Annotated in this window: 54 protein-coding genes and 1 pseudogene (2 of these 55 only partly in view); 32 read left to right on the top strand and 23 right to left on the bottom strand. The window is 67.0% G+C overall.

Annotated features, from left to right (window positions below):
• Both IB258_RS01820 and IB258_RS01815 read right to left on the bottom strand, forming a co-directional pair.
• On the bottom strand, positions 1–1,515 hold the 5' portion of the coding sequence (locus tag IB258_RS01820) for a catalase (RefSeq protein WP_192352032.1). The gene continues 879 nt to the left of window position 1, outside the view; 1,515 of the gene's 2,394 nt are visible here — the first part of the coding sequence; its start codon is at positions 1,513–1,515; its stop codon lies off the left edge, out of view.
• Between the two features lie 9 nt (positions 1,516–1,524).
• Complete coding sequence (locus IB258_RS01815) at positions 1,525–2,139, bottom strand: hypothetical protein (RefSeq protein WP_054456822.1); 615 nt, start codon at positions 2,137–2,139, stop codon at positions 1,525–1,527.
• A gap of 288 nt (positions 2,140–2,427) precedes the next feature.
• Between IB258_RS01815 and IB258_RS01810 the strand changes: the two genes are divergently transcribed.
• The 5 genes from IB258_RS01810 to IB258_RS01790 all read left to right on the top strand — a co-directional run bounded on the left by IB258_RS01810 (position 2,428) and on the right by IB258_RS01790 (position 7,520).
• Positions 2,428–4,035, top strand: coding sequence for a PepSY domain-containing protein (locus tag IB258_RS01810; RefSeq protein ID WP_192352031.1), 1,608 nt, complete (start codon positions 2,428–2,430; stop codon positions 4,033–4,035).
• Positions 4,032–4,382 (top strand): DUF3325 domain-containing protein, encoded by a 351-nt coding sequence (locus IB258_RS01805; protein ID WP_042793406.1) that lies wholly within the window; start codon positions 4,032–4,034, stop codon positions 4,380–4,382. The genes IB258_RS01810 and IB258_RS01805 overlap by 4 nt, the downstream gene beginning before the upstream one ends.
• Before the next feature lie 111 nt (positions 4,383–4,493).
• A complete protein-coding gene (locus tag IB258_RS01800) occupies positions 4,494–6,488 on the top strand; it encodes a ribonucleoside triphosphate reductase (protein WP_192352030.1) in 1,995 nt (664 codons plus the stop codon).
• 71 nt (positions 6,489–6,559) lie between these two features.
• Entirely contained in the window at positions 6,560–6,742 is a 183-nt protein-coding gene (nrdD, locus tag IB258_RS01795) for an anaerobic ribonucleoside-triphosphate reductase (protein WP_054456820.1), read from the top strand.
• A complete protein-coding gene (locus IB258_RS01790; protein ID WP_192352029.1) occupies positions 6,708–7,520 on the top strand; it encodes an anaerobic ribonucleoside-triphosphate reductase activating protein in 813 nt (270 codons plus the stop codon). Before nrdD ends, IB258_RS01790 begins: the two co-directional genes overlap by 35 nt.
• Here IB258_RS01790 and IB258_RS01785 read toward each other — a convergent pair.
• The gene (locus IB258_RS01785; RefSeq protein WP_192327545.1) at positions 7,511–8,929 is read right to left on the bottom strand and encodes a PLP-dependent aminotransferase family protein; all 1,419 of its coding nucleotides are present in this window, start codon (positions 8,927–8,929) and stop codon (positions 7,511–7,513) included. The two genes, IB258_RS01790 and IB258_RS01785, sit on opposite strands and share 10 nt — an antisense overlap.
• A gap of 131 nt (positions 8,930–9,060) precedes the next feature.
• Here IB258_RS01785 and IB258_RS01780 point away from each other — a divergent pair, with 131 nt between their 5' ends.
• The 6 genes from IB258_RS01780 to IB258_RS01755 all read left to right on the top strand — a co-directional run bounded on the left by IB258_RS01780 (position 9,061) and on the right by IB258_RS01755 (position 16,987).
• Complete coding sequence (locus tag IB258_RS01780) at positions 9,061–10,350, top strand: hydroxymethylglutaryl-CoA reductase, degradative (protein ID WP_175160763.1); 1,290 nt, start codon at positions 9,061–9,063, stop codon at positions 10,348–10,350.
• A gap of 121 nt (positions 10,351–10,471) precedes the next feature.
• Entirely contained in the window at positions 10,472–10,957 is a 486-nt protein-coding gene (locus tag IB258_RS01775) for a hypothetical protein (RefSeq protein WP_054456818.1), read from the top strand.
• Positions 10,954–12,342: a tripartite tricarboxylate transporter permease gene (locus IB258_RS01770; RefSeq protein ID WP_119451124.1), complete on the top strand. Its 1,389-nt coding sequence runs from the start codon at positions 10,954–10,956 to the stop codon at positions 12,340–12,342. Before IB258_RS01775 ends, IB258_RS01770 begins: the two co-directional genes overlap by 4 nt.
• 185 nt (positions 12,343–12,527) lie before the next feature.
• A complete protein-coding gene (locus IB258_RS01765) occupies positions 12,528–13,685 on the top strand; it encodes a nitronate monooxygenase family protein (RefSeq protein WP_054456816.1) in 1,158 nt (385 codons plus the stop codon).
• Positions 13,686–13,766: 81 nt separating this feature from the next.
• On the top strand, positions 13,767–14,417 hold the full coding sequence (locus IB258_RS01760; RefSeq protein WP_175180834.1) for a TetR/AcrR family transcriptional regulator: 651 nt from the start codon (positions 13,767–13,769) through the stop codon (positions 14,415–14,417).
• Positions 14,414–16,987: a PEP/pyruvate-binding domain-containing protein gene (locus tag IB258_RS01755; RefSeq protein ID WP_192352028.1), complete on the top strand. Its 2,574-nt coding sequence runs from the start codon at positions 14,414–14,416 to the stop codon at positions 16,985–16,987. Before IB258_RS01760 ends, IB258_RS01755 begins: the two co-directional genes overlap by 4 nt.
• A gap of 7 nt (positions 16,988–16,994) precedes the next feature.
• Here the strand turns inward: IB258_RS01755 and IB258_RS01750 are convergent, their stop codons facing one another.
• Both IB258_RS01750 and IB258_RS01745 read right to left on the bottom strand, forming a co-directional pair.
• Complete coding sequence (locus IB258_RS01750) at positions 16,995–18,467, bottom strand: HAMP domain-containing sensor histidine kinase (RefSeq protein ID WP_119451121.1); 1,473 nt, start codon at positions 18,465–18,467, stop codon at positions 16,995–16,997.
• A complete protein-coding gene (locus IB258_RS01745; protein ID WP_054456812.1) occupies positions 18,464–19,192 on the bottom strand; it encodes a response regulator transcription factor in 729 nt (242 codons plus the stop codon). The genes IB258_RS01750 and IB258_RS01745 overlap by 4 nt, the downstream gene beginning before the upstream one ends.
• Before the next feature lie 149 nt (positions 19,193–19,341).
• Between IB258_RS01745 and IB258_RS01740 the strand changes: the two genes are divergently transcribed.
• Genes IB258_RS01740 through msrA form a run of 5 tightly spaced genes read left to right on the top strand, consistent with a single transcriptional unit; the run spans position 19,342 to position 22,405 of the window.
• Positions 19,342–19,971 (top strand): cytochrome b/b6 domain-containing protein, encoded by a 630-nt coding sequence (locus IB258_RS01740; RefSeq protein ID WP_175164558.1) that lies wholly within the window; start codon positions 19,342–19,344, stop codon positions 19,969–19,971.
• A 10-nt stretch (positions 19,972–19,981) separates the two neighbouring features.
• Positions 19,982–20,773: a molybdopterin-binding protein gene (locus tag IB258_RS01735; protein ID WP_119451119.1), complete on the top strand. Its 792-nt coding sequence runs from the start codon at positions 19,982–19,984 to the stop codon at positions 20,771–20,773.
• A gap of 42 nt (positions 20,774–20,815) precedes the next feature.
• Positions 20,816–21,145, top strand: a complete 330-nt coding sequence (locus IB258_RS01730; protein WP_119451118.1) for a pentapeptide MXKDX repeat protein — start codon at positions 20,816–20,818, stop codon at positions 21,143–21,145.
• A 35-nt stretch (positions 21,146–21,180) separates the two neighbouring features.
• Positions 21,181–21,681, top strand: coding sequence for a peptide-methionine (R)-S-oxide reductase MsrB (msrB, locus tag IB258_RS01725; RefSeq protein ID WP_119451117.1), 501 nt, complete (start codon positions 21,181–21,183; stop codon positions 21,679–21,681).
• Positions 21,682–21,712: 31 nt separating this feature from the next.
• The gene (gene msrA, locus IB258_RS01720) at positions 21,713–22,405 is read left to right on the top strand and encodes a peptide-methionine (S)-S-oxide reductase MsrA (protein ID WP_175163738.1); all 693 of its coding nucleotides are present in this window, start codon (positions 21,713–21,715) and stop codon (positions 22,403–22,405) included.
• 75 nt (positions 22,406–22,480) lie between these two features.
• On the opposite strand, the gene IB258_RS01715 is transcribed toward msrA, so the two are convergent.
• Together IB258_RS01715 and IB258_RS01710 are read right to left on the bottom strand one after the other, a co-directional pair.
• A complete protein-coding gene (locus IB258_RS01715; RefSeq protein WP_175163740.1) occupies positions 22,481–22,651 on the bottom strand; it encodes a hypothetical protein in 171 nt (56 codons plus the stop codon).
• A 274-nt stretch (positions 22,652–22,925) separates the two neighbouring features.
• Positions 22,926–23,081, bottom strand: a pseudogene (locus tag IB258_RS01710) (nitrilase-related carbon-nitrogen hydrolase); the annotation flags it as partial.
• 184 nt (positions 23,082–23,265) lie between these two features.
• Here IB258_RS01710 and IB258_RS01705 point away from each other — a divergent pair.
• Positions 23,266–24,273, top strand: a complete 1,008-nt coding sequence (locus IB258_RS01705; protein WP_175163742.1) for a LysR family transcriptional regulator — start codon at positions 23,266–23,268, stop codon at positions 24,271–24,273.
• Here the strand turns inward: IB258_RS01705 and IB258_RS01700 are convergent.
• On the bottom strand, positions 24,154–24,888 hold the full coding sequence (locus IB258_RS01700) for an SDR family oxidoreductase (RefSeq protein ID WP_175163744.1): 735 nt from the start codon (positions 24,886–24,888) through the stop codon (positions 24,154–24,156). The two genes, IB258_RS01705 and IB258_RS01700, sit on opposite strands and share 120 nt — an antisense overlap.
• 200 nt (positions 24,889–25,088) lie before the next feature.
• On the opposite strand from IB258_RS01700, the gene IB258_RS01695 reads away from it, so the two are divergent.
• A complete protein-coding gene (locus IB258_RS01695) occupies positions 25,089–25,256 on the top strand; it encodes a hypothetical protein (protein WP_156337416.1) in 168 nt (55 codons plus the stop codon).
• Positions 25,253–25,753: a hypothetical protein gene (locus IB258_RS01690; protein ID WP_054456804.1), complete on the top strand. Its 501-nt coding sequence runs from the start codon at positions 25,253–25,255 to the stop codon at positions 25,751–25,753. The genes IB258_RS01695 and IB258_RS01690 overlap by 4 nt, the downstream gene beginning before the upstream one ends.
• A 120-nt stretch (positions 25,754–25,873) precedes the next feature.
• Here IB258_RS01690 and IB258_RS01685 read toward each other — a convergent pair whose 3' ends face one another.
• The gene (locus IB258_RS01685; protein WP_013393536.1) at positions 25,874–26,425 is read right to left on the bottom strand and encodes a Dps family protein; all 552 of its coding nucleotides are present in this window, start codon (positions 26,423–26,425) and stop codon (positions 25,874–25,876) included.
• Between the two features lie 192 nt (positions 26,426–26,617).
• Here IB258_RS01685 and IB258_RS01680 point away from each other — a divergent pair, with 192 nt between their 5' ends.
• Positions 26,618–27,793, top strand: a complete 1,176-nt coding sequence (locus tag IB258_RS01680) for an MFS transporter (protein ID WP_192352027.1) — start codon at positions 26,618–26,620, stop codon at positions 27,791–27,793.
• A 55-nt stretch (positions 27,794–27,848) separates the two neighbouring features.
• Here IB258_RS01680 and IB258_RS01675 read toward each other — a convergent pair whose 3' ends face one another.
• Positions 27,849–28,061, bottom strand: coding sequence for a YbdD/YjiX family protein (locus IB258_RS01675; protein ID WP_013393534.1), 213 nt, complete (start codon positions 28,059–28,061; stop codon positions 27,849–27,851).
• 20 nt (positions 28,062–28,081) lie between these two features.
• Positions 28,082–30,163, bottom strand: coding sequence for a carbon starvation CstA family protein (locus IB258_RS01670; RefSeq protein WP_054456802.1), 2,082 nt, complete (start codon positions 30,161–30,163; stop codon positions 28,082–28,084).
• 315 nt (positions 30,164–30,478) lie between these two features.
• On the opposite strand from IB258_RS01670, the gene IB258_RS01665 reads away from it, so the two are divergent.
• The 7 genes from IB258_RS01665 to IB258_RS01635 all read left to right on the top strand — a co-directional run bounded on the left by IB258_RS01665 (position 30,479) and on the right by IB258_RS01635 (position 37,895).
• On the top strand, positions 30,479–31,897 hold the full coding sequence (locus IB258_RS01665; RefSeq protein ID WP_054456801.1) for a cache domain-containing protein: 1,419 nt from the start codon (positions 30,479–30,481) through the stop codon (positions 31,895–31,897).
• Complete coding sequence (locus tag IB258_RS01660; RefSeq protein ID WP_054456800.1) at positions 31,894–32,550, top strand: response regulator transcription factor; 657 nt, start codon at positions 31,894–31,896, stop codon at positions 32,548–32,550. Before IB258_RS01665 ends, IB258_RS01660 begins: the two co-directional genes overlap by 4 nt.
• A gap of 111 nt (positions 32,551–32,661) precedes the next feature.
• Positions 32,662–33,207, top strand: a complete 546-nt coding sequence (folE, locus tag IB258_RS01655) for a GTP cyclohydrolase I FolE (protein ID WP_119451110.1) — start codon at positions 32,662–32,664, stop codon at positions 33,205–33,207.
• 229 nt (positions 33,208–33,436) lie between these two features.
• Positions 33,437–34,465 (top strand): taurine ABC transporter substrate-binding protein, encoded by a 1,029-nt coding sequence (tauA, locus tag IB258_RS01650; protein WP_119451109.1) that lies wholly within the window; start codon positions 33,437–33,439, stop codon positions 34,463–34,465.
• Positions 34,466–34,556: 91 nt separating this feature from the next.
• A complete protein-coding gene (locus IB258_RS01645) occupies positions 34,557–35,390 on the top strand; it encodes a taurine ABC transporter ATP-binding protein (RefSeq protein WP_054456797.1) in 834 nt (277 codons plus the stop codon).
• Positions 35,383–36,210, top strand: coding sequence for an ABC transporter permease subunit (locus IB258_RS01640; protein WP_054456796.1), 828 nt, complete (start codon positions 35,383–35,385; stop codon positions 36,208–36,210). Before IB258_RS01645 ends, IB258_RS01640 begins: the two co-directional genes overlap by 8 nt.
• A 107-nt stretch (positions 36,211–36,317) precedes the next feature.
• Positions 36,318–37,895 (top strand): PLP-dependent aminotransferase family protein, encoded by a 1,578-nt coding sequence (locus IB258_RS01635; protein WP_054456795.1) that lies wholly within the window; start codon positions 36,318–36,320, stop codon positions 37,893–37,895.
• On the opposite strand, the gene IB258_RS01630 is transcribed toward IB258_RS01635, so the two are convergent.
• The 12 genes from IB258_RS01630 to xsc form a co-directional block, all read right to left on the bottom strand.
• On the bottom strand, positions 37,875–39,290 hold the full coding sequence (locus tag IB258_RS01630) for an FAD-dependent oxidoreductase (protein ID WP_192352026.1): 1,416 nt from the start codon (positions 39,288–39,290) through the stop codon (positions 37,875–37,877). The genes IB258_RS01635 and IB258_RS01630 overlap by 21 nt on opposite strands.
• A 33-nt stretch (positions 39,291–39,323) precedes the next feature.
• A complete protein-coding gene (locus IB258_RS01625; protein ID WP_192352025.1) occupies positions 39,324–39,716 on the bottom strand; it encodes a nuclear transport factor 2 family protein in 393 nt (130 codons plus the stop codon).
• Between the two features lie 189 nt (positions 39,717–39,905).
• A complete protein-coding gene (locus tag IB258_RS01620) occupies positions 39,906–40,646 on the bottom strand; it encodes an SDR family oxidoreductase (RefSeq protein ID WP_192352024.1) in 741 nt (246 codons plus the stop codon).
• 150 nt (positions 40,647–40,796) lie between these two features.
• Complete coding sequence (locus IB258_RS01615; protein WP_175213263.1) at positions 40,797–41,768, bottom strand: GTP-binding protein; 972 nt, start codon at positions 41,766–41,768, stop codon at positions 40,797–40,799.
• A 1-nt stretch (position 41,769) separates the two neighbouring features.
• Positions 41,770–43,425, bottom strand: coding sequence for an amidohydrolase (locus IB258_RS01610; RefSeq protein ID WP_192352023.1), 1,656 nt, complete (start codon positions 43,423–43,425; stop codon positions 41,770–41,772).
• 28 nt (positions 43,426–43,453) lie between these two features.
• Positions 43,454–44,476 carry an ABC transporter ATP-binding protein gene (locus IB258_RS01605; protein ID WP_054456790.1) on the bottom strand — a complete coding sequence of 341 codons (1,023 nt, stop codon included), beginning with the start codon at positions 44,474–44,476 and terminating at the stop codon, positions 43,454–43,456.
• Positions 44,473–45,474 carry an ABC transporter ATP-binding protein gene (locus IB258_RS01600; protein ID WP_054456789.1) on the bottom strand — a complete coding sequence of 334 codons (1,002 nt, stop codon included), beginning with the start codon at positions 45,472–45,474 and terminating at the stop codon, positions 44,473–44,475. The genes IB258_RS01605 and IB258_RS01600 overlap by 4 nt, the downstream gene beginning before the upstream one ends.
• On the bottom strand, positions 45,471–46,373 hold the full coding sequence (locus tag IB258_RS01595; protein WP_125470795.1) for an ABC transporter permease: 903 nt from the start codon (positions 46,371–46,373) through the stop codon (positions 45,471–45,473). The genes IB258_RS01600 and IB258_RS01595 overlap by 4 nt, the downstream gene beginning before the upstream one ends.
• The gene (locus IB258_RS01590) at positions 46,370–47,338 is read right to left on the bottom strand and encodes an ABC transporter permease (RefSeq protein WP_054456787.1); all 969 of its coding nucleotides are present in this window, start codon (positions 47,336–47,338) and stop codon (positions 46,370–46,372) included. The genes IB258_RS01595 and IB258_RS01590 overlap by 4 nt, the downstream gene beginning before the upstream one ends.
• A 12-nt stretch (positions 47,339–47,350) precedes the next feature.
• The gene (locus tag IB258_RS01585; RefSeq protein ID WP_054456786.1) at positions 47,351–48,928 is read right to left on the bottom strand and encodes an ABC transporter substrate-binding protein; all 1,578 of its coding nucleotides are present in this window, start codon (positions 48,926–48,928) and stop codon (positions 47,351–47,353) included.
• Positions 48,929–49,061: 133 nt separating this feature from the next.
• Entirely contained in the window at positions 49,062–49,982 is a 921-nt protein-coding gene (locus IB258_RS01580; RefSeq protein ID WP_175180824.1) for a bifunctional enoyl-CoA hydratase/phosphate acetyltransferase, read from the bottom strand.
• An 87-nt stretch (positions 49,983–50,069) separates the two neighbouring features.
• Complete coding sequence (gene xsc / locus IB258_RS01575; protein WP_054456784.1) at positions 50,070–51,881, bottom strand: sulfoacetaldehyde acetyltransferase; 1,812 nt, start codon at positions 51,879–51,881, stop codon at positions 50,070–50,072.
• 160 nt (positions 51,882–52,041) lie between these two features.
• On the opposite strand from xsc, the gene IB258_RS01570 reads away from it, so the two are divergent.
• From IB258_RS01570 to IB258_RS01550, 5 genes are all read left to right on the top strand, one after another.
• Complete coding sequence (locus IB258_RS01570; RefSeq protein ID WP_192352022.1) at positions 52,042–52,800, top strand: IclR family transcriptional regulator; 759 nt, start codon at positions 52,042–52,044, stop codon at positions 52,798–52,800.
• Between the two features lie 179 nt (positions 52,801–52,979).
• On the top strand, positions 52,980–54,368 hold the full coding sequence (gene dbpA / locus IB258_RS01565; RefSeq protein WP_119451102.1) for an ATP-dependent RNA helicase DbpA: 1,389 nt from the start codon (positions 52,980–52,982) through the stop codon (positions 54,366–54,368).
• A 167-nt stretch (positions 54,369–54,535) separates the two neighbouring features.
• Positions 54,536–54,943 carry a DoxX family protein gene (locus IB258_RS01560; RefSeq protein WP_054456781.1) on the top strand — a complete coding sequence of 136 codons (408 nt, stop codon included), beginning with the start codon at positions 54,536–54,538 and terminating at the stop codon, positions 54,941–54,943.
• A 231-nt stretch (positions 54,944–55,174) separates the two neighbouring features.
• On the top strand, positions 55,175–55,339 hold the full coding sequence (locus IB258_RS01555; protein WP_166738291.1) for a hypothetical protein: 165 nt from the start codon (positions 55,175–55,177) through the stop codon (positions 55,337–55,339).
• A gap of 30 nt (positions 55,340–55,369) precedes the next feature.
• A protein-coding gene (locus tag IB258_RS01550) for an adenylate cyclase (RefSeq protein ID WP_192352021.1) crosses the window boundary here: on the top strand, positions 55,370–56,209 show its 5' portion. The gene runs 684 nt beyond the window's last position; only the first 840 of its 1,524 coding nucleotides appear in the window; its start codon is at positions 55,370–55,372; its stop codon lies off the right edge, out of view.

The following is a 56,209-nucleotide window of genomic DNA, read 5'->3' as shown; positions in this document are numbered from 1 at the left end:
GTAGGCCACGCGGCCGCGATGGATGGCCTGGCGATGCATGCCGTCGCGCTGGTTGTTATGCACGGGCGCAAGCGGCGCATTGATCGGGATTTCATGGAAGTTGGGGCCACCCAGCCGCGAAATCTGCGTGTCCACGTAGGAATGGATGCGCCCGGCCAATAGCGGGTCATTGGTGAAGTCCAGGCCCGGCACGATGTGGGCAGCGCAAAAAGCGACCTGCTCGGTCTCGGCGAAGAAGTTGTCGGGATTGCGGTCCAGCACCATCCGCCCCACCGGCACCACGGGCACCAGTTCCTCCGGCACGATCTTGGTGGCGTCCAGCACGTCGAAGCTGAAGCCTTCGGCCTGCTCCTCGGTGAATACCTGCACGCCCAGCTCCCACTGCGGGCCATTGCCGGCGTCGATCGCCTCCCAAAGATCGCGGCGGTGGAAGTCAGGATCCGCGCCGGATACCTTCACGGCTTCATTCCAGACCTGCGAATGCGTGCCAAGTAGCGGATTCCAATGGAATTTCACCAGCCGCGACTCGCCCGCGGCGTTGACGAAGCGGAAGGTGTGCACGCCAAAGCCCTGCATCATCCGGTAGCTGCGCGGGATGGCACGGTCCGACATCAGCCACATCAGCATGTGGGTGGATTCCGGCATCAGCGACACGAAGTCCCAGAAGGTGTCGTGCGCGGACGCGGCCTGGGGCATGCCATGATGCGGCTCGGGCTTGACGGCGTGCACCAGGTCCGGGAACTTCATCGCGTCCTGGATGAAGAAGACCGGCATGTTGTTGCCGACCAGATCCCAGTTGCCCTCGTCGGTATAGAACTTCACGGCGAAACCGCGCACGTCCCGCGCCGTGTCCTTGGAGCCGCGCTCGCCTGCCACCGTCGAAAAACGCACGAACACCGGCGTGCGCTTGCCGGCTTCGGCGAACAAAGAGGCCGCGGTCAGGTCGGTCAGCGGCTTGTAGCATTCGAAGTAGCCGTGAGCCGCCGAACCGCGCGCATGCACGATGCGCTCGGGAATCCGCTCGTGGTCGAAATGCGTGATCTTCTCGCGCAGGATGAAGTCCTTGAGCAGCGCCGGCCCGCGCAAACCCGCCTTCAGCGAGTGCTGGTTGTCGCTGACGCGCACGCCCTGGTTGGTGGTCAGCATCTGTCCGCTTGAATCCGCGCGCACGCGTTCCAGCCGGCCGTCGGCCGCGTTGATGCCGGCCGCGGCCGCGCCCCCGGTCTTGGCCGAGGTCTCGGCTTCGGACAGCGAACTGGCCGTCGCGGAAGGATCCGCTGCCGCGACGTGCGCGCCGGCATAGGGGCACCGCGCCCCTGCTTCACCGTACTCCGCCGCCTTGCCGGCATTGTGGGGAATCGCGGCGGCCGTATCACCCACGGCCGCGGCGCGCTTGAGCGCCGGATGGCTGGGCTTGCCCGCGGGTCCGGACGCGGGGCCGCTGTCCGTATTCAGGTAGGCCGTGTCCACGGCCGCGCCTGCGCCGCCCTTGCCTGCTGCTTTCTTGGCTGGCATCGCAATCTCCTAGTGGCTCAACATCTTGCCGCGCGCCTGCTCGGCCCGCGATGCGCCGATGGCGGTCTCCACCTGCTTGACCTCTTCGGGAGGCGGCAGCACCGCCGGCAATCCCAGCGACTGGATCCACAGTTCGCGCGACCAGCCCTGCGTGTGATAAAGGTGGTGGTCCTCGTCGGTGGCCACGGCGTCATACGCCTGCTTCAATACCTTGGCCTCGTCGCCGCTGTGCTGCTCGGCAATCACGCCGATCAGGGACCAGTTCGCGTGGTCCTTGGTCTCGGCCAGCACCACGCATTCGGTGGCGACCAGTTGGGCCGCGTCCGGATCGCCCGCGCTGATCGCCATCTTCATGGCCTTGACCAATGCCTCGCCGATATGGCGCACGACCTGGCGGCCCGGCGGCTGCGCCTGCGGATCCAGCCGCAGTTGCTCGAATACGGTCAATAGCACCCGGCGATGCGTGCGGGTTTCTTCCAGGTAGCCGAGCCATTCCTTTTTCAGGTCCTCGTTCACCGCGCAGGACACGGCGGTTTCGTACACGGCCAGGCCGCCTATTTCGGTTTCCAGGGCCTGGTACAGCAATTCCTCGATCTGCGAGGCGTTTGCAGCTTTGCGTTTCATGTGGCGCTCCTCTTTCATGTTTTGCGGGCATCCGCGCATGCCCGCGGCGGATATGCGGATGGAGCGCCTACCCAGCAATCGCCGTGCCCGGCCCGCGCGATGGCAATTGCCTGCGGCAGCTCGGAGCGGATGCCGCTTGCGCGGCAAAAAATACAAGGCCGACGGCAGGGACAACCTCGTCCCCATTTAGACTAGAATTGGAACCATTCTCAATAAAATCAGACCGCCCGGCTCGCGGCGGCGCCAACAAGAAAGAGGCTCGTCCTGAAATCCGGTTTCCGCCTATCCATGGCCTGGCTCCATACCTGGGTCGGCCTGTGGTTTTCCTGGCTGCTGTTCGCCATCTTCCTGACGGGATCGCTGGCCGTCTTCTCCGAACCCATCACGCACTGGATGACGCCCGAGCACCAGGAGGCGGAAGCGCAGGCTGCGCAAAAGGAAAGCGTTCCGGTGGACCGCGCGCGCCGGCTGGAACTGGCGGTGGACTATATGGCGCGCAACCATGCGGGCGCCGGCATGTGGGAAATCTGGCCGGTGGACCGCTTTCACGACAACGGCCTGACGGCCTATTGGTTCGACCAGAACGGCCAGTACGCGGATGCCGAACTCGACCCCGACACGGGCGCCGAACTGGCGGACCACCACGACGCCGAAGGCCGCGCGACGATGGGCGGCACGCATTTCGTGAACTTCCACTACACGCTGCACGACGCCGGCCTGGGGCTGTGGATCGTTGCCTTCGCCAGCATGGCGATGCTGGTCGCGCTGATTTCCGGCGTGGTCACGCACAAGCGCATCTTCAAGGACTTCTTCACCTTCCGCGCCAAGAAGGGCCAACGGTCCTGGCTGGATGCGCACAACGCCGTGGCGGTGCTGACCCTGCCTTTCCAATTCATGATCGCCTACACGGGCATCGTGATTTCGAGCGCGATACTGATGCCCGCCCCCGTCACGGCCACCTACGGCCCGGGTCCCCAGGCCAGCCGCCTTTATCTGGCCGAACTGTCCGGCGAGGAGCGTCCCTCGCGCACGGGTGTGGCGCTGGCCATGCCGGCGCTCGAACCCATCGTGGCCCGAGGCGAACAGTTGATCGGACAGACGGCGCGCGCCATCGTCATCAACAATCCCGAAGACAGCTCCATGCGGATCGGCGTCTACGGCTGGAACGAAGACGCCGACACCTTCCACAACATCAGCGCCACCACGGGCATGGCGGAGTTCTCCGCCAGCGGCGAACTGCTGCGCCTGCGCCCCGCGGGCGGCGTGCACGGCGGCGCGCCGGCGCTGGCGTTCCAGGTGATGAGCGACCTGCACATGTCCAGGTTCGGCGGGCTGGCCGTCAGCTGGCTGTACTTCGTCTGCGGCCTGGCGGGCGCGGCCATGATGGGTACCGGCGCGCTGCTGTTCATGGTCAAGCGCCGCGCCAAGCATGGCGGAGAATTCGGCAGCGCGACGACGCGCATGTACCGGCTGATAGAAGGCCTGAACGTGGCCGCGCTGGCCGGGCTGGCGATCGCCTGCATCAGCTACCTCTGGGCCAACCGCCTGCTGCCCGTGGCGCTGGAAAACCGCGCGCTATGGGAGTTGCGCTGCTTCTTCCTGGTGTGGGCGCTGACCCTGGCGCATGCCTGGCTGTGCAGCCCGCGCCGCGCCTGGATCTCGCAACTGGTCCTGCTGTCCGCGCTGTGCCTGCTGCTGCCGGCGCTATCGTTCGTCACATTGGGCGACCATCCGGCAGCGCAGATCGCACGCGGCGATTGGGAGAGCGCGGGCGTCGAACTGACGTCCGCCGCATTCGGCGTACTATCGGGCTGGGCGGCCCTGCTGTTGTGGCGACGGCCCGCATCCGCGCCCATCCGGCGCAGTCCCCGCAGTGACGCAGAGGCGGCCGCATGAACACCAACGACCTGTACGCGATTTCCATGGCGCTGCTGCTGACCTATTCAGGCATGGCCTGCCTGAGCCTGGCCATGCCGCGCCATTACGACCAGGTCTGGGGACGCGATCCCTCCGCCGGCCATACCCGCGTGCTGCGCGGCGCCGGCGTGCTGCTGCTGGCGCTGGCGCTACTGCCCTGCGTGGGACTCTGGGGCAACACCGTAGGCGTGGTGGCCTGGCTGGGCTGGCTGTCGGCCGGCGCGCTGCTCTGGGTCGGCATGCTGTCGTGGGCGCCGCGTCCGGCAGCCCGCACCGCGGCGCTGGCCGTGGCGATATCCCTGGCCGGGGTCGGCATCGGCTTCTGAAGTGCAGGTTTGACGCGCATCAAGCAAGCCTGATATCCAGGCGGTGCCGGGCGGCGCCCGCACCATATGTGGTGGTAGAGTTTTCACACCCTACTACATATGGTGTCAGTCATGCATATCCAGCACATCCTCAAGCGCGACGGCCGGGTCGCGGAGTTCGACCGCGACAAGATCGCCCAAGCCATGGCGGCGGCCGGCAACAGCACGGAAGAACTGGACCTGGCGGGCGCGCAGGCCTTGACCGACACCGTCATCGCCGCACTGGAAGGCAACCCCTGCCCGGGCGTCGAGACCATCCAGAACCGCGTGGAAGAAGCCCTGGTGCAGGCCGGCCATTGGCGCACCGCGCGCGCCTACATCGTGCACCGCGAACAGCACGCCCGGCTGCGCGCGCTGCGCCACACGCTGGTGGACGTGGAAAGCGCGATGGAGGAATACCTGGACCAGCGCGACTGGCGCGTCAACGCCAACGCCAACCAGGGCTACAGCCTGGGCGGCCTGATCCTGAACGTGGCCGGCAAGGTCACCGCCAACTACTGGCTGTCCAACGTGTTCGCGCCCGAGGCGGGCCGCGCCCATCGCGAAGGCGACATCCACATCCATGACCTGGACATGCTGAGCGGCTATTGCGCCGGCTGGTCACTGCGCCAGCTGTTGACCGAAGGCTTCAACGGCATCCCCGGCAAGGTCGAAGCCACGCCGCCACGCCACATGTCCGCGGCCATCGGCCAGATCGTCAACTTCCTGGGTACGTTGCAAAACGAATGGGCCGGCGCGCAGGCATTCAGCTCCTTCGACACCTACATGGCGCCCTTCATCCGCCGCGACGCCATGACGTACGCGGACGTGAAGCAGTCCATGCAGGAACTCATCTACAACCTGAACGTGCCCAGCCGCTGGGGCACGCAGACGCCCTTCACCAACCTCACGTTCGACTGGACCTGCCCGCCGGACCTGAAGGACCAGATCCCGTATATCGGCGGCGAGGAAATGCCCTTCTCCTACGGCGACCTGCAGACCGAGATGGACATGATCAACCGCGCCTACATCGAAGTCATGATGGCTGGCGACGCCAAGGGCCGCGTGTTCACTTTCCCCATCCCGACCTACAACATCACGCCCGACTTCGACTGGGACCACCCCAACACCGAGCGCCTGTTCGAGATGACAGCGCGCTACGGCCTGCCCTATTTCCAGAACTTCCTGAACTCGGACCTGGAGCCGCACATGGTGCGCTCGATGTGCTGCCGCCTCCAGCTGGACCTGCGCGAACTGCTCAAGCGCGGCAACGGCCTGTTCGGATCGGCCGAGCAGACGGGGTCGGTCGGCGTGGTGACGGTCAATTGCGCGCGCCTGGGCTACACCTGCCGCGGCGACGAAGCACGGCTGATGCAGCGGCTGGACCACCTGCTGGAACTGGGCCGCGATGTGCTGGAAACCAAGCGCAAGGTGGTGCAGCGCTACATCGATCAAGGCCTCTACCCCTATACCCGCCGCTACCTGGGCACCTTGCGCAATCACTTCAGCACGCTGGGCGTGAACGGCATCAACGAGATGGTCCGCAACTTCACGGCCGACGCCGAGGACATCACCACCGCCGCGGGCCATGCCCTGGCCGTGCGCTTGCTGGACCGCGTGCGCGACCGCATGACCGAGTTCCAGGAAGAGACCGGCCACCTGTACAACCTGGAAGCCACGCCCGCCGAAGGCACCACCTACCGCTTCGCCCGCGAAGACAGGAAGCGCTATCCCGCCATCCTGCAGGCGGGCAGCGAGACGCAGCCCTACTACACCAATTCCAGCCAGCTGCCGGTCGGCCACACCGACGATCCTTTCCATGCGCTGGAACTGCAGGAAACGCTGCAGGGCAAGTACACCGGCGGCACCGTGCTGCATCTGTACATGAACGAAGCGGTTTCTTCTTCCGCCGCGTGCAAGCAGCTGGTGCGCCGCGCGCTGTCGAACTTCCGGCTGCCCTACATCACGGTCACGCCGACCTTCTCCATCTGCCCCAACCATGGCTATCTGGCGGGGCACCACGAGTTCTGCCCGAAATGCGATGCCGAACTGCTGGCCAAGCAAGCGGCATGCTGCACCCCGGCCTAGGACCTGTAAACGACAGGCCCCGGACCGGACCGCCGGGCAACCGCCCGGCATCCACTCCATAAGGAACCGCCATGCAAACCTTGATCGCTCCCGAAGTCACCACCGCTCCCGCCGCGCAATTGGACGACAGCCAGCGCGTGCGCTGCGAGATCTGGACCCGCGTCATGGGCTACCACCGCCCCGTCACTTCCTTCAACACCGGCAAACAGGGCGAATTCAATGAACGCCGCTTCTTCGTCGAACGCCGCGCCTGAGGGCGCGATGCGAGCCGCCGCGTCAACCACGGGCTGCGGCCCGGGCACGCGGCGGCTGACGGCGCGCCCGGCCTACCCGGCCGCGCCGCAACCGGTGGCCCAGCCCTTGCCCCGGCATTCGCATGCCGTCGGCGGGCTGGTGCCGTTTTCCACCGTGGACTGGCCCGGGCAACTGGCGGCGGTGGTATTCATTTCGGGCTGCCCCTGGCGCTGCCACTATTGCCATAACGTCGAGCTCCAGACCCGCACCGCCCGCTACGACTGGCGCGAGGTCCGCGCCTTCCTGGAGACGCGCAAGGGCCTGCTCGACGCCATTGTTTTCTCCGGCGGCGAGCCCTTGAGCGAACCGCGCCTGCCGCAGATGATCCGCGACGTCAGGCGCATGGGCTACCGCGTCGGCATGCATACCGCCGGCATCTATCCGCTACGCCTGGCCGACGTGCTGCGCCATCTGGACTGGATCGGCCTGGACATCAAGGCCGACGCCCAGGGCTATGACGACATCACCGGCCGCCGCGATTCCCAGCGCCCCGCGCTGGCCTGCCTGACGCAACTGCTGGCGGCCGACATCGACTTCGAGTGCCGCATCACCTGGCACCCGGACTGGCTGGACGAGACCCGGCTGCTGACCCTGGCCCGCGAGCTGGCGCGTCGCGGCGTGCGCCGCTTTGCCGTGCAAGGCGCGCGCCGCTCGCCCGATGCGCCGCCGGTACGCGCGCTAAGCTCGCCGGCCCTGGCGCTGCTGATGCAATGGTTCGAGGAGTTCGCCTATCGCTGAGCCAGGTGCTGCCGCATGGTGGCCAGAAAACGAGGCGATCCCACCGCGCCCACGTTGCAGCGGGACCACGGCGACACCGCCGTGGGATCCACGCTGAACACGCGTCCCGGCGCCATGGTGACCTTCTCGGGTATCAAATCGGCCGCCAGCTTGAGGGAGTCCTCTACACCCGGAAAGGTCGACCACAGGTACAGCGAACTGGTCGGCCGGGTGTATACCCCGGCGCCGAGCGCGTCCAGCACCTGCAAGGCATGGCCGGTCGCCGCCTCCAGCCGCTGGCGCAGCCTGACCAGATGCCGTTCGTAGTGCCCTTCGCGCAGCATCACGTCCACCATGCGTTCGCAATACTCTGAGCTGCTGACATGCACCAGCGCCTTCAGGTCGGCCAGATCGCTGGCCAGGGCCGCGTTGCATGCGATAAAGCCCACCCGCAGCGCAGCCGAAAAGGACTTTGAAAAACTGCCTATGTAGATCGTGCGTTCCAGCTGATCCAGCGCCGACAGGCGCACGGCCGAGGTGGGCTTGAAATCAGCCAGCGGATCGTTCTCTACCACCGTCAGGTTGTAGCGTTCGGATAGTTGCAGGACCCTGTAGGCCTTGGCGAGCGAGATGTCCGAGCCAGTGGGGTTGTGCGCCAGCGACTGGGTGAAGAACAGGCGCGGCTTTTCGCGTTGCAACAGCGCTTCCAGTGCAGCCACGTCGGGACCGTCCGCCAGGCGCGGCACGCCCAGCATGCGCGCGCCGGCCAGCTTCAGTTTGCCGAACAGAGGGTAGTAGCCGGGGTTGTCCACCAGCACGGCGGCGCCCGGCGGCACGAAATAGCGGATCACCAGATCCATGGCTTCGTTCGCCCCCTGTGTCAGCACCAATTGCGGCGGCGCCGCGTTGATGCCCACGTCGCCCAGTTTGCGCACCAGGCTCTCGCGTAGCGGCGCATAGCCGAAGCGGCTGCCGTATCGGAACAAGGCGCCCAACCCGGTGCGCACCACCTTCTGGTGATAGCGGTCCATGCGCATGTCCGCCAGCCATTCCACGGGCGGAAAGCCGTCCCCCACGGCCACGGCGTCGGGCTGGGTCTTGAGCTGTTCGCGCATCAGCCACACGATGTCCATGGCGCGGCTCAACTGCCCTGGCTCTTCTTCCGCAGCCTGGCGCGCGAACTTCGTCTCCAGCACGAAAAAGCCCGAGCCCCGCCGCGGTTCCACCAAGCCTTGCGCCACCAGCATTTCAAACGCCACCACCACCGTGTTCTTCGCATAGCGATGCAACTGCGCCAGTTCGCGCAGGGACGGCAGCTTGTCGCCCGGCCGGTAGAGGCCATCGGCAATCTGCTGGCCGATCAACTTGGCCAGGCTTTCGGCGATGGGCGCGGCGCGCTGGGGCCTGCCGCCGGTGTGTGCTGCTTCCACGCGCGTCTTCCTGTTGGCTGGACTATCAGAATTGGTGCAGTGCAATGGTACTGTTTGCCAAAACTGTACCTCTCAATAGCGGTACAGTTTACCTAGAATCAGGCCACTTGATTCTTATACGGAGACACCTCATCGTGGCCGATTCACGCCTGCCCAACTTCCGCGCCCTGACCCCCGCGCAACGCCTGACAGCCATCGCCGACGCCGCCGCGCTCACGCCCGCGGAGCGCGCGCTGCTTGCCCAACCGGGCGCGCTTGGTCTGGACCGCGCCGACGGCATGATCGAGAACGTCATCGGTTCGTTCGAGCTGCCGCTGGGCGTAGCCGGCAATTTCCAGGTCAATGGCCGCGACGTGCTGGTGCCCATGGCGGTCGAAGAGCCCTCGGTGGTGGCGGCCGCATCCTACATGGCCAAGCTGGCGCGCGAATGCGGCGGCTTCGAAACCTCCAGTACCCGCCCGCTGATGCGCGCGCAGGTTCAGGTGCTGGGACTGGGCGACCCGCAAGGGGCGCGCCTGGCGTTGCTGCGCGAGCGCGAACGCATCGTCACGCTGGCCAACAGCCGCGACAAGGTGCTGATCGAGCTGGGCGGCGGCTGCCAGGACATCGAGGTCCATGTATTCCCCGACACGCCGCGCGGTCCCATGATCGTGATGCATCTGATCGTGGACGTGCGCGACGCCATGGGCGCCAATACGGTCAATACCATGGCCGAGGCCGTGGCGCCGCTGGTCGAACAAATCACCGGCGGCTCGGTGCGGCTGCGCATCCTGTCCAACCTGGCGGACCTGCGCCTGGCCCGCGCCCGCGTGCGTCTCACGCCGCAAGTCCTGGACACCAAAGAGCGCAGCGGCGCCGAGATCATCGAGGGCGTGCTGGACGCCTACACCTTCGCCGCCGTCGATCCCTACCGCGCCGCCACGCACAACAAGGGCATCATGAACGGCATCGACCCCGTCATCGTTGCCACCGGCAACGATTGGCGCGCGGTCGAAGCCGGCGCCCACGCCTATGCCAGCCGCTCGGGACGCTACACCTCGCTGACGCAATGGGAGAAAGACAATTCGGGCGCGCTGGTCGGCACGATAGAAATGCCGATGCCCGTGGGCCTGGTGGGCGGCGCGACCAAGACGCATCCGCTGGCGCAGGTGGCGCTGAAGATCATGGACCTGCGCTCCGCCCAGGAATTGGGCGAAATCGCCGTGGCTGTGGGCCTGGCGCAGAACCTGGGCGCGCTGCGCGCACTGGCCACCGAAGGCATACAGCGCGGCCATATGGCCTTGCACGCCCGCAACATCGCGCTGGTGGCCGGCGCGACGGGCGCGGAGATCGATGCGGTCGCCAAGCGCATGGCTGCGGAAAAAGACGTCCGCACCGACCGCGCGCTGGCCTTGCTGGAGGAACTGCGCAACCCGCGATGAGTTTGTCCCGCAAGGTCAGGCGGCTTTGCATGCAGCGACAGGCGCCCCTCGCGGGCCCTGGACAACGACAGAGGCGGCGCACGGACTCCCCGGATGCCGCCCGACCACAGAGGAGAGAGACATGAAACCAAGCACCCCGGCGCCCTCCTGGCGCCTGGCGGAAGTCTGGAGCGACACGGTGGACCTGCGCCAGTTGGCCTGGGCCATCGGCCTCGGCATCGTCATCAGCGTGGCGGGCTTCTACGCCGCCAGCCGCTGGCTGCGCGGCATCGTGGCATCACCCGAACTTGCTCACGCCTACGCCATGCTGGCCGGCCTGGCCGGCTGCGTGCTGGCGGGCGTGATCTGCGCCCGGCTGTTTCCGCCCAAGCGCGAAGTCATCGAACACAGCGCCGCCCATGATCCTGCCTGGCGCGCCGAAGTCCTGGCTGAACTGGCCGAGCAACCGGGCGGCCTGGGCTCCCTGGCGGACCTGCCTGAACCCACCAAGCGCGAACTGAAGGAACTGGGTCTGTACGAACTGTTCGCCGAAGCCGCCGCCCAACCCGCGCAACCGCAACCCGCCGCGGCAGCGCAGGCCGGCCCAAGCAAGGAGGCGCTGGCATGAGCGACCCCATCCTGCTTGAACAAATCATGGTGGCCGCCGCGATGGGGCTTTTGGGCGCGGTGGTGTTCGCGGCCATCGGCCTGGTGTCCGGCACCGACGAAACCACCACGCTGGCGCCGCTGACCCTGCTGGTGGTGCTGCTGGGCGTGCCGCCCGCTGGCGTATTCACTTTCTTCCTGGCCGGCGCGGTCGCCAAACACATGACGCACGCAGTGCCCACGGCCCTGCTCGGCATCCCGGGCGACACGCTGGCCACGCCGCTGCTGCAGGACGCGAACATGCTGCGCAAGCTGGGCGTGCCGCACATCGCTCTGCGCAAGATGGTGTCCGGCGCCATCGTCGCGGCCTTCGTGGCCGTGCCCCTGGCCGTGCTGTTCGCGGTGCTGCTGGCTCCGTTCGGCGCCGCCATCACCAAGTCCGCGCCCTGGATCTTCCTGGCCGCCGCGGTGCTGATCGCCTATTTCTCGGCCGGACGCTGGGCCGCCGTGGCGCTGCTGGTGCCCTTCGTGGTGGTCATCATCGCGCTGCAAAGCCTCACGGCCAAGTACGGCGTCAAGCTGAGCATCAGTTACTTCCTGGGCATCGCCATCGGCCCGTTGATCGCGGATCTGTTCACGGTGATCTCGCCCCAGGGCCGCTCGCGCATGATGCGCGACAAGGTGCGCACGTTCTCGCTGGCGCCCGACGTCAAGGGCTGGTCGGGCTATTTTCCCAACCCGCTGAAGGTCATGGACCGCACGCAGACGCGCTGGACCCTGGCCACGGCCGCGATCTCCAGCGCCACTTTCGTGTTCAGTCCCGTGGCCATGACCGTGGTGCTGGGGGAACTGGTCGGCTCGCGCATCAAGCATGCCTACCACCGCCTGACGACGGTGCTGAGCGCGCGCAACGGCGTGACCGAGGCGACCTACATCGCCGAGGCGCTGATCCCGCTGATCGCCTTCGGCCTGCCGCTAAGCCCGGTTGCCGCCGGCCCGGCCGCGCCGCTCTTCAACGCGCCGCCGCGCTTCACGGTGGATGCCGCCTCGGGCCAGACCCACAACCTGCACAATCTGCTCAACCACTGGGAATTCCTGGGTTACGGCATGCTGGCGGTGCTGCTGGCCGCGGTCGTGTCCTATCCGTTCGCGATGAATTTCGCACGCCGCGCCGCGCTCTTCGTGTCGCGCAAGGTCAGCCATGAAGCCATCATCGCCACCTTCGTCGGCCTGATCATCGTCATCAGCATCTGGGAAGGGCAGTTCCTCGGCCTGCTGGTGATCCTGACCATGGGCTTGATCGGCGGCCTGCTGTCGCGCCTGTTCGGCTTCAATACGGGCGTGCAGTTCATGGGCTATTACACCGCCGTGCTGTCGGTGCCGGCAATCGTCAAGCTGCTAGGCTAATGGCCCCCACGCCGCGCCCCTGCGGGGCTAGCTGCCCCCCGAGGGGGCTGGCCCACCTTGGGGCGGCCCGGCGGTGGGCCTGCGCCTAAGCCGGGCCCTCCATTGTTCGCCGCTTGATCCTGCGCAAGGCGACGCGAACTCCCTTGCTCTAGCCTCTTTCCACTTGAAAAGAGGAAAGACTCATCATGACGTGGTTCAAATCACTCACCCTCGCCGGACGCGAATTGCTGCCCATTGTCCAGGGCGGCATGGGCGTCGGCGTATCCGCCCATCGCCTGGCCGGCGCGGTCGCCAGCCAGAACGCCATGGGCACCATCGCCAGTGTGGATTTGCGCCACCACCATCCCGACCTGCTGGAAAAAACCGAACGCTGCCATGATCGCGACGTCATCGACAGCGCCAACCAGGTCGCGCTGGACCGCGAGGTACGCGCCGCGCTGGACACCGCGCAAGGCCGCGGCCTGGTGGCCGTGAACGTCATGAAGGCGGTGCGCGACCATCCCGCCCTGGTGCGCCAGGCCTGCGAAAGCGGCGCCCACGCCATCGTGATGGGCGCGGGCCTGCCGCTGGACCTGCCCGAGATGACGGCCGACTACCCGAAGGTAGCGCTGGTGCCCATTCTGTCCGAGGCGCGCGGCGTGGCGGTGGTGCTGAAGAAATGGATGAAAAAGGGCCGCATGGCCGATGCCGTGGTGATCGAACACCCTGGCTACGCCGGCGGCCATCTGGGCGCGGCCCGGCTGGATGACGTGCACAGCGAGCGCTTCGACTTCCAGCATGTGCTGGCCGATTGCCACAAGCTGTTCCAGGAACTGGCGCTGGGTTCGGATGCGCCCCGCCTGATCGTGGCGGGCGGCGTGGGCAGCCACGAGCAGGTGCGCCATTGGCTGGCCAACGGCGCCGACGGCGTGCAGGTCGGCACGGCCTTTGCCGTCACCAGCGAAGGCGACGCGCATGAGAACTTCAAGCGGGTGCTGATTGACGCCGATCCGGACAAGCTGGCCGAATTCACCAGCGTGGCCGGCCTGCCCGCCCGCGCCGTGGAAACGCCCTGGCTGACGCGCTATCTGCGGCAGGAAAAGACCCTGCAAGCCAACACCCGCTGCGATGCGCGCCGCTGCAGCCAGCGCATGGACTGCCTGACGCAATGCGGATTGCGCGACGGCCTGGCGCGCTTCGGACAATTCTGCATCGACCTGAAGCTGGCGGCCGCCATGCGCGGCGAGGTCAGCCGCGGCCTGTTCTTCCGCGGCGCGTCCAAGCTGCCGTTCGGCAGCGCCATGCGCTCGGTGCGTGAATTGATGGACTATCTGCTGCACGGCGAGATGCCCGCCTCCGCCTGAGACAGGTCGGCCCAAACGCGGGGGCTTCCTAAACTAATTGAACGACGTACAATATTATTCGTCGTTCAATTATTTCCACCCATGGATACCTCCGCCCTATCTCCATCCGAATCCGCCGCACCCGAAGCCGGGCGCCGCGAACGCAAGCGCTTGCAGACCCTGGACCACCTGGCGCAAACCGCCTGGCGCCTGTTCGAGACCCTGGGCTATGACGTGGTCACCATGGAACAGATCGCCGCGCAGGCGGATGTTTCCAAGGGCACGCTGTACAACCATTTTCCCGTCAAGGAAGCCCTGCTTGCGCACCGCTTCCATGGCGAACTGGCGGCAAGCCAGCGGGAACTGCAGCCCGCGCTGCGCGCCCTGCCCACCCTCGCACAGCGCCTGACGCGGATACTGCATGCTTCGGCACATTGGTCTGAATCGCATCGGACCTATCTGGGGCCGTACCTGCGCTACCGGCTATCCACGCTGCAACCCGGCGCGCGCGACGATGGCCGCTACCCGCGCAGCGGCATGCAGGCGCTGTACACCGCGCTGATCGAAGAGGCGCAGGCGGCAGGCCAGGCGCGGACCGATCTGGACGCCGGACGACTGGCCCATCAGCTGCAATTCCTGTACCTGGGCGCGATGCTGCGCTGGCTGGACCAGCCCCGCAGCAGCCTGAAGGCAGAGTTCGATGCCGCCATCAGCCTCTTCGTGCGCGGCGTGACGCCCGAGGCGGCGGCATGAGCGCCGCCGCGCTGGACTGGGCCGCCGCCGCCCTGGCCGGCCCGCAGGCGGCCGGCGGCAAGGGCTGGCAGCTGGGCCGCATGTCGCAACTGGGCGTGCCGGTGCCCGACGGCTTCGTGCTGCCGGCAGCGTTGAGCCTGGCTCGCGAACCGGGCCAGGCATTGCCGCACGCTGTCGCCCAGGCGCTGCGCGATGAACTGGCCGCGCGCGGCTGGCTCGAACGGCCGCTGACCTTGCGCTCGTCCGCGCCACAGGAAGATTCCGCGGGCGCCTCGTTCGCGGGGATCCATCTTTCCTGCCTGAACGTGCGCGGCGCGGATGCGGCGATCGACGCGGTCCGGCAGGTCTGGGATTCGCAATGGACGCCGCAGGCCTGCGCCTACCGGCAGAAGCTCGGCTTGAACCCGGCCGGAATGGCCGTGGTCGTCATGCCGCTGATCGACGCGGTCGCCTCGGGCATCGCTTTCACCCTCGATCCCGTGTCGGGGCGGCATGACGAGATGGTCATCCACGCCAACTGGGGCTTGGGCGAGTCGCTGGTCGACGGCGCGGCGCAAGGCGACGAGTACCGCCTGCGCGAAGACTATCTGCGCCAGGCTTGGCCGCTGGCCGGCCGGCGCATCGGCGCCAAGCGCCACGCCAGCCAGGCCGCGGAAGGCGCCGGCACCTTGCTTGCTCCGACGCCGGCCGCGCGCGCTGCCCAGGCCGTGCTGAGCGACGCGCAGGCCGAAACCCTGGGCGATATCGTGCGCGACGCGGCGCGCGCGCTGGACTATGCCGGCGGCGGCTACGACATCGAATGGGTCTGGGATGGGCGGCGCTTCTGTATCGTGCAGGCCCGTCCCATCACCGCGGCGGCGCGCCACACCTATCCGGCGCTGCGCGCGCAGCCAGCCTATTGGTCGCGCGGCAACACCCGCGAAGTGCTGCCGCTGGCCATGTCGGCGCTGGAATGGGATACGGGGCGCGTCATGGCGCAGCGCATGCTGACCACGGGCTTTGAACTGAGCGGCTATTCCACCCTGCCGGGCGTGCGGCTGGCGGCGCTGTTCCAGGGCCGGGTCTATCTGGACGCCTCGGTCATCCAATGGCTGGGCTACGACGCGCTGGGCGTGCCGCCGAAAGCCATGAACGCGCTGCTGGGCGGTCCCCAGCCCGAAATCGCAGTGACGCCCCTGACGCTGGCGCAACGCCTGCGGCATGGCGCGCGCATCCTGCGCTACCTGCGCCGCGCAGCCCCCTTGCGCAAGCAGGCGGAACAGGACCTGCCGCGCCTGTTCGCCCGCGCCCAGGCCTGGCTGGACGAGCCCGCGCCCGCGTCCAACGCCGCGCTGGGCGCGCGCCTGCGGGAACAGTTCCACACGGTGCTGGCGGCGGATCAATTGTTCTTCCTGCAGGGCTCGGGCGGCGGCGCGCTGCACAAGCTGCTGGAACTGGTGGAGAAAGCCTGCCCGGGCGAAGGCCATGCGCTCACGGCCGCGTTGATGGCCGGCGGCGAACCCAGCGTGACCGCGGCGCAAAGCTATGCCCTCATGGCGTTGGCCAAACTGGCCGCCGGCGACGCAAGCGTGATGGAGTGGCTGCGCGATCCCCAGCGCGACAGCGCCGGCTGGCAGCGCGCCTTGCCGGATGGAGCTCCCTTCAAGCAAGCCTTCGCGGACTTCCTGCGCCAATACGGCCATCGCGCCGTTTATGAAACCTATCTGCGCAACCCGCGCTGGCGCGAGGACCCCGGCTATCTGCTGGACAGCGTGCTGCAGTTGACCGACGCCGACCCTGCGGCGCTGCGCGCCCGGCAGGACAGCGCCGCAAGCCAGGCCCGGTTGCGCCTGCGCGCGGCGCTACCTTTCTGGCAGCGCCCGCTGATCGCCCGTCTGCTGGCCGCTGCCCGCATCGAGGGCAGGCAGCGCGAGGCCGCGCGCAGCGTACTGGTGGCCTATCTTGCCGCCGCGCGCCAGAACGCCTTGGCGCTGGGGCGTCGCTACGTCCACGCCGACGGCCTGGCCGCCGCGGACGACATCTTCCACCTGAATGCGGCCGAACTCTTCGCCCTGGCCGACGCCAGGCTGACGCCCGCCGCCGCGGGCCGCCGCGCCGCCCTGCGCCGCGCTCAATTGGAGTCCTGGGCCGCGACCCCCGATCAGGACGTCATCGCCGAAGATGCCGCAGGCGCCGCCACGGACATGCCGCCCCCTGCGCCTGCCGATGCCGGCGCCGCCGGATCCTGGCGCGGCACGCCTGCCGCGGGCGGCCATGCGCGGGCCGGCGCTTTCGTCGCCCGCTCGCCCTCCGAAGGACTGGCCATGCCGGCCGGCGGCATCCTGGTCGCCGCGTCCACCGACCCGGCCTGGACGCCGCTGTTCCTGCGGGCCGGGGCCCTGGTCATGGAGGCGGGTGGCTACCTGTCGCACGGCGCCATCGTGGCGCGCGAGTTCGGCATACCGGCTATCGTCAATGTGCAAGGCATCATGCGGCAGGTCGCCACCGGCGACGTCCTGGAAGTGGACGCGTCGCGCGGCACGGTGCGGCGGCTGGCAGCCGCTTCCAGCCTGGGCGCATCCGACTCGTAGAAGCCCGCTAGCGCGCCGCGGCCAGGTCGAACTGGAACACCGCGCCCGATCCGGCGCGGTCCACAAGCCTGATCTCGCTGTGGTGCAGCTGCAGGATGCGCTGCACGATCACCAGCCCCAGCCCGCCGCCGTCGCCAGGGCCTCGATTCAAGGCGCTGGCCCGCGTGAAAAGTCCCGCGCGCAGCGCCTGCGGAATGCCCTCGCCCGTGTCGCTGACCTGCACCTGCACCAGGTCATGCGCGCTGCCCAGCCGCAGTTCGATCAGGCCGCCGGGCGGGCTGTGGCGGATGGCGTTGTCCAGCAGGTTGGTCAGCACGCGTTCGATCAGCCCAAGGTCCGCGCGCACCGGCGGCAGTTCGCGCGGGATGTCGGTGGTCAGGCGTTGCTGGCGCGCCTCGGCCGCCAGCTCGAACTTCTGGATCACGTCCTGCACCAATTCCGGCAACGAAAAGGTCTCGGGTTCCAGCCGCACCAGCCCGGACTCCAACCGCGCCAGTTCGAAGAGTTCCTGCGCCAGGCGGCCGACCTTGCGGCTCTGGGCCAGCGCAATGTCCAGGTAGCGGCGGCGCTCGTCCGGGTCCAGCGTCTGGTCCTTCAACCTCAGGGTTTCCAGATAGCCGTGCAGCGAGGTCAGCGGCGTGCGCAGATCGTGCGAGATGTTGGCGACCAGGTCGCGCCGCTGCTGGTCCTGCCGGGTGAGTTCGCGCCATTGGTCGGATATGCGCTTGCCCATCTGCACGAAGCTGCGCCGCAGCACCGCGATCTCGTCGCCATTGCGCTCCGAGGCGTCGCCCGGACGCTCCAGCGCGGCCAGGGCCTGCCCGTCGTCGCCGTCGAAGGCGCGCACCGCCCGCGTCAGCCCGCGCAGCGGCCGCGTGATCAAGGCGAACGCCGCCAGGCCAGCCACCAGGCCCAGCAGCGCGACCAGCGCGATCGACCACAAGGTCGTGCGCAGCACGGAGCTGCGCGACACGGCCATCGCCAGCGCGTCGTGCGCCTGCCCCTGCAACACCACGTAGACGTAGCCCTTGTCCTGCCCGCCCACGCGCACCGGCGCGGCGCTGAAGACTTTCTGCGCGTCCAGGCTGCGCGGGTCGTCGCCGGTGATGGGCAGCATCTCGCCGGCCAACAGGCGCTTGACCGGCCCCAGGTCGACACGCTCGCGCTTGATCTGGCCGGCGGGCGCGGCATCGCCCACGATGTGGCCGTCGTTGGACAGCAAGTAGACCTCGACCGCCGGATTCACCGCCATCAGCATGTCGAACAGCGAGCGCACCGCAGCGGGCTTCCAGCCGTTGGTGTCCATCAATTCGTTGGCGCCGGCGATATGCTGCGCCAGTCCGCTGGACAGGCGCTGGACCACCTCCTGCTCGTAGCGGGAATTGGCCGCGATCTGCAGCCAGGCCGAGGCGCCGCAGCTGGCGAGCAACAGCAACGCAAACACGGCGGACAGCCGTTGGGTGAGCGTGAACCGCTTCATGATGCGCCTCCCGCGCCGCCCGGCCCCGCGGCGAATTTATAGCCCTTGCCCCAGACCGTCAGAATGCGCTGCGGATCCGACGGGTCCGCTTCGATCTTCACCCGCAGCCGGTTGATGTGGGTATTGACCGTGTGTTCATAGCCTTCGTGCTGGTAGCCCCATACCTGGTTCAGCAGATCCATGCGCGAAAAAACCTTGTCCGGGTGCCGCGCGAAGAAATGCAGCAGATCGAACTCGCGCGGGGTCAGGTCCAGCCGGCGGCCGTCGACCTCGGCCGTGCGCGCCACCGGGTCGATGGCCACGCCGTGCAGGGCCAGGCTGCCGGCGTCGATGCGCGCGTTGCGCTCAAGCGCGTCGCTGCGGCGCAGGAGCGCCCGCACCCGCGCCACCAGTTCCAGCATCGAGAACGGCTTGGCCAGGTAGTCGTCCGCGCCCAGTTCCAGGCCCAGGATGCGGTGCACTTCGCTGGAGCGCGCGCTGGTGATGATGATGGGCGTATAGCGCGCCATGGCGCGGGCGCGCTTGCAGATTTCAAGGCCATCGATGCCGGGCAACATCAGGTCCAGCACCAGGGCGTCCCAGCCGCCTTCCTCCAGCCTGCGCATGCCTTCGTTGCCGTCGGCGGCATGCTCGACCGCGTAGCCTTCGTCCCGCAGATGCAGGCGCAGCAGTTCGGCGATGTGGGCGTCGTCTTCGACGATGAGTACGCGTCGGGGCGTGTCCATGGGCAGCAAACTCTAAAGGGGCTATGCGCCTATTGTCGCCAATCCGCGCCGCCGAGTTATCACAATTAATTTAAGTTTGCGTGAGGACTTCGGTATCGGCCCCGGGGAAGAATGGCTCCAACGACAACAAGCCCCCCCGGAGTCCCGCCATGCTGGCCCCTCCCGCAAGCCACGACGTTCCGGCCCCGCCGGCCAATGTACCCATCCATCCCGGCTGGCTGCGCGCCATGCACTGGCTCAACGCCCTGGCCGTGGTGGTCATGGTAATGAGCGGCTGGCGCATCTACAACGCCTCGCCCTTGTTCGACTTCGTGTTTCCACGGGAGATCACGCTGGGCGGCTGGCTGGGCGGCGCCCTGCAATGGCATTTCGCCGGCATGTGGCTGCTGTTCTTCAACGGCATCCTGTACCTGGCCATGAATCTGGCCACCGGCCGCCTCTGGCGCAAGTTCTTCCCCTTGAGCATCCGCGGCATTGCCGCCGACCTGGGCGCGGCGCTGCGCGGCAAGCTCGCCCACGCCGATCCGCGCCGCTACAACCAGGTGCAGCGGCTGGCTTATCTGTTCGTGATGCTCGACATCGCGGTGCTGGTGCTGTCCGGGCTGGTGCTGTGGAAGTCGGTGCAGTTCGAACTGCTGCGCGAACTGATGGGCGGATACGAGACCGCGCGCCGCGTGCACTTCATTGCCATGGCCTTGCTGACGGCGTTCGTGGCGGTCCACCTGGTGATGGTTGCATTGGTGCCGCGCAGCCTGATCGCCATGATCCGCGGCAAATAAGGAGCCATCCGTGAACAAGCACAAGCGCCCCTCCCTGCCCGGCCTGGACGGCCCGGCCATCCTCAAGGAAGCCGGCAGGATCCTGGAAAAGCGGGTCGAACAGCCCTCGCGCCGCGCCTTCCTGCGCAGCAGCCTGACCCTGGGCGGACTGGCCATGCTGTCGGGCTGCTCGCTGTCGGACGACGAAAGCGTAGAGAAAGCGCTGACCGCGGTTTCGCGCTTCAACGACCGGGTGCAGGGCTGGATCTTCGACCCCGACCAGTTGGCGCCGACCTATCCCGAATCGATGATCACGCGGCCCTTCCCCTTCAATGCCTACTACGGCATTGACGAGGTGCGGCATGTGGACGAGGAATCGTTCCGCCTGGAAGTCAGCGGACTGGTCGCAGACAAGCGCCGCTGGCGGCTGGAGGAACTGCGCGCCATGGCGCAGATCGACCAGGTGACGCGGCACATCTGCGTCGAAGGCTGGAGCGCCATCGGCAAATGGGGCGGCGTGCCGTTCTCCGCCTTCCTCAAGCGCGTGGGCGCGGACCTGAGCGCCAGGTACGTGGGCTTCAAGTGCGCCGACGACTACTACACCAGCATCGATATGCCCACCGCATTGCACCCCCAGACCATCCTGGCGCTGACCTATGACGGCCAGACGCTGCCACCAGAGTACGGCTTCCCCATGAAGCTGCGCATGCCTACCAAGCTTGGCTACAAGAACCCCAAGCACATACAGGCAATTTTCGTCACCAACACCTACCCGGGCGGTTACTGGGAGGACCAGGGCTACAACTGGTTCGGCGGCAGCTAGGTGGAATCTTTCACGCTTTCACTCTCCATAAAGGAACGCATCATGAAGAAAATCGCTACCACCGCCGCGCTGTCCCTGTGCCTGGCTTTCGGCGCCGCGGCGGTCCATGCCGCGGACAGCATGAGCAAGGACGCCATGGGCGGCGGCTCGATGGCCAAGGACGGAATGGCCAAGAGCGGGATGTCCAAGGATTCCATGTCCAAGGACGGCATGTCGAAGGAAGGCATGTCCAAGGATTCGATGTCCAAGAACAGCATGTCGAAGGACTCGATGTCCAAGGATGGCATGTCAAAGGATGGCATGTCCAAGGATTCGATGTCCAAGGACGGCATGTCGAAAGGCGGCATGTCCAAGGATGGCATGAAGCAATAGCGCCCACCCGGCCCGCCCCTGATCCGGAGCATGTCATGAAACTAGACCGCAGGCATTTCCTGGGCCTGGGCAGCGCGGCGGCCATCGCCGCCGGCCTGGCCCCGGTCCTGGCGGCGCGCGGCGGCCCGGCCGCCGCCGCCCAGGCCTTCCCCTACACGCTAAGCGACGCGCAATGGCGCGAACGGCTCACGCGCGAACAATACGAAGTGCTGCGCCGCGAAGGCACCGAGCGTCCCTACTCCAGCCCGCTGGACAAGGAGTATCGCAAGGGCGCCTACGCCTGCGCCGGCTGCGCCCATCCGCTGTTCTCTTCTTCCACCAAGTTCGACAGCGGCACCGGCTGGCCCAGCTTCTGGCAGCCGCTGGACGGCGCCGTGGGCGAAACCAAGGACCGCAGCTTCGGCATGACGCGCGTCGCCGTGCATTGCGCCAATTGCGGCGGCCATCTGGGTCACGTCTTCGACGACGGCCCGCGTCCGACCGGGCTACGCTACTGCATGAATGGCGTGGCCCTGGCGTTCACCCCGCAGGCCTGAACTCCGGCCGCCCCATCCATCAGGAGACACCATGTCCGCCATCCACCTGCCCCGCAAACTTTGCGCCGCGCTGGCCGTCGCCTGCGGCCTGCTGGGCGCCGCCTCGGCCAGCGCCGCGGAAACCGCCTTCATCATTCCGCCCCCGGCCATGGACCAGCCCGCGGCCGCCGCACCGCAAAAAGCCGTCATCGCCGGCGGCTGCTTCTGGGGCGTGCAAGCCGTGTTCCAGCACGTCAAGGGGGTCAGCTCCGCCGTCTCCGGCTACGCCGGCGGCCAGGCGTCCACCGCCAATTACGATACCGTCAGCGGCGGACGCAGCGGCCACGCCGAAGCGGTCGAGATCACCTACGACCCCGCTCAGGTCAGCTACGGCCAGCTGCTGCAGATCTATTTCTCGGTGGCCCACGATCCCACCCAGCTCAACCGCCAGGGTCCGGACAGCGGTACCCAATACCGTTCAACGGTCTTTCCTGCGGACGACGGCCAGCGCAAGGTCGCCGAAGCCTACATCGCGCAGCTGAACAAGACAGGTGTGTACCCCAAGGCGCTTGCCACGACGATAGAACCGCTGAAAGCCTTCTATCCTGCCGAGGACTACCACCAGGACTATCTCGTGCGCCATCCGTACAGCATGTACATCATGGTCAACGACGTGCCCAAGGTCGAAAACCTGGCCAAGACGTTTCCGCAGCAGTATCGGGACAAGCCTGTGCTGGTGAACTGAAGACGATAAATGGAGCCGGCCGCGCTGAATAAAGTCGGCCGCGCTCTAAACCCTTGCGTAGCAACGAAGGCTCGCTTACGGAGCCTTTATCTCCTTCTTTTCCGCTTTCTCCTTTTTTTCTCCATCGTAATGGGACTTGATGGCGAGAAACATGCCCGTGCCCAACACCAGAAGCTTGAACGTACCGAAGACTACAGGGACCCAAAAATTCATCATTTCCTCAAAACGCTGCTTCAGCAGCTTCATTTACGACTCGCGGGCCAGGCAACGACAAACGAACTCAGCGCCGCCGAGCGCTATCAGCAGGTACCGCAAATAGGAACCGGAGATTTTTCCCCATGCCTTCCTCTGACGCTTGCTTAAAAATGGCAACGCAAAAAGAGGTTGGAAATGGGCAGAGCGAGCGCCATACGCCCTGCAAACAATCGGAGTTTACCGTCGAACTTCATGCAACTTGCTGCACCGGAAACTGCTACGTATCCGCGACCGTATCAGTTCGGCCACGGCGGCTCATGCCTGTCCCGTACATCGCCATGCGCAGTAGCGGCATGTAGTTTTCCCAGCAGATCACGGCACCCAGTTTTCCGCGGGGTGGATCGAACACGAGCATGGTGGAGCCGTCGCCATAGCCCCAGATCAACCGTTCCACGACGGTCGGCATCAATTTGCGTTGCTTGCTGCGCCAGCCGAGCCCAGCACCAGCGCATGCGGTTCGATGCCTTCGGGGTGTCATGCCTGCCCGCGGCCTGAACTGGCCAAGGGCGCCCGCTATGCCTGAACCGCCCGTCTTGGACCGGCAGTACACTCGGCAGCAGACAGCCACCTGCACACAGGCCCACCCGGCACAACCCCGTACCCACATGTTCCAACTACGACAGCTGAAGATCTTCGTCGCGGCGATGGAAACGTTGAGCTTCACGAAAGCCGCCAAACAGGTGCATCTGTCGCAACCCAGCGTTACGGAACAGATACGGGCGCTGGAAGAGAGCGTCGGCCAGGCGCTCTTCATCCGCCAGAACAATCGCCTGCAACCCACCCCAGCCGCAGAGAGACTGGCCATTCGAGCACGCGAATTGCTTGCCCGGGCCGATGACGCCTTCCGGGAAGTTCGCGACAACGTCGACGATTCAGGAGGCACGATCCGGGTCGCCGCGCCGCAGACCTTGTGCACCAGTGTGCTGGTTCCGCAATTGTTGCGCTTTGCCGGCATGCACCCCGGAACGCAGGTTGCAGTTCAAGAAAAAAACTCCATGGCGACGGCTCAGGCGGTGCTCGATGGGACGGCCGACCTCGGTCTGGTGCACGGATGGCCGGCAAGCGACGCCAAGCTCCGGGCGCAAGCCATTGCGCGGGACATGCCGGTGGTCGTAATGCCCCCTGGGCATCCGCTATCCGAGGCCGTAGACATCAAGGCCGACGCGCTTGCCGCATTCCCGCTGGTCGTCACGATGGACGGCTGCCGATACCGGGAATACCTGGAGGCCGTGTTGCAGGAAGCCCCGGTGCAGCCGCGTATCCGCGGTGTCGCCGACAGCGTACCGGCCCTGATACAGATGGTGTCCGCGGGCCTTGGGGTATCGATCCTGCCGCGGATGGCCATGGATCCCGCAGCGACAACCGCTTGCGTCCGGTGGCGGCCGTTGTCGACCGCGGGAGCAGGTCTTCCCATCTGCCTGCTCACCTTGCACCGGACGCCTACGCGCCAGGTGGCCGCCTTCATCGAGATGATCCGCCTCGCGGTGACTGGCTCAGACCAGCCGATGGCCGCCATCGACATGAAGCACGGTGCCGGTGGTGTAGCCATTGCCGATCAGGAAGCCGATGGCATCGGCGATATCGCTGCCGGCGCCGACCCGGCCCACCGGTAGCCGCTCGGCCATCGATGCCAAAAGCGGTCCGCTGTCGGCGCCGGCTACGTCATTCCAGATGGGCGTATCCACCCAGCCCGGCGATACGGCATTGATCCGCAGCGGCGCAAGCTCGACCGCCATGGCGCGCACGACACCCTCCAACGCGGCATTGATCGCCGCCACGGCGATGCCCTTCGGCCGGGGCCGGTAGGCGGCAATGCCCGACGTCAGGGTGATGGAACCGTGCGCCGGCATGCGCGGGGCGCCATGTTTGGCCAGCAGGATGGGCGCGACGACCTTGGAGCGGATGGCTCGGTCCAGCGCGTCCAGCGAGAGTTGCGGCAGTAGCTCGTAGGCGCCGCGTATGTCGGCAGCCGTGCAGACCAGATGATCCACCGGGCCTGATTCTTCAAACAGCCGCTGCACTTGCGCTTCACTCGTCACATCCGCCTGGTGCAGGCGAGGCGCGCCAAACGCGCGCAACTGCTCGCGCGCCGCGTCGAGCTTGTCGCGGGACCTGCCCACGATCAGTACCTCGCAGTGCATCCCCAGCAATCGCTCGCTGACGGCCAACCCCATGCCCGAGCTACCGCCGACCACCACCACCCGTTGTCCTGCAAGACCATTGTCCATGCTCGTTTCCTTGAAATACGTGTTTGGAGCAGGCGATGGTGGCGCTACGAAGTGCCGGGCGCCAGCAGGAATGTCCGATCGGGGTATCGGCTTGTCCGATGCGGGCGTGTCCAGGTTCCGGCGCTTTGCGTGAATGATGAAAACGGAAAAGCAATGCTGCATCCTGCGCCATCGGCCGCGGCGCGACGCTGGGCGGTATCATGCTGGCCAAGACCGGCGTTGCCGGCACCCAATTGTCGGCAGGCGGAATTGCCGCCATCGCGATGGCGTTCGCGCTGCGGCAACGGTTTCCGGCAACAGCCGGAAGCTGCGATGCCCGCCAATCGCGGGCCTGCCGGCAAACGAGTCCAGGAGAAGTACAGCAGTGAACGATACCCACATACCGGAAACGGAAACCCCCGAAGACCGCAAAGAACAGCTGCCCACGCTGTGGCGCGACGATGGCTGGACCGCCAGGATCATCAAGAACGAGGAAGACGACGGCTGGGCCGTGGAAATGACCATGGACGGCGAGGCCGAGCCGGCCCTGGTCGGTCCATGGACCATGGGCCGCGACAAGAAAAACCCCAAGCCGCTCGACTCCCCGGCCTTCATCACCCTGGTCAAGACCGCCCGGGAAGTCCTGCGCCGCCACGAGCAGCAATTGCACGCGACGCTACACAAAAGCGTGAAGATCGACGCCGCCGCCGGCCGCCTGACCGTCAAGCTGGATATCGTTCCCGACGAAGACGAGCCGTATGCCGTATTGAGCGCCTACGATGAATCCGGCGAACAACTGGCCCAGACCCATGTCGCGCCGACCTACAAGCTGAGCGTGCAGCGCGCCTCGGAGTGGGCCAGCGGCGGCTTCGGCAAGCACGGCTGATACGCCAAGCTGACGAGCATCGGCGGCGAGCCGCTGCCCGCTGCGGCGTCTACGGGAAAAACAAAGCTGGCCACGTCAACGCGGCCAGCTTTGCCCCACAATCAAGCCATCACGGCCGGCTCAATGGCCGGTCGAATCCCCTTCCCGGCTGGCTTCGAAAAGGAACCAGGTGCGCCGTTCGGTCTCGTCGATCCAGTTCTCGATCAGGCTGGAGCTGGCGATGTCGCGGTGCTCGTCGGTGATGTTGTGCGCTTCGCGCAGCGCCGCGGCCAGGACCTTGTTGTCCTCGCGCAGCTCGGCCAGCATATCCAGCGGCTGCACGTAGTCCGCGTCGTTATCCGAGATGCGCTGCGAACGCGCAATGTGGCCAATGGAACGCAGCGTCGTGCCGCCGATCTTGCGGATGCGTTCGGCGATGGGATCCGTCATGGCGAACAGCTGGTCGCCCTGCTCGTCCAGCAGCAGGTGGTAGTCGCGGAAATGGGGGCCGCTGACGTGCCAATGAAAATTCTTGGTCTTGAGATACAGCGCGAACACGTCGGCGAGTATCTGGTTCAGCGCGGCGGAAATATCCCTGGTGGCCGCCGACGCCAGGTCGGTCGGCGTCGCCAGCGGGCGCTTGCGCCGCTCTTTCAGGGCTTTGGTGGTCTTCTCATCCAGTTTCTTGGCCATGGGTCGCAACTCCTAGGAATGATGGTGAAAACACACGCGCGGCGCGAGGCTTGCTTGCGCCGCGACTTCGCTAGCGTAAATCCGCACGCGTTCTTTTGCCAATGTCCGGGATCAAGGCGCCCTCCCTTCTGAAATCCGGTCCGGCTAGGAGTATGCTACGGCGCGTCAATTCAGCCGGATCCCTCCATCGCTATGCGCGGCAACCCCGACCCCAGGCAAGGCGCCATCGCCCTGCACGGGTTTTACTTCCTGTATTACGGCCTGCAGGGAGTCAGCATCCCCTTTCTGCCCCTGTGGTTCGCCAGCCGCGGACTGGATCCCGCCGTCATCGGCCTGATCGTCGCCACGTCCTTCCTGCCCAAGATCCTGTCCACGCCCGTGGTCGCCCACGTCGCCGACCAGACCGGCCGCGCCCATGCGCTGATTGCGGCGGCGCTGGCGGCGTCGCTGGCGCTGTTCGTCTGCTATCCGTTCAGCAGCGCGCCCGGCTTGCTGTTGGCCATCACGCTGCTGCTCAATGCCGTGTTCCCGGCGGTGCTGCCGCTGATGGACCGCATGGCCATCGCCAGCGGTCGGGGCCAGGGGAGTTCCTACACCGTCATGCGCGCCTGCGGCTCGCTGGGTTTTGCCGTGGTCACCCTGGCGGGCGGCTACCTGATCAAGACGTTCGACGCCGACTGGGTGATGTGGCTGTCCATCGTCCTCATCATCGCCTGCCTGGCCTGCGTGCGGCTGCTGCCTCGGGCGGCGCGCCCCGCTGCGGGCGAAGCGCCCGCGCCGGCGGTCCGCCTGCCCATGCTCGAAGTCCTGCGCGACCGCCCGCTGCTGATGTGCATCGCTGCGGCCTCGCTGGTCCAGGCCAGCAACGGCTTCCTCTATTCCTATTCCACGCTGTACTGGACCGCCAGCGGCCTGTCGACCGCGTTGATTTCCATGCTGTGGGTGGTAGGCGTTGCCAGCGAGGTCCTGTTCTTCTTCCTTGCTCCCCGCATCCTGGCCCGCACGGGCGCGCAATGGCTGATCCTGGCGTCCGCCGTCATGACCGCGATCCGCTGGGCCGGTCTGTCCGCCACCACCGATCCGGCGCTGATCGCGGGCCTGCAACTGCTGCAGTGCTTCACGCTGGCGGGCAATAACGCAGCGATCATGTGGTACATCACGCGCCACGTGCCCGCCGCCATCAAGACGTCGGCCATCGCGCTCTACGCGCTGCTGTCGGGAGGGGTCTTCATGTTCGCCAGCATCCAGCTGGGCGGCGCGTTGTACCGCAGCTATGCGCCGGGGGGATTTCTGGTGATGTCGCTGTGCGCGATCGGGGCGGCGCCTTTGGTGGTCTACGCCGAAAGGGTACGCAGAAAGTCGGTATAACCCGTCGCCGCCTGCGCCCAACGAAAAAAAGGCCTCGCAAGCGAGGCCTTTCCTGTCAGCAGCAACCGATCCGCTTCTTCCCGCCATAACGCGCGTCCTGGCGCTCGCGGAAGAATGCTTCGTAAGTCATCGGCTCCTGGTCAGGGTGCGTGCGCCGCATGTGCGCCACATACGTCTCGTAGTCCGGCACGCCGACCATCAGCCGGAGCGTCTGCCCCAGGTAGCGGCCGGCGGCGCCGGCCGCGGAACTCATGTTGGTGAACAGCATGCGTCGTCTCCCTGTTGCGCTCAGTCCGCGCCGGCGGCGGCCGGCAGCGTTTCGTACGGCATTTCGCGGGCGGTGGGCTTGTTCTCGTTGCGCGCGCGCTGCACCGAACGCAGGCCGAACACCACGATGCTCACCACCACGAAGATGAAGATCGCGCACAGGCCGGCGTTGATGTAGTCGTTGAAGACCACGCGCGACATTTCGCCCAGGGACTTGGCCGGAGCCAGGACCTTGCCTTCGGCGATGGCCGCGTTGTACTTGTCGGCATGGGCCAGGAAGCTCACGCGCGGGTCGGCGTGGAACAGCTTCTGCCAGCCGGCGGTCAGCGTGCATGCCAGCAGCCACAGGGTCGGAAGCACCGTGACCCAGGCGTAGCGGTCACGCTTCATCTTGAACAGCACCACGGTGCCCAGCGTCAGCGCAATCGCGGCCAGCATCTGGTTGGCGATGCCGAACAGCGGCCACAGCGTGTTGATGCCGCCCAGCGGATCGACCACGCCCTGATACAGGAAGTAGCCCCAGGCCGCCACGCACAGGCCGGTGGCAATCAGGTTGGCAGGCAGCGAGTCAGTGCGCTTGAGCGACGGGGCGAAGGTGCCCAGCAGGTCTTGCAGCATGAAACGGCCCGCACGGGTGCCGGCGTCGACAGCGGTCAGGATGAAGAGCGCTTCGAACAGGATGGCGAAGTGGTACCAGAAGGCCATCATGCCCGGGCCGCCGATGGCCTGGTGCAGGATGTGCGCCATGCCCACGGCCAGCGTCGGAGCGCCGCCGGCGCGCGAGATGATGGTGCTTTCGCCCACGTCCTTGGCGGTCTGGATCAGGTCCGCGGGCGTCACCACGAAGCCCCAGCTGGAGACCACCTGGGCCACCTGGTCGGGCGTGGTGCCGATCACGGCCGCCGGGCTGTTCATGGCGTAGTAGATGCCCGGCTCGATCACGCAAGCCGCCACCAGCGCCATGATGGCCACGAAGGATTCCATCAGCATGCCGCCGTAACCGATGTAGCGGGCCTGGGTTTCGTTCTCGATCAGCTTGGGCGTGGTGCCCGAGGAGATCAGGGCGTGGAAGCCCGACACCGCGCCGCAGGCGATGGTGATGAAGAGGAACGGGAACAGGTTGCCCGACCACACCGGGCCGGTGCCGTCGACGAACTGGGTCAGCGCGGGCATCTTCAGCTCGGGCGCGACCACGACGATGCCGATGGCCAGGCCGACGATGGTGCCGATCTTCAGGAAGGTCGACAGGTAGTCGCGCGGGGCCAGCAGCAGCCACACCGGCAGCACCGAAGCGATGAAGCCGTAGATGATGAGGATCCAGGTCAGGCCCTTGCCGTCGAAGTCGAACATGGGGCCGATCACCGGGTGCGCGGCCACGTCCTGGCCGAAGGTGATGGCGGCCATCAGGCCGACGAAGCCGATGATGGACACTTCGCCGATCTTGCCCGGGCGGATGTAGCGCAGGTACACGCCCATGAACAGCGCAATGGGAATGGTCGCGGCCACCGTGAAGGTGCCCCAGGGCGAATGCGTCAGCGCCTTGACCACGATCAGCGCCAGCACGGCCAGGATGATGACCATGATCATGAAGGCGCCGAACAGCGCGATCACGCCCGGGATCTTGCCCAGCTCGGACTTGACCAGGTCACCCAGCGAACGGCCGTCGCGGCGGGTCGAGATGAAGAGGATCGTGAAGTCCTGCACGGCGCCGGCGAACACCACGCCGGCCAGGATCCACAGCATGCCCGGCAGATAGCCCATCTGCGCGGCCAGCACCGGGCCCACCAGGGGGCCAGCGCCAGCGATGGCGGCGAAGTGGTGGCCGAACAGCACGTGCTTGTTGGTGGGCACGTAGTCCAGGCCGTCGTTGTGCTTCCAGGCCGGCGTCATGCGCGTCGGATCCAGCTGGAACACGTTCTTGGCGATGAAGCGGCTGTAATAACGGTATGCGATCAGATACACGCATACGGCGGCGATCACCACCCATAGCGCATTGATGGTCTCCCCTCTGGCCAGCGCCACGGTGCCCAGCGCGAACGCGCCCAGTACCGCAACCGCCAGCCAGACCAGGTGCTGACCCAGTCCCTTACTGCTGGTTTGCATAAGTGCTCCTCTAGCCTCCCGCCATGCTTTTGGCGTGAAACGCTTTTATCGTCCCGCGGAAGGCAGACTCATTGTTGTGGGGTGGCGGACGCGCGCGCGTCCACGCAGCGCCGTGTCGACGCGGACGCTAGTATTTCGTTTTGACTACGCAGCAACAAGCGCGAAACTACGCAATTCAGCTACGTGTTACTACGCAATGCGCCGCAGCATGATTTGGCGAAAACCGTAAAATCACGGCTGAAATTTCCCGATCCTGACTGCGGCAAGCAAAATGCTGCGCCGCAATATTTGCGTTCGCGCTGATACAAATCCTTCATGAAGCTGCGCCTGAAAATCCTGCTGCTCGCCGCGGTGCCCTTGCTGGTGGCCGTCGCCGCCATCACGGTGGCCGTCTACGTGCAGGGCCTGCAGCTGGCGCAGCGCGAAAAGCAGGTCGTGGAAAACGCCTGGCTGGCCAGCAAGGAAGGCGAGCTGCGCCACTACGTCAACCTGGCCTACAGCGCCATCGCCCCCCTGCAGGCGGCGGCCGACGATGACGCCACCCGCCAGCGCGCGCTGGACCTGCTGGCGCAAATGGAATTCGGCCACGACGGCTACTTTTTCGTCTACGACCTGAAGGGCAGGAACCTGATGCACCCCCGCCAGCCGGAGCTGGTTGGGCAGGACCTTTGGGAACTGCGCGACACCAAGGGCCAGCCCGTCATCCAGAATCTGCTGACCGCCGCCCGGCGCGGCGGCCAGGACGGCGAAGCGGTGCACTACCTTTGGGAAAAGCCGTCCACCCACCAGACCGAGGAAAAGCTGGGCTACGTGGTGGTGCTGGAGCGCTGGGGCTGGATGCTGGGCACCGGCATCTACCTGGACGACGTGCAGCAGGCGCTGGAGCGCATCGACGCCGCCGCCCAGGCCAATATCCGCAGCATGTTCGCCTGGGTGGCCGGGATTGCCGCCGTGTCCATCCTGGGCGTGGCGGCCTGCGGCCTGGCCTTGAACATCAGCGACCACCGCCAGTCCGACGCCAAGCTGCGGCTGATGGCGCGCCAGCTGGTGCGTTCGCAGGAAGACGAGCGCGCACGGCTCTCGCGCGAGCTGCATGACGGCATCAGCCAGGTGCTGGTGTCGATCAAGCTGTCGCTGGAAGCGGCGCGGGAACGGCTGCGGCAGACGCTGCCGGACGAGCCACGCGTCCTCGCTCATATCGACACCCCCTTGGGCGGCGCGCTGGACCGATTGAATACCGCCGTGGGCGAAGTCCGCCGCATTTCGCACAACCTGCGGCCGACGCTGCTGGACGACCTGGGCCTGCCGGCCGCACTCGAACATCTGGGCCGGGAATTCGCCATTCCCAGCCAGGATGGCGCCCCGCCTCTGGCCGTGCGCCTGCACACCGCCGGGCAGCCGGTGAAGCTGCCCGAGGCCTATGCCACCGCCCTGTTCCGGGTCACCCAGGAAGCCCTGACCAACGTCATCCGCCATGCCGGCGCCACCCGCGCCGACATGACGCTGGCTTATTCGCCACGCGACCTGCGCCTGACCATCGCCGACGACGGCCGCGGCTTCGACTATGCCGAGGTGCAGCAGGATCCGCGCCGCGGCATCGGCCTGCGCAATATGCGCGAACGCATGAACGCGCTGTCCGGCACGCTGACTTTCCGCTCCACTTCCCACGGCACGGTGCTGCAGGCCTGGCTGCCGCTGCCCGCCGCCCCTCTCCCCGCGAGTTCCGACGCATGAACCACAAGCCCGACGCCATCCGGCTGCTGCTGATCGACGACCACCCGCTGGTGCGGGACGGGCTGCGGCTGCGCCTGGAAACCGTGCCGCAACTGCGGGTCGTGGGCGAAGCCGGCAACGCCGCCGCCGCCCAGGCCTTCCTGGCCGCCTGCCTGGCCGAGGACCCGCAAGGAGGCACCTTGCCGCACCTGGCGCTGATGGACCTGAACATGCCCGGCGTGGGCGGGCTGGAATTGACCGCCCTGCTGCACGAGCGCTACCCGCAGATCGCGGTGCTGGTGCTGTCCATGCACGACAACCCCGAATACATGGTGCAGGCGGTCAAGGCCGGCGCGCGCGGCTATCTGCTGAAGGACGAACCGGCGCATGAGATCGTCACCGCCATCGACGCGGTCATGGCAGGCCGCAGCTATTTCAGCGCTGCGGTCGCGGTGCGCCTGTCGCAGGCCACGGCGCCAGCCACCATGCTGACGCAGCGCGAACGCGACGTGCTGCGCCACATCGCCAGCGGCGAGGCCAACAAGCAGATCGCGCAGGCGCTGGGATTGTCGGTGCGCACGGTGGAGACCCATCGCCTGAACATCAAGCGCAAGCTGGGCATAGACGGCCAGGCGGAACTGATCAAGTACGCCGTCGAGAACCGCGGGGTCTGACCCGGGCCTGGACCTGAGCCCGGCCTGATCGTTTTCCCGCGCTGCGGTAGACTTGCAGCACTACGCTACACAGTAAAGCGCCGCAACCAGCGCCGCCCCCAGGAGTCCCCGATGTCATTGGAAAAGAACTACACCGCCATTCTTCAAGAACTAGGGGAAGATCCGTCCCGCGAAGGGCTGGCCGATACGCCCGCCCGCGCCGCCAAGGCCATGCGCCACCTGTGCCGCGGCTACGGCCAGAACCTGGACGAAATCGTCAATGGCGCGCTGTTCACCTCCGACACGCGCGAGATCGTGCTGGTCAAGAACATCGAGCTGTACTCGCTCTGTGAACACCACATGCTGCCCTTCATCGGCAAGGCGCACGTGGCCTACCTGCCCAACGGCAAGGTGCTGGGTCTGTCCAAGGTCGCCCGCATCGTCGAAATGTACGCGCGCCGCCTGCAGATCCAGGAAAACCTCAGCCGCCAGGTGGCCGAGGCCGTGCAGTCGGTGACCGGCGCGGCCGGCGTGGCCGTGGTGATCGAGGCCCAGCACATGTGCATGATGATGCGCGGCGTGGAAAAGCAGAACTCGTCCATGGTCACCTCGGTCATGCTGGGCGAATTCCACGACAATCCGTCGACCCGGGCCGAGTTCCTGAGCCTCATCCGCTAGGCCGATCCCCCTCTCCCCCTTTTGGCGCATATCGCGGGCCGCCTCGCCGGCCGCACCCCGCCGCGCCGGCCGCGCCAGGACTGGCGTTGCCGGCGCGGCGGGCGGGCCCGGGCCTTTTTGGCTCCTACTGATTAGGGCATCTGGCCCTAGCGTTCTGGCTCCATCCGGGCAAACTGGCTCCAGCATGCCGGTCGCGCCGGAGCGCGGCCGTTCCCTCCCGGAGATCTCCATGAACGCGATATTCCGCCTCATCCGCCGCTGCACCCTGGCCGGCCTGGCCGCCGCGCTGTTGGCCGCTCCCGCCTATGCCCAGACCAAGCTGGTGGTCGGCTACCAGTTGATCGTGGGGCCATTCCTGACGGCCATCGCCGACGGCAGTTTCGACAAGGCCTTGAAGGACGCCGGCTACCAGGTGGACTGGCGCCAGTTCACCTCCGGCGGCGACATTTCCACCGCGCTGGCTTCCGGCAACGTGCCGGTCGGTGTGCTGGGCTCCACCGGCATCACCGCGGCCGCCACCCGCGGCGTCGACATGGAACTGTTCTGGATCCTGGACAACATCGGCAAATCCGAGGCGCTGGTGGCGCGCAACGGTTCCGGCATCAACAGCACGGCGGACCTGAAGGGCAAGCGCGTCGCCACGCCCTTCGTGTCCACCTCGCACTTCCATCTGCTGGTCGGGCTGGAACAGGTCTGGAAGATCAATCCGCGCGACGTGCGCATCTTGAACATGCAGCCGCCGCAGATCGTGGCCGCCTGGCAGCGCGGCGACATCGACGCGGCCTACGTCTGGCCGCCCGCCCTGACCGAGATCGCCAAGAGCGGCAAGATCATTGCAGACTCGGAACAGATCGGCAAAGCCAGCGTGCCAACCTTCGACGGCATCGTGGTCGATCGCGCCTGGGCCGCCAAGAATCCGAAGTTCATGGCCGCCTTCACCAGCGTTTTGGCCAAGTCCTATGCGGACTACCGCGCCAACAGCGCCAAGTGGACCGCCGATTCCCCGCAGGTCAAGAGCATCGTCAAGCTGATCGGCGGCAAGCCCGAGGACATGGTCGAAGCGCTCCAGCTGCTGGTCTTCCCGACCGTGCAGGAACAGGCCTCCAATGTCTGGCTGGGCGGCGGCAAGGAATCGGGCGCCGCGCGCGCCTTCGCGGCCAGCGCCCAATTCCTGAAGGACCAGAAGCAGATCGACCGCGCCCTGGCCGACTACAGCCCGCACGTCACCGACAAGTACGCCAAGGCGGCCGAGAAGTAAGGAGCGCTTGCGGCCAAGGCGGCCCGTCCGGCGCCGCCTGCCCAGCGCCACGCAGGGCTGCGCGCAGCCCGTCGCAACCAGGGGAGCCGGCATGACCATGCAGTCCTCGTCCGCCACGCATAGCCTGTGCGCGGAAAAAGTAAGCGTCACCTACCCCGGCCTGCACGAAAGCGGTCCGGTCATCGCGTTGCAGAACGTCAACCTGACCATCCAGCCTGGCGAGTTCGTCGTGGCGCTGGGCGCCTCGGGCTGCGGCAAGACCACCTTGCTCAGCCTGCTGGCCGGCTTCCTGTCGCCCACCGAGGGCGAGATCACGCTGGGCGGCCGGCCTATCGTGGGTCCCGGCGCCGACCGCGGCGTGGTGTTCCAGAAGCATGCCCTGCTGCCCTGGCTGAACGTGCTGGAGAACACCGAGTTCGGCCTGAAGCTGCAAGGCGTGGACAAGGAAACCCGCCGCGCCCGCGCGCGCCGCAATCTGGAGCTGGTGGGCCTGCAGGACTTCCACCGCCACATGATCTACCAGCTGTCCGGCGGCATGCAGCAGCGCGTGGGCATCGCGCGCGCGCTGACCTGCAACCCCGCCATGCTGCTGATGGACGAACCCATGGCGGCGCTGGACGCGCTGACGCGCGAGACCATCCAGGAGCTGCTGCTGGACATCTGGCGGCAGACCAACAAGATGTTCTTCTTCATCACGCACAGCGTCGAAGAAGCGCTGTTTCTGGGTTCGCGGCTGATCGTCATGTCGCCCCGCCCGGGCCGCATCACGCATACCTTCACGCCGGACTTCAACCGGCGCTACCTGGAGACCCGCGATGGCCGCAGCATCAAATCCAGTCCCGACTTCATCGCCATGCGCGAACAAGTCCTCGGCATCATCTATGGCGACGAGCGAGCCTCCTCCCCCCAAGGCTTCCATGGCTAGCAGCCGCCCGGGACACAAGCCCGCCGCGCCGGGCAAGGTCTACGGCGCGCCGGGCGCGGGCTACAGCGGCCACATCAGCCTGATCACCAGCCTGGCGCTCATCGGGCTGTGGTTCCTGGTGACCAGCGCCGGCTGGGTGCGGCCATTGTTCCTGCCCTCGCCCCTGGCGGTGTACGACAAGTTCGTCTCGGCCATGACCGACGGCGTGGCCAACTCCACGCTGACCGAACATGCGCTGGCCAGCCTGTCGCGGGTGTTCGGGGCCTTCTTCCTGGCCTGCGTGACCGCCATTCCCGTCGGCATCCTGATGGGCGTGAACCGGTACGCGCGCGGCATCTTCGATCCGCCCATCGAGTTCTACCGCCCGCTGCCGCCGCTGGCCTACCTGCCGCTCATCATCATCTGGTTCGGCATCGGCGAATTCCCCAAGGTCCTGCTGATCTACCTGGCGATCTTCGCGCCCATGGCGATCGCGGCGCGCGCCGGCGTGCGCTCGGTGTCGATCGAACAGATCCACGCGGCCTACGCCATGGGCGGCACGCCTGCGCAGGTGGTCTGGCACGTGATCCTGAAGGCCGCCATGCCGGAGATCTTCACGGGCATGCGCATCGGCATCGGCGTGGGCTGGACCACGCTGGTGGCCGCCGAAATGGTGGCCGCCGACCGCGGCCTGGGCTTCATGGTGCTGAACGCCGCCCAGTTCCTGGCCAGCGACACCGTCATCATGGGCATCATCGTGATCGGCGTGTTCGCCTTCGCCTTCGACCTGCTGGTCCGTTATCTGGAGAAGTTCGCCATTCCGTGGAAGGGACGGGTCTGAAACGCGCCCGGGCAATCCCTCATTTCGTCCCCCATCCGGCTCCTCTATCCTCAAGAGCGGCGCCTGCGCAGCGGCTACCGGCTGCGCGGCCTAGACAAGGAGCCGTCATGTCCAGCCAGGCCTCGATGCTCAAGCCTGTGTTGTGGGAGCGCCTGTTCGAACGCGAAAGCGCGCCCAACCTCAGCCTGCAGGGCTGCGTGCGCCAGATGCTGGTGTCCGCCATCCTCAGCGGCCACCTGCCGCCCGGCACGCCGGTGCCGTCCAGCCGGCATCTGGCCGACCAGCTGCGCATCGCGCGCAACACCGTCGTGTTCGCCTACCAGCAACTGGTGAGCGAGGGTTATCTGGTGTCGCGCGAACGCAGCGGCCACTTCGTCAGCGACACGGTCATGCGCGGCCATTCCGGGCCCGCTTCCGACGCCCCGCCCGCCGACGGCGGCGAGCCGGACGTGCGCTGGGACGAAAGGCTGCGCTTCCGCCCGTCCCGGCAACGCAACATCACCAAGCCGCGCGACTGGCAGAAGCAGCCCTATCCCTTTGTCTACGCCCAGTTCGACCAGGACCTGTTCCCCACCGCGGAATGGCGCGAATGCTGCATCAAGGCGCTGTCGGTGCTGGACATCCGCAGCTGGGCGCCGGACCTGATCACCCACGACGACCCCGCGCTGATCGAGCAGATCCGCACCCAGGTGCTGCCCCGGCGCGGCGTCTGGGCCGACGCCGAGGAAATCGTCATCACCGTGGGCGCGCAGCATGCGCTCTACCTGTTGGCCGACCTGCTGGTCAACGAGGACACCGTGGTCGGCATGGAAGACCCCGGCTATCCCGACGCCCGCAACATCTTCGCCAGCCACACGCGCAACCTGCTGCCGCTGCCGGTGGACGAACAAGGGCTATGCACCGGCACCCATCTGCTGGGCTGCGACTACCTCTTCGTCACGCCGGGCCACCAGTGCCCCACCACGGTCACGCTATCTCCGGAGCGCCGCCAGAACCTGCTGACGCTGGCGCGCCAGGCCGACAGCCTGATCATCGAGGACGACTTCGAAAGCGAAAGCCGCTGGGGCGAAGGCGCGATTCCCGCCTTGAAGAGCCTGGACCGCGACGGCCGCGTGATCTACGTGGGCAGCCTGGCCAAGTCCTTCGCGCCCGGCCTGCGCATCGGCTACATCGTGGCGCCGCGCGAACTCACCGCGGAACTGCGCGCCTTGCGCCGGCTCATGCTGCGCCACCCTTCGGCCTACATCCAGCGGGCGTTTTCGCTGTTCATTTCGCTGGGGCACCACCATTCGCTGCTGCGCAGGCAATCGCAGGCCTACCAGGAGCGCGGCACCGAACTGGCCCGCGCGCTGGCGCGGCACCTGCCCGATTTCAAGGTCATACCCATTACCGGATCCTCGTCCTGCTGGCTGCAAGGTCCGCCCTGGCTCAACGCCTGCGAGCTATCCGAGGCCGCGCTGGCCGAGGGCGTGGTGGTGGAACCCGGCGACGTCTTCTTCATGAACGGAGCCGACGCGCCGCGCAACTTCCTGCGGGTCGGCTTCACATCGATCCGGCCGGAACACATCGAGCCGGGGATTGCCCGGCTGGCCAAGGTGGTCGACCGCTACCGCGGCCGCGCCGCGGACGGCAAGCAGGCCCCGCAGGGCCCGGACTTGCACGCGCTAGAGCACTTCGTCTCTTAGGTAGTACCAGCGGTACAGCAGGCCCTGGCCCAGCCTGCGGAACGGCGCGAACATATGCCCCGGCAAGGGCGAGTCGTAGATCGGCAGGTCCCAGGCCACGCCGTCCTTGCCCATCATGCGTTGCGCCAGGCGCTTGCCCGCGTGGGCCGAGAACGCCACGCCATTGCCCCCGTAGCCGAAGGCGTAATAGACCGGCTGCGCCGGGTCGGGCTGGGTCACGCGCGGCATCATGTCGTGGCTCACGTCCACCCAGCCCCACCAGGAATAGTCCACGTCCACGCCCGCCAGCGTGGGGAACTTGCGCGCCAGCCCTTCCCGCAGCAGAGCCAGATGGCGCGGATGCTGCGCGTCGGCGCCGCGCAGCGCGCTGCGGCTGCCGATCTGCATGCGGCCGTCGGGCAGCAGGCGGTAATAGAAGCGCAGGGTTCGCGTGTCGGTGATGAACACCGTGCTTTTGAGGCCCGCTGCATCGCGTTCCGCCGGCGTCAGCACCCGCGTCACCAGCGAGTTCGACAGCACCGGCATGATGCGGTTGTCCAGCAAACGGTTGACGCCCTGCGCGGTATAGCCGCCAGTGGCGAACGCCACGCGCCGCGCGCGCACGTAGCCGCTGGGAGTCTGCAGCCGCACACCGCCATTCTCGGCGCGCCAGCCCAGCACCGGGCTGCCCGGATGGATGCGCACGCCCAGGGCCCGCGCCTGCCGCATATAGCCATAGGCGAGCTTCAACGGATGCACGCCCACGCCATCCGGCTCGTGCATCGCGCCCACCGCCTCGCGGTCGTACACGTAGCGTTCGCGCAATTCCTCCCGGTTCAACATCCGGGCGTCATAGCCGAACACCTCGCGCATCACGCGGGCTTCGTTTTCCAGGAACGCCATCTTCTTCTGGCGGTGCGCCGTGTACAGATGGCCGCCAGGTTGCGCGTCGCAATCCACCTGGGCCACCAGGCTCTTCCAATATTCGAAGCCTTCGCGGATCTCGGCGTCCAGGCGCTTGGCGGTCGCCAGGCCCCAGCGCGCTATCCATTGCGAACGGTACAGGCGTCCGGACGCATTCTGTCCCTGTCCGCCGTTGCGGCTGGTGCAGCCCCACACCGCGCGATTGGCCTCGAGCACCACGGCCTTCACGCCGAAGTCGCGCGCCAGCGTCAACGCCGCCGACAGCCCGGTAAAGCCCGAGCCCACGATCACCACGTCGGCGTCGATATCGCCGTTGACGGGGCCGTCATCCTCGGGCGGTTCGCCGGCGGTCGCGACCCAGTAGGTGGGCGCGTAGTCCTGCCCGCGGCCGGGCGGGGACACCAGCGGATCGTAGGCCGGGTTGTAGGCGCTGATCGCCGTCCGGCCAGCGGGGGCCGGACCTACAGGTTGGAAGGACATTTGAGTATCCATGCTGCGTTCCGGTTGCTGGATGCGGGTGCGTGTTCAACCGCGGGCCGGCAATACCGGGCGCTGCTTGCGGTAGGCGTTCTTCACGCGGATCTTGCCGTCCTGGAAGGTGAAGACGTCCACCATGTCCGCCTCCACGCGGGAGCCGTCGGCGGCGGTGCCGGTAAAGGTCGATTGGGACACGCCGCGGTCGCCTGCGACCCAATGCGTGCCGTTCCGCCACTGCGCATCGGGGAAATTCGCCCAGGCCGCCGCGAAGGCCGCCCGCACCGCCTCGCGGCCTTCGTGCCGCGCGCCCCATCGCTCGGGGCCGGCCACGGTCTCGAACACGCAGTCGTCGCTCATGAAGGACATCAAGGCGTCGATATCGTGGCGGTTCCAGGCCGCCGCGAATTCGGCCAGCATGTCCGCGGTGACGGTCTTCTGCATTGCATACCTCCGGTAGACGCGGGCGCAACACGCGCCAGCATTCAGGACCAAAGGTAAGTGAGCCCCCAGGCAGGGTCTAGAACCAGAAACGGGAAATCGCTTGCACCAGAAGCGACATCGGGTGGCAGGCCGCGCAATGCGCAACCGGCCACCCGGTTGGGCGTCCCGCCGTGTTGCGGACGGCGCCGGCTACAGCGTCATCCCGCCATCGGCAGTCAGGCTGGCCCCCGTCATGTATCCCGATTCGGGGCCGGCAAGCCATGCCACCAGCGACGCGATTTCATCGGCGCTGCCGGCGCGCTGCAACGGGATCAGCGGAACGACCGCATCAAGATGGTTGACCGTCATATCGGTCTGGATCGGCCCGGGCTGCACGTTGTTGATGGTGATGCTGCGGGGTGCAAGATCGATCGCGATGCCTTTGACCATCGTCGCCACCGCCGCCTTCGTCATCGCATAGACGCTCACGGTCGGCCCGCCGATGCGCGCGGCCAAATTGCTGCCGATGGTAACGATGCGGCCGCCGCGCGCAAGGTGCGCAGCGCCGGCCTGGATCGCCAGGAACACGCCGCGCACATTGACGGCCAGCATCTGGTCGAGATCCGCCACGCTCACGTCGGCCACCCCGCCCAACTTCAGGATGCCGGCGTTGACCACCACGATGTCGAGCCGTCCGAAATGCTCGGCCGCGCGCGCGGCGGCCAGCCGAATCGCCTCCGAGTTCGCGCTGTCGGCATGAATGGCCAGCGCCCTCGCCCCGCCCGCTTCGATCGCGGCCGCGGTCTCGCGCGCGCTCTCGGGCGCGGAAACATAGGTGAACGCCACGTCCGCGCCGTCGGCCGCCAGCCGCCGGACAATGGCGGCGCCGATGCCGCGCGAGCCGCCGAATACGATTGCGGCCTTGCGCAAGCCCCCGGAAATGCCTGTCATGATTCGCTCCTTGTAAGCCGATAGGTCAGTAAGCAGCCGGGAGAAGGGCCGGCTATCGAACCGGCGAATTCTCCCGTTTGCCTCGAATCGGTCAACAAGGAAAAAATTGACAAGCAATCCAATAAATCTATACCTATCTACGCCCGCCCCTCACGCCGCCGCCGGCGCCAGCCAGGCGTCGACGTCCGCGGGATCAACGGCGCCGCGCATGCCGATCAGCACCAGCGACGGCTCGTCCAGATCCTCGGGCGGCCTGGCCTGCGTGTCGTAGCGCACGCGCCGGCCCGCCAGTTGCACCAGCACCAGGCCGTGGCGATCGGTGCGCACCCAGCCCTTTGCCCGCAGCAGCTGCCTGGGCGCGTCGCGCAACCGGCTGGCGAGCCGGTCGGCGTCCAGCAGCGCGGGCGCGTGCCACAGCCAGCTCTGGAATGGATGGTCGGGGTCGTCGGGCATCGCGGCGTGGACGTGTCCCGCATGGCCGCAAGCGCCGCTTGCGCATTCATGCGCAACGCTGCAAGACCCGCCTTCGCCCAGCAGATGGCGCAGGTCCACGCGCCCTTCGCGCGTCTCGACCATCGCGGCCCCGCGTGTCGCCGCTTGCAGCCATGAACGCAACGACGCCAGTTCGGCGGCGGACGCCAGATCGGTCTTGTTCAACACCAGCAGATCCGCAGCCTTGAGCTGGCGTTCCACGGTATCGGCCAGCAAGGGATCCGCCGCCAGCGTGCGCACGTTCGCGGCATCTGCCAGCACCACCACGCCCTCAAGCTGCAGCATGGGATCCGACATGCCGACCTGCGCGATGCGGCCCGGATCCGACACGCCGCTGGCCTCGATCACGATCCATTCCGGCAAGGGGTCCAGCGCCAGCACGCGCGCCAGGGCATCGTCCAGGCCGCCCGCCATGGAACAGCAGACGCAGCCGTTGGCCAGCCTGATCACCTGGTCGCTGCGCTGCGCGATCAGCCCGGCATCGATATCGACCGGGCCGAAGTCATTGACCAGGACCGCCGCGCGGCGCTGGCTGCGGGACAACACATGATTGAGCAAGCTGGTCTTGCCCGCGCCCAGGAATCCGCCCACCACGGTCAGCGCAATTCGCGGTGCGCCATGGGCCGCCATCTCAGGCTTCCCGCAGTGGCAAGGGTCTGCCGCCGATCACGGTGCCCAGTACGCGCACGTCCTTCAGCTTCTCGGGCGCCACCTCCAGCGGATCGTCCTGCAGCACGCAGAAGTCCGCATGCTTGCCGACCTCGATGGAGCCGACGAGATGGTCCAGGTGCAAGGTGTAGGCCGCGCCCAGCGTGACGGCATGCAAGGCCTGCTCCACACCGATGCGTTCGGACTCCCCCAGCACCTTGCCCGACGAAGTCTGGCGGTTCACGGCGCACCAGGCCGTGAATAGCGGTCCCAGCGGCGTGATGGGCGCATCCGAATGGATGGAGAACGGCACGCCGGCGCGCGCCGCCGAGGCGCAGGCGTCCATGCGCCTGGCGCGATCCGGCCCCATGGTCAGGGCGTGATGGGCGTCGCCCCAGTAGAAGATGTGGTTGGCAAAGAGATTGGCGCACATGCCCAGGCTGGCCATGCGCCGGAACTGGGCCGCGTCGGCCATCTGGCAATGCTGCAAGGTATGGCGGTGATCGCGCCGCGGGCTGCGGCGCAAGGCGCGATCCACCGCGTCGATCGCAAGCTCGGTGGCTTCGTCGCCATTGGTGTGTATGTGCAGTTGCACGCCGGCGTCGTGGTAGGTCTGGACCATTGCGTCCAGCTCGGCCGGCGCGATCACCCAGATGCCGTTGGGCGCGCCGTTGTAGTAGCCGGGCCAGCGCAACCGGGCGGTAAAGCCCTGGATCGAACCGTCCACCACCAGCTTGACCATGCCCAGATGCAGCTTGTCGTTGTTCAGGCGCCGGGCCTCGGCCAGCTTGGCCAGGCAGCGCTGCGGATCGCCCGCGTAGGTCAGCGCGGACGCGGCCGGCACGATGCGCACGGAATAGTCCGGTTCGGCGGTGATGCGAGCCAGCGTCGCCAGACCCTCGTCGCCCAGTTCATTGACCAGGTCCGTGGCCGTGGTGACGCCCGCCCACTGCGCCACCTTGCCGAACATGCGCAGGCCCTCTTCCGATACGCCCACGGTGCGGAATGGACTGCCGATCAGGCGCATGACGGGGAACATCGCGGCGAATTCGCAGAGTTCGCCGCTGGGCCGTCCGTCTTCCATGCGCGTCACGCCCTCGATGTCGGTATCGCGGTCTATGCCGGCGCGCGCCAGCATGGGCGTGTTCACGTTCATCAGGTGCATGCTGGCATGCATGACCACCACGGGCCGCTCGGCGGACACCGCGTCCAGGTCCTGCACGCGCATGCGCGCGCCTTCGAAGAAGATCGGGTCGAAGCCCCAGCCTATCAGCGTCTCGCCGGCCGCCAGGACGCGTTCGGCCTCGCGCAGCCGCGCGGCCACCGCATCGAAACTCTTCAAGCCTTCCCACAGCCTGCCATCGGGTCCGCGCCGGTCGTAGAAGCCCACGTACACGAACTTCCACATTCCGCCTTCCGGCAGATGGCAATGCCCTTCGACCAGGCCTGGCATGAGCACTCTGTCCGCATAGCGCTCGTCGAGGTCGGCCGGACCCCAGCCCGCCAGTTCCTCGCGGCTGCCCACTCCCAGGACGCGGCCCTCGCGCACCGCCACGTGCGTGGCGCGGGGCTGCATCGGGTTCATGGTCAGGATGCTGCGCGCGGCATAGATCGTGGTTCGGGCGCGGGATTCGGTCATCTGTCTGTCCTTCTATCGGAGGGTGGGCTCATCCCTGCAGCGGCGACGCCAGGACGCCATCGCGGGATTCGACGAAATGGCAGGCCACGCGGTGGCCCGGCGCGACTTCGCGCAAGCCGGGTTCGCGCGTGGTACAGAGCGGCTGCGCGGCCGGACAGCGTCCGGCAAAACGGCAGCCCGGCGGCGGATCGACCGGACTGGGCGGATCGCCCGCCAGCCGCACGCGGCGCGCGGCCAGCTCGCGCCCGCCCTTCACGGTCGGCACCGCCGACATCAGGGCGACGCTGTAGGGATGCAGCGGCCGCGTGAAGAAGGCGTTGCGGGTGGCCTGCTCGATGATCTTGCCCAGGTACATGACGGCGATGTCGTCGCAGATGTGCTCCACCACCGCCATGTCGTGCGAGATGAACAGGAACGACTGGCCCTGCTCGCGTTGAATGCGCCGCAGCAGGTTCAGGATCTGCGCGCGGATGGCGATATCCAGCGCGGACACCGGTTCGTCGCAGACGATCAGGTCCGGCGCACTGGCCAGCGCCCGCGCCACGTTCAGCCGCTGCCGCTGGCCGCCGGAAAACTGGTGCGGAAACAGTTGCCGCTGCTCCGGGCGCAGGCCCACCAGTTCGAACATGCGGGCCACGCGCGCCTCGCGTCCGCCGGGCGGATCGATGCCCATCAGGTCCAGCGGCGCACGCACGATGTCGCCCGCCCGCTGGCGCGGATTGAGCGAGGAATACGGATCCTGGAACACCAGCTGCACGCGGCGGCGCATGCGGCGCAGGGCGGAGCCGTTCAGCGCCGTCATGTCCGTACCGTCGAAGTGGATGGAGCCCGCGGTCGGGTCCGCCAGCCGCAGCACGGACAAGGCCGTGGTGGTCTTGCCCGAACCGGACTCGCCCACGATCGCCAGCGTGCGGCCGCGCTGCAGCTCGAAGGACACGCCGTCCACGGCCTTCACGACCACCGGCTTGCCGTCGCGGCCACGCCCGCCGATGGGAAAATGCACGGCAAGATCGCGCACGGACAGCAAGGCGGAAGATTGCGGTGACGTCATTGCGCGGTCTCCGGATACAGCCAACAGGCGACTTCCTGCCCCTCGCCTACACGGGTCAGGGGCGGAAACGCGTCGCGGCAGCGCGCCATGGCCTGCCCGCAACGTTCCATGAAGGGGCAGCCCGCGCCGCGCTCCCAGATCGAGGGCACCACGCCGGGAATCTCCGGCAGGTCCGGGCGCACGTCGTCGGGCTCGCGGTCCAGCTCCGGCAGACAGGCGATCAGCCCCTGGGTGTAGGGATGGCGGGGCTGCGCCAGGATCTCGCGCACGCCGCCCTGCTCCACCACCCGTCCGCCGTACATGACCACGACCCGGTCGGCCATCTCCGACACCGCGCCCATGTCATGCGTGATCAGCAGCACCGCGGTGCCGCGCCGCGCCTGCTGTTCGCGCAGCAGGTCGAAGATCTGCGCCTGAACCGTCACGTCCAGCGCCGTGGTCGGCTCGTCGGCGATCAGCACATCCGGATCGCAGGCCAGCGCGATGGCGATCATCACGCGCTGCCGCATGCCGCCGGACATCTGGTGCGGATAATCGTCCACGCGCCGCTCCGGCAAGGGGATGCCCACCGACTTCAGCATTTCGATGGCGCGCTCGCGCGCCTGGCTCTTGCTCAGGCCCTGATGCAGCCGCAGGGGCTCCGCGATCTGGTCGCCGACCGTATACACAGGATTCAGCGCCGTCATGGGCTCCTGGAAGATCATGGAGATCTTGTTGCCGCGCACCTGGCGCATGGCCTCCTCGTCGCGGCCGGCCAGGTCGTCGCCGCGCAGGCGCACGCAGCCCCCGCCGATGCGCCCCGGCGCTGGTATCAGCCGCATGATGGCCAGCGCCGTCATGCTCTTGCCGCAGCCGGACTCGCCCACCAGGCACAGGGTTTCGCCGGGGTTCAAGTCGAAGCTCACCGCGCTCAGCACCTCGGCGACACGGCCGCGCGACTGGAACTCTAGGCTCAGGCTGTCGACCTCCAGCACGGGCGCCTGCAGCGCGGCGTTCATGCCCGCCCCCGCGAGTTCGGGTTGAGCGCGTCGTTCAACCCGTCGCCGATCAGGCTGACGGCCAGCACGGTCAGGAAGATGGCGGCGCCCGGCAGGGTCACCGCCCACCACGCGGTCAGGATGTAGGGGCGATTGCTGCCTATCATCAAGCCCCAGCTCATGATGTTGGGGTCGCCCAGCCCCAGGAACGACAGGCCGGCCTCGAACAGGATCGCCGTGCCTATCGCCAGCGTCGCCGACACGATCAGCGGCGCCAGCGCGTTGGGCAGGATCACCCGCCAGATGATGCGCGCGTCGCCCGCGCCTATCACCCTCTCGGCCAGCACGTACTCGCGGCGCTTGAGGCGCAGGAACTCGCCGCGCGCCAGCCGCGCCGTGCCCGGCCAGCTGACCACGCCGATGGCGATGGCGATGGTCGCCAGCGACGGCGAAAACAGCGTCACCAGCACCATGGCGAACAGCAGGGTCGGCAGCACCTGGAAGAATTCGGTGATGCGCATCAGGGTTTCGTCGATCCACCCGCCGTAATAGCCCGCCAGCGCGCCGACCGTCAGCCCGATGGCCATGGACAGCACGGCCGCCACCACGCCGACCAGCAAGGTGGCTCGGCCTCCATAGACCATGCCGGTCAATACGTCCCGTCCAAGGTAGTCGGTGCCCAGCAGCGCGTCCGCGCCCGGCGGCGTCATGGGAGCGCCGGCGATCTCGAAGGGATCCGCCTCCATGATCATGGGCCCAAAGAGCGTCACGGCCAGAATGGCGGCCAGCAGCAGCACGCCTGCCAGCGCCGCGGGATTGCGCGCGAATACCCGCAAGGCCTCGTACGACGGACGGGCCGGCGGCCGCGCCGCCTGGCCTTGCATGGCGGCAATGGATACGGCGGGAGGAGTCTGGCTCATGAGGTCTTGATCCTGGGATCGATCAGGCGATAGGCCAGATCGGTAAGCTGATTCATCACGACCACCAGCAGCGAGGCGAACAGCAGGATGCCCAGCAGCGTGGGATAGTCGCGCCTGAGCACGGAGTCGAACGCCAGCCGGCCCAGCCCGGGCCAGTTGAAGACCGTCTCGACCAGGATCGCGCCGGCCAGCACGTTGCCGAACTGCAGGCCCAGCATGGTCACCACCGGCAGCACGCCGTTGCGCAGCGCGTGCTTGTAGAGCACGGAGCGTTCCGGCAAGCCCTTGGCGCGCGCGGTGCGGATGTAGTCGGCCGACAGCGCCTCCATGACGCTGGCGCGCGCCAGCCGGCTGTACTGCGCGAGGTAGACGAAGGCCAGGGTGAAGGCCGGCAGCACCAGGTGATGCAGCACGTCCAGCACACCCGCCCAGCCGTCCTGCGGCCCGCCGGCGGAACGCATGTCCGACACCGGGAAGATCGGCAGCGCCGAGGCGAACAGGATGATAAGGATGATGCCCGTCCAGAACACCGGCGCGGAGTAGCCCACCACCGACAACAGCGTGATGCCTTGCGACAGCGGCCCATTGGGCTTGCGCGCGGCCAGCGTGCCAAGCAGCGTGCCGGCCAGGAACGCACTCAGCACCGAGGTCACCACCAGCAGCAGCGTGGCAGGCACGCGGTCCCAGATCAGCTGCGCCACCGGCACGTTGAAGAAATAGGAATAGCCCAGGTCGCCCCGCAGCACCTGCATCAGGTAGATGCCCAGTTGCGTCAGGAAGGGCTTATCCAGCCCGTACTGCGCGCGCAGCTGCGCACGCAGTTCTTCGCTGATGCCGCCCATGGAGCCCGCGATGGTCTCGACCGGATCGCCCGGCGAGATGTGGATCAGCAGGAAATTCAGCGTCACCACGGCCAGCAGCAGCACCAGCGCATAGGCAAGGCGGCGCAAGAGATAGCGCGTCATGGCGGCTCCACCCTACTGCAGGTAGGTGTCGTCCATGGGCGATATGACGCCCCAGATGCCGTCCGGCAGGCCGTGCACCTTCTTCAGCGACAGGGTGTGGTACGGAATGACCGTGAGGAAGTCGATGGGCACGTCGGCCGTGACCAGGCGCTGGAATTCGGCGTACAGCGCGCGGCGCTTGTCCGCGTCGGTTTCGGTGCCGGCCTGTTCCAGCAGTTCGTCCACCTTGGGGTTGGAATAGGACTGCGTGTTGGTCCAGATGATGTCGCGGATATTGCTGGACAGGTAGGTGCGGTGCACGCCGATCACCGGATCGCCCCAGTTGAAGACGATGTCCGTGGTCATGTCGAAATCCTTGCCGGCGATGCGCTTGGCCCAGGTCGGGAAATCAGGCGAGGCGCGAACCTGCACCGCGATGCCGACCTTCTTCAACTGGCTGCGCAGGTATTCCGCCACGTTCTTGCCCTGCACGTCGGAACCCGGCATGTAGTCCACCGTCAGCGACAGGCGTTCGCCCTTGGCGTCCTTCTTGTAGCCTGCCTCTTCCAGCAGTTGCTCGGATTTCTTCAGGTCCAGCGGATACTTCGCCACGTCCTGCGTGGCAAACGGGCTGGTGCCGATGATAGGCCCGTCGGCGGGCTTGGCGAAGCCCGCGTTCAGCGCCTTGGTGATGAAGCCCTTGTCGGTGGCATAGGCGATGGCCTGCCGCACCCGCACGTCGTTCAAGGGCTTGCGCGCCGTATTGAAAGCCAGCCAGCTCAGGGCGCCTATGCCCTCATAGCCCTTGCTGGTCATGACGATGGCGGAATTTTCCTTGGCGCGCCGCAGGATGGTGGGCTCGGTCATGAAGGGCAACACGCCGATGTCGCCGCGCTCCAACCCGATCAGCAGATTGGTGGCGTCGGGATTGATCTTCACCACGATCCGGTCCAGGTAGGGCTTGCCGGGCAGGAAGAACTTGTCGAACTTCTCCAGCACGATTTCCTGGCCCGGCTTGAATTCCTTGAACTTGAACGGACCCGATCCGACCACGTCGGCCGAGTTGCGCGGATGGCTCTTGAGGTCCTGTCCATCGTCGTAGATGTGCTTGGGCAGCACCGGCATCAGGGCCGGCGACAGCGCCAGCAGGATGGCCGGATGGGGCTTGCTCATGCGCAGCACCACGGTGTAGGGATCCGGCGTGTCCACGGCCTCGACGGGCGCGAACATGGTCTGGAACGGATGGTTCTTCTTGACCGCCATGACCGAGAACGCCACGTCGGCCGAAGTCACTGGCTTGCCGTCATGGAATACCGCATCTTTGCGCAGATGCAGGGTCAGCGACTTGCCGTCCGGCGCCAGTTCCCAGGACTGCGCCAGATAGGGATGCGGCTTCCATTCGGCGTCGTAGCGCAGCAGGCTGGCGAACAGCTGCGTGCTGGGCAAGGCGGTTGCGATGCCCGACTGCACCGCGCCGTTCAGGTGCCGCGGCACTTGCGTCGACCCTATCACCAACGTACCGCCGGACTTGGGCGCGTCCGCAGCCATGGCCCCGCCCGCAAGGGCCAACGCCGTCAGTATCGTGGTCAGGCATTTTTTTGCGCTGCGCATGTTCTACCCCTTGATGTCCAGTGTCACGAGCCATTCATCGGATGGCCTTGGGGCTAGCGTATCCAGCCTGCTGGTCCAGGCTTAGTACCAAACCGCCGGACTTTTTGGAGCCAGCCCCGCGGACGGTCTGGATTCAGGCTGCCAGCGCCCGCGCGTACAGCGAAGCGACTGCGCAACTGTTGACGCGGGCCTGCATGGAATCGGAGCGACTGGTCAGCAGCACAGGCACGCGCGTACCCAGCACCAGTCCGGCGGTACCTGCGCCGGCCAGCCAGGTCAGCTCTTTGTAGAGCATGTTGCCGGCCTCGATATCGGGCACCAGCAGGATGTCGGCATCGCCCGCCACGCGCGAGACGATGCCCTTCTGATCGGCTGCCTCGCGCGAGATGGCGTTGTCGAAGGCCAAGGGGCCGTCGATCTCGCCGCCGCGGATCTGCTGGCGGTCCGCCATCTTCGACAGGGCCGCCGCGTCCAGCGTGGCGGGCATGGAAGGATTGACGGACTCCGTAGCGCACAGCACCGCGAGCTTGGGGCGGTCCACGCCCAGCGCGCGCGCCAGGTCGATGGCGTTCTGCGCGATGTCGGCTTTCTCCTGCAATGTGGGCGCAATGTTGACGGCCGCGTCGGTCAGGATGAAAAGCTTGGGGTACGCCGCCACCGCCATCACGAAGGCGTGGCTGATGCGCCGATCGGTGCGCAGGCCGGCGTCGCGCGCCACCACGGCCGACATGAAGTGGTCCGTGTGCAGGCTGCCCTTCATCAGCATGCGCACCGCGCCGTCCCGGGCCAGCGCCGCCGCCGCGCGCGCGGCCTGGCACTCGTCATCCGGCGTGTCGACCACTTCCACTTCGTTGTCGCGCAGCCCCAGTTCCGCCATCAGGACGCGCAGCCTGGCGGCCGGGCCGACCAGCACCGGTTCGATGTAGCCGGCGTCGCGCGCCTGCACGGCCGCGCCCAGGCTGGTCGGGCACAGCGGATACGCTACCGCAGTGCGCAAGCGGCCGGCCGACAGCGCGGCATTGCGCAGCGGCTCGAACAAGCGATCGCTTTCCATTTCTGTCTGCTCCTGCCGCGGAGATCCGCGGCACCTGGCGGAAGAAATCCGGCGCGGCCGCCGCCACGCCGGACGCACGCTGCGCGATCAGCGCTTGGCCGGATCGATCGACAGCGGCACCTCGCCCGGATGGAAAGGCTGGTTCACGTACTGCTTGTACTTGTCCAGGAAGCGTACCGGCTGCTTGAGCGCGTCGCGGCGGAACGGGTCGCCCAGTTCCTGGCTGACCATCATCTCCAGCACGGTGGTCTTGCCTTCGGACTGCGCCTTGCATGCGGCCTGCAGGGCGGCGCCCACCTGGTCGGCATGCTCCACCCTGATGCCTTCCGCGCCCATGGCCCGCGCCAACTCCGAAAAGTTCGGGTTCTTCAGGTTGCTGCCGACGAAGCGGCGGCCGTAGAAGTCCACCTGGTTCTTCTTTTCCGCGCCCCATTGGCCGTTGTGGAACACCACGGCCGTCACCGGTATCTTCTCGCGCACGCAGGTCAGCAATTCCTGGAAGCTCATGCACCAGGCGCCGTCGCCCACGTAGGCCACGGCCGGACGGTCGGGCCGGCCGAGCTTCGCGCCGATCAGCGCCGGCAAGGCGTAGCCGCAATTGCCGAAGCTCATGGCGGCCAGCATGGAGTTCGGCTCGTCGAAGCGCAGATAGCTGTTGGACACCGAGCAGATGTTGCCGATGTCGGTGGACACCATGACATGCTTGGGCATGGCGCGTTCCAGCTCGCGCAGCATGCGGCGCGGATGCATGCGGCCGCCGCCGTGCTCGATGATGTCCAGGCTCCAGTCGTCTCGTTCGTGCGACCAGCTGTCCAGTTCCTTTTCCCATTCGGCCTTCTGCGCCGCGATCTGTTCGGCGCGGCCACCTTTGGTGGCGGCGCAAGCGATCTCGCGTCCCCGCAATTTGCCCGCCAGCGCCGCAGCCGCCGGCTTGGCATCGCCGCAGATGCCCACCGACACCGGACGCACCAGGCCCAGCATGCGGTGGTCGGCGTCCACCTGGATGATGCGCGCGCCCTGCGGCCAGTAGTCCAGCCCGTGCTGCGGCAAGGTTCCGAAGGGTCCCAGGCGCGTGCCCAGCGCCAGCACCACGTCGGCCTGCGACAGCAGCTTCATGCCGGCCTTGGCGCCCTGGTAGCCCAAGGGGCCGCACCACAGCGGGTGGCTGGCCGGGAATGCGTCGTTGTGCAGGTAGCTGGTGACCACCGGCGCGCCCAGCAGTTCGGCCAGAGCCACGCATTCCGCCTGCCCTTCCGAGAACAGCACGCCGCCACCCGCCACGATGACGGGGAACTTGGCCTGCGCCAGCATTTGCGCAGCCGCCTCCAGGTCCTCTTCCGAGCCCGGACCGCGGCGGATGCGGCGCGGTTCCGGAATGGCCACGTCGATCTCGCCGTAGAAATAGTCGCGCGGGATGTTCAACTGCGTCGGACCGCGCTCGGCCAGCGCATTGTCGAAGGCCTTGGCGGTGAATTCCGCCATGCGGTCGGGCCGGTTCACGTGGGCCTGGTACTTGGTGATGCGCGAGAAGATCGGCAACTGCTCGGTTTCCTGGAAGCCGCCCAGCCCCATGCCCGCGGTGCCGGTCTCGGGCGTGATGGCCACGACCGGGCTATGCGCCCAGTACGCCGCCGCCACGCCGGTCACGAAATTGGTGATGCCGGGGCCGTTCTGCGCGATGCAGACGCCGTGGCGCCCCGTCACGCGCGAGTAGCCGTCGGCCATGTGCGCGGCGCCCTGCTCGTGCACCGTCGGCACGAAGCGGATGCCGGCCGCCGGGAACAGGTCCAGCGCGTCCATGAAGGCCGAGCCGACGATGCCGAATACGTCCTTGACGCCCTGCGCGACCAGCGTTTCCACAAACGCTTCGCTGGGGGTCATGTGTTGCTTGCTGCTCATGGTCTCTCTCCTGGCAGGCCGGCGGTGTCGGATTGCATCTGGGCCGGCATGATCCGATACTGCAGCAGAAACCTGCCCGTTCCCAGCCCATGGCGTTTCATTTTCTGCAAAATCCGTGCGACGATGCGCAGCAAGCCGCCGAATCTTCAATTATTGAAAGATGAAAGACGAATCCTCCGCAGCGCTGCGCGCGCTGACCCTGCTGGAACAGGTCGCCCGCTCGGGGCAGCCGGTATCGCTGGCCGCGCTGACGGACGCCACCGGCCTGCCCAAGCCCTCCGTGCTGCGCATCCTGTCGCGGCTGGTCGACGCCGGCATGCTGCTGCGCGAGCCCGCCGGCAAAAGTTACGTCAGCGGCCCGCGCCTGAGCGCGCTGGCACGTGAAACCCTGCTGAATTCACCCTTGCGCGGCGAACGCCACCGCATCCTGGACAGCCTGGTCGACGAAATCGGCGAAACCTGCAACTGCACCATGCTGGACGGCGACGAGGTCATCTACCTGGACCGCGTCGAAACCGCCTGGCCGCTGCGGGTGAACCTGCAATCGGGCTCGCGCGTGCCGCTGCATTGCTCGGCCAGCGGCAAACTGTTCCTGGCCCACATGCGGCGCGAGGCGCGCCAGCGGCTGCTGGCCGCGGCGCCCTTGTCGCGCTACACGCCCAACACGCTGTGCGACGTGGCCGCGCTGGAACAGGAACTGCGCACCATCAAGAAGGAAGGCGCGAGCTTCGACCGCGAGGAATTCCTGCTGGGCATCGTCTGCATGGCGGTGCCCATTCTGCATGGCACGCGCGCCATCGCCGCGGTCGCCTTGCACGCACCGGTGGCCCGGCTGTCCATCGAAGGCGCGCGCGCCTGGTTGCCGCGCATGCAAGAGGCCGCCCGGGCGCTGGCCGGCACCTACGGGCCCGACGCCTAGCGGCCGGCGGCTCCCGCCCGCCCAGGGGCGCGTCTGGAACGCTATGTTCCGCCTTTGTTGCAAGGGCCATCGGCCGCAGGCATTACACTCTTGGGCGTACGCGCGCCTGCCTCATGACGCAGCCGCCCCTTCCTTTTGCCGCCAGGCCGATGCCGGGCAGAAAGCGACACTCTTCTATCGTGACCGACACTTCCTTTACCTCCCTGCCCCTGCTGCCCGCCCTGCTCGACAACCTGAAGAGCCTGGGCTTCGAGCAGATGACACCCATCCAGGCCCAGAGCCTGCCGCTCATCCTGGAAGGCCGCGACCTCATTGCGCAAGCCAAGACCGGCAGCGGCAAGACCGCGGCCTTCGGCCTGGGCGTGCTGCAGAAGCTCGATCCCGCGCGCTTGACGCCCCAGGCGCTGCTGGTCTGCCCCACGCGCGAACTGGCGGACCAGGTCGCACAGGAGTTGCGCCGGCTGGCCCGCCAGATCGCCAACGTCAAGATCCTGACCCTGTGCGGCGGCGCCGCCGCCCGTCCCCAAGCCGAATCGCTGGCGCGCGGCGCGCACCTGGTGGTGGGTACGCCCGGCCGGATCCAGGATCACCTGGAGCGCGGCAGCCTGGACCTGTCGGGCCTGAACACCCTGGTGCTGGACGAGGCCGACCGCATGGTCGACATGGGCTTTTATGACGATATCGTGGCCATCGCCTCGCATTGCCCGACCAAGCGCCAGACGCTGCTGTTCTCGGCAACATATCCCGACAACATCCGCAAGCTCAGCGCCCGCTTCCTGCGCAATCCCGCCGAGGTCAAGGTCGAGGCGCAGCATGACGCCAGCCGCATCGAGCAGATCTTCTACGAAATCGACGAAAAGGACCGGCTCGACGCAGTGACGCGCCTGCTGGCGCACTTCCGCCCCGAATCCACGCTGGCCTTCTGCAACACCAAGATCCGCAGCCACGACCTGGTGGAACGGCTGCAGGCCGAGGGCATCAGCGCCCAGGCCCTGAACGGCGACCTGGAACAGCGCGAGCGCGATGAAATCCTGATCCAGTTCGCCAACCGCAGCTGCGCCGTGCTGGTGGCCACCGACGTGGCGGCGCGCGGCCTGGACATCCAGAACCTGGGCGCCGTGATCAACGTCGACGTGACCAAGGACACCGAGGTCCACGTGCACCGCATCGGCCGCAGCGGCCGCGGCGAACAAAAGGGCCTGGCGCTGAGCTTGTGCTCGCCCGAGGAGATGCGCTGGGCCAACCTGATCGAGCAGTATCAGGGCGCGCCGCTGGTGTGGGGCGACATCAAGGCCTTGCGGCCCAAGGCGGATCGTCCCTTGCGCGCGCCCATGATCACGCTGTGCATCCAGGGCGGCAAGAAGGACAAGCTGCGCCCGGGCGACCTGCTGGGCGCGCTGACCGGCGACGGCGGCCTGACGTTCGAGCAGGTTGGCAAGATCAACATCACCGAATTCAACTCCTATGTGGCGCTGGACCGGCAGATCGCCAAGCAGGCGTTCTCGCGTCTGTCCAACAGCAATATCAAGGGCCGGCGCTTCCGCATGCGCTATCTGGAAGAGTTCTGAGTGTCGGCGGGCGACAAAAACTTGATGGTTTTGCTCGGGTTTTGCAATAATGGCGCGGCCTGCCCCGGCGGCCGCCCTGCCCGCGATCACCGGGGCGCGGAACCAAAGGCTCGCGCCCTGTTCCAACGGCCGCGGTCCCCTTTCAACCAATAGATGAGAAACTCACCATGATCAAATCCGACGACACCGGCAAGCTGATCCTGCGCCTGACCCTCGGTATTCTGATTCTGCTGCATGGCCTGTTCAAACTGACCGGCGGCGGCGTCGGCGGCATCAGCGGCATGCTTTCCTCGCACGGCCTGCCCGGCTTCCTCGCCTATGGCGCCTACGTCGGCGAAATCCTCGCCCCCGTGCTGCTCATCGTCGGCATCTACACCCGCCTGGGCGGTTTGCTGATCGCCATCAATATGGTCGTCGCCATCCTGCTGGCCCACTCCGGCCAGATCAGCAGCATGACCAACAACGGCGGCTGGGCGCTGGAACTGCAAGGCATGTTTCTGTTCACCGGCCTGGCCATCGCCTTCATGGGCGCGGGCCGCTTCAGCCTCGCCGGTAACGGCGGCCGCTGGAACTGACAGCCGTAACACGGCGCTACGCGCTATGAGGGGGTCGCCGAGGCGGCCCCTTTTCTTTTGCGCGGACATTGATACGAACGACATCGACGGTCACGCAGGCGCAAATATCCGTCACCGGAAAGCTGTTTCGGAACGATTACAGTGCAGAACCGTGGAGACCGGCCTGTGGCCTAATCCTGACGAGCGCAAAAAAGGCGTGAACCACGCCAGGCGCTCGGCAGGAGTCGCAAAATGAAGAAAAGCCTATTGCTGATGCTGGCCATGACCAGCGCCTTGACCGGTTGCGTGGTCGTACCCGCCAGGCCCGCGCACTATCGTCCCGCGCCGGTCTACTACACGCCGCATTATTACTACCCGGCGTATCCAGCCCCCCATTACTACTATCGTGGCTATTGATCCGCGCGCCCGTTGCGCCAAGGAAAAACCATGAATACCTGTTCCCGGATCCTGCGCCCGCGCCCTTTGGCCGCGGCTGTCCTGATGGCTGCCTGTGCCAGCGTGGCGGCGCAGACCTATGAGCCGCCGCCGGCGCCCGCCGCGCCCGTCTATGACGACGGCGATCCCGCCAACGCCAACCTGGCGCTGGTGGACCGCAGCCCCCAGCCGCCGCCGCCCTTACCCGTCTATGTCCAGCCGCCAGCGCCCGCCGACGGCTATATGTGGGTGCCGGGCTACTGGAGCCTGAACCGCTACGGGTTTTTCTGGGTACCCGGCGCATGGGTGCTCGCGCCCTATGCCGGCGCGCTCTGGACACCCGGTTATTGGGGCTTCAGCAATGGCATCTACCTCTGGACCCCCGGCTATTGGGGTCCACACGTGGGCTTCTATGGCGGAATCAACTACGGCTTTGGCTACAACGGCCTGGGTTATGTGGGCGGTTACTGGAAGCGCGACCGCTTCTACTACAACCGTTCCGTCACGAACGTGAACGTCACGCGCGTGACCAATGTCTATAACCACACCGTGGTCGTGAACAACGTGGACAACCGCCGCGTCAGCTACCACGGCGGCCCATCCGGCATCCGGCGCAACGCGGACCCGCGCGAACTTGCCGCGCGCAAGGACCGCCATTCTCCGCAGACCGAAATACAGCGCGGCTACGCGCGCGACGCCGGCAATAACCGGGCTCAGTTCTACGACCACAACAAGGGCCGGCCGCCCCAGGCCTACGTGGACCATCAATCCAATGGCCGGCCGCATGAAGGCCAGCGTCCGGACAATGGACGCGACGGACGCGACCGCGGCCAGGACAACAACGGGCGCGAT

This window comes from Achromobacter sp. ACM02 (assembly GCF_014851605.1).
Lineage (GTDB): Bacteria > Pseudomonadota > Gammaproteobacteria > Burkholderiales > Burkholderiaceae_B > Achromobacter > Achromobacter aegrifaciens.
The sequence above is the reverse complement of the archived record's forward strand: the minus strand, read 5'-3'. Positions and strand labels throughout refer to the sequence as shown.

Bases quoted from the DNA above. Each gene is read 5' to 3' on its own strand.
- IB258_RS01610 (WP_192352023.1), bottom strand. From the start codon at position 43,425: ATGACCGAATCCCGCGCCCGAACCACGATCTATGCCGCGCGCAGCATC.
- IB258_RS01625 (WP_192352025.1), bottom strand. From the start codon at position 39,716: ATGCAGAAGACCGTCACCGCGGACATGCTGGCCGAATTCGCGGCGGCC.
- IB258_RS01665 (WP_054456801.1), top strand. From the start codon at position 30,479: ATGAAGCTGCGCCTGAAAATCCTGCTGCTCGCCGCGGTGCCCTTGCTG.
- IB258_RS01555 (WP_166738291.1), top strand. From the start codon at position 55,175: ATGAAGAAAAGCCTATTGCTGATGCTGGCCATGACCAGCGCCTTGACC.
- IB258_RS01775 (WP_054456818.1), top strand. From the start codon at position 10,472: ATGAAACCAAGCACCCCGGCGCCCTCCTGGCGCCTGGCGGAAGTCTGG.
- folE (WP_119451110.1), top strand. From the start codon at position 32,662: ATGTCATTGGAAAAGAACTACACCGCCATTCTTCAAGAACTAGGGGAA.
- nrdD (WP_054456820.1), top strand. From the start codon at position 6,560: ATGCAAACCTTGATCGCTCCCGAAGTCACCACCGCTCCCGCCGCGCAA.
- IB258_RS01805 (WP_042793406.1), top strand. From the start codon at position 4,032: ATGAACACCAACGACCTGTACGCGATTTCCATGGCGCTGCTGCTGACC.
- IB258_RS01755 (WP_192352028.1), top strand. From the start codon at position 14,414: ATGAGCGCCGCCGCGCTGGACTGGGCCGCCGCCGCCCTGGCCGGCCCG.
- IB258_RS01630 (WP_192352026.1), bottom strand. From the start codon at position 39,290: ATGGATACTCAAATGTCCTTCCAACCTGTAGGTCCGGCCCCCGCTGGC.
- IB258_RS01730 (WP_119451118.1), top strand. From the start codon at position 20,816: ATGAAGAAAATCGCTACCACCGCCGCGCTGTCCCTGTGCCTGGCTTTC.
- xsc (WP_054456784.1), bottom strand. From the start codon at position 51,881: ATGAGCAGCAAGCAACACATGACCCCCAGCGAAGCGTTTGTGGAAACG.
- IB258_RS01700 (WP_175163744.1), bottom strand. From the start codon at position 24,888: ATGGACAATGGTCTTGCAGGACAACGGGTGGTGGTGGTCGGCGGTAGC.
- IB258_RS01705 (WP_175163742.1), top strand. From the start codon at position 23,266: ATGTTCCAACTACGACAGCTGAAGATCTTCGTCGCGGCGATGGAAACG.
- IB258_RS01790 (WP_192352029.1), top strand. From the start codon at position 6,708: ATGAACGCCGCTTCTTCGTCGAACGCCGCGCCTGAGGGCGCGATGCGA.
- tauA (WP_119451109.1), top strand. From the start codon at position 33,437: ATGAACGCGATATTCCGCCTCATCCGCCGCTGCACCCTGGCCGGCCTG.
- IB258_RS01715 (WP_175163740.1), bottom strand. From the start codon at position 22,651: ATGAAGCTGCTGAAGCAGCGTTTTGAGGAAATGATGAATTTTTGGGTC.
- IB258_RS01745 (WP_054456812.1), bottom strand. From the start codon at position 19,192: ATGGACACGCCCCGACGCGTACTCATCGTCGAAGACGACGCCCACATC.
- IB258_RS01740 (WP_175164558.1), top strand. From the start codon at position 19,342: ATGCTGGCCCCTCCCGCAAGCCACGACGTTCCGGCCCCGCCGGCCAAT.
- IB258_RS01595 (WP_125470795.1), bottom strand. From the start codon at position 46,373: ATGAGCCAGACTCCTCCCGCCGTATCCATTGCCGCCATGCAAGGCCAG.
- IB258_RS01695 (WP_156337416.1), top strand. From the start codon at position 25,089: ATGCTGGCCAAGACCGGCGTTGCCGGCACCCAATTGTCGGCAGGCGGA.
- IB258_RS01605 (WP_054456790.1), bottom strand. From the start codon at position 44,476: ATGACGTCACCGCAATCTTCCGCCTTGCTGTCCGTGCGCGATCTTGCC.
- IB258_RS01645 (WP_054456797.1), top strand. From the start codon at position 34,557: ATGACCATGCAGTCCTCGTCCGCCACGCATAGCCTGTGCGCGGAAAAA.
- IB258_RS01815 (WP_054456822.1), bottom strand. From the start codon at position 2,139: ATGAAACGCAAAGCTGCAAACGCCTCGCAGATCGAGGAATTGCTGTAC.
- IB258_RS01615 (WP_175213263.1), bottom strand. From the start codon at position 41,768: ATGGCGGCCCATGGCGCACCGCGAATTGCGCTGACCGTGGTGGGCGGA.
- IB258_RS01685 (WP_013393536.1), bottom strand. From the start codon at position 26,425: ATGGCCAAGAAACTGGATGAGAAGACCACCAAAGCCCTGAAAGAGCGG.
- IB258_RS01585 (WP_054456786.1), bottom strand. From the start codon at position 48,928: ATGCGCAGCGCAAAAAAATGCCTGACCACGATACTGACGGCGTTGGCC.
- IB258_RS01620 (WP_192352024.1), bottom strand. From the start codon at position 40,646: ATGACAGGCATTTCCGGGGGCTTGCGCAAGGCCGCAATCGTATTCGGC.
- IB258_RS01560 (WP_054456781.1), top strand. From the start codon at position 54,536: ATGATCAAATCCGACGACACCGGCAAGCTGATCCTGCGCCTGACCCTC.
- IB258_RS01590 (WP_054456787.1), bottom strand. From the start codon at position 47,338: ATGACGCGCTATCTCTTGCGCCGCCTTGCCTATGCGCTGGTGCTGCTG.
- IB258_RS01800 (WP_192352030.1), top strand. From the start codon at position 4,494: ATGCATATCCAGCACATCCTCAAGCGCGACGGCCGGGTCGCGGAGTTC.
- msrA (WP_175163738.1), top strand. From the start codon at position 21,713: ATGTCCGCCATCCACCTGCCCCGCAAACTTTGCGCCGCGCTGGCCGTC.
- IB258_RS01765 (WP_054456816.1), top strand. From the start codon at position 12,528: ATGACGTGGTTCAAATCACTCACCCTCGCCGGACGCGAATTGCTGCCC.
- IB258_RS01600 (WP_054456789.1), bottom strand. From the start codon at position 45,474: ATGAACGCCGCGCTGCAGGCGCCCGTGCTGGAGGTCGACAGCCTGAGC.
- IB258_RS01670 (WP_054456802.1), bottom strand. From the start codon at position 30,163: ATGCAAACCAGCAGTAAGGGACTGGGTCAGCACCTGGTCTGGCTGGCG.
- IB258_RS01635 (WP_054456795.1), top strand. From the start codon at position 36,318: ATGTCCAGCCAGGCCTCGATGCTCAAGCCTGTGTTGTGGGAGCGCCTG.
- IB258_RS01570 (WP_192352022.1), top strand. From the start codon at position 52,042: ATGAAAGACGAATCCTCCGCAGCGCTGCGCGCGCTGACCCTGCTGGAA.
- IB258_RS01675 (WP_013393534.1), bottom strand. From the start codon at position 28,061: ATGCTGTTCACCAACATGAGTTCCGCGGCCGGCGCCGCCGGCCGCTAC.
- IB258_RS01750 (WP_119451121.1), bottom strand. From the start codon at position 18,467: ATGAAGCGGTTCACGCTCACCCAACGGCTGTCCGCCGTGTTTGCGTTG.
- IB258_RS01760 (WP_175180834.1), top strand. From the start codon at position 13,767: ATGGATACCTCCGCCCTATCTCCATCCGAATCCGCCGCACCCGAAGCC.
- IB258_RS01660 (WP_054456800.1), top strand. From the start codon at position 31,894: ATGAACCACAAGCCCGACGCCATCCGGCTGCTGCTGATCGACGACCAC.
- IB258_RS01640 (WP_054456796.1), top strand. From the start codon at position 35,383: ATGGCTAGCAGCCGCCCGGGACACAAGCCCGCCGCGCCGGGCAAGGTC.
- msrB (WP_119451117.1), top strand. From the start codon at position 21,181: ATGAAACTAGACCGCAGGCATTTCCTGGGCCTGGGCAGCGCGGCGGCC.
- IB258_RS01810 (WP_192352031.1), top strand. From the start codon at position 2,428: ATGGCCTGGCTCCATACCTGGGTCGGCCTGTGGTTTTCCTGGCTGCTG.
- IB258_RS01770 (WP_119451124.1), top strand. From the start codon at position 10,954: ATGAGCGACCCCATCCTGCTTGAACAAATCATGGTGGCCGCCGCGATG.
- IB258_RS01680 (WP_192352027.1), top strand. From the start codon at position 26,618: ATGCGCGGCAACCCCGACCCCAGGCAAGGCGCCATCGCCCTGCACGGG.
- IB258_RS01580 (WP_175180824.1), bottom strand. From the start codon at position 49,982: ATGGAAAGCGATCGCTTGTTCGAGCCGCTGCGCAATGCCGCGCTGTCG.